This window comes from Streptomyces sp. HNM0645, from assembly GCF_030056615.1.
GTDB lineage: Bacteria > Actinomycetota > Actinomycetes > Streptomycetales > Streptomycetaceae > Streptomyces > Streptomyces marianii.
Genome location: NZ_JASHLT010000002.1, coordinates 114,212 through 169,698, shown reverse-complemented (window position 1 = coordinate 169,698; position 55,487 = coordinate 114,212). Strand labels below are relative to the sequence as shown.

50 protein-coding genes, 1 tRNA gene and 2 pseudogenes (1 of these 53 cut by a window edge) are annotated in these 55,487 nt (G+C 73.2%); 27 read left to right on the top strand and 26 right to left on the bottom strand.

Annotated features, from left to right (window positions below; all coding sequences use genetic code 11):
* Window positions 1–1,267: the 5' portion of a tetratricopeptide repeat protein gene (locus QMZ92_RS01955; RefSeq protein WP_283295451.1), read on the bottom strand. Its footprint begins 50 nt before the window's first position; 1,267 of the gene's 1,317 nt are visible here — the first part of the coding sequence; its start codon is at window positions 1,265–1,267; its stop codon lies off the left edge, out of view.
* Complete coding sequence (locus QMZ92_RS01950; RefSeq protein WP_283295450.1) at window positions 1,264–2,793, bottom strand: DUF4331 domain-containing protein; 1,530 nt, start codon at window positions 2,791–2,793, stop codon at window positions 1,264–1,266. The genes QMZ92_RS01955 and QMZ92_RS01950 overlap by 4 nt, the downstream gene beginning before the upstream one ends.
* A 279-nt stretch (window positions 2,794–3,072) precedes the next feature.
* On the opposite strand from QMZ92_RS01950, the gene QMZ92_RS01945 reads away from it, so the two are divergent.
* The gene (locus QMZ92_RS01945; protein WP_171053167.1) at window positions 3,073–3,339 is read left to right on the top strand and encodes a hypothetical protein; all 267 of its coding nucleotides are present in this window, start codon (window positions 3,073–3,075) and stop codon (window positions 3,337–3,339) included.
* Window positions 3,340–3,597: 258 nt separating this feature from the next.
* Here QMZ92_RS01945 and QMZ92_RS01940 read toward each other — a convergent pair whose 3' ends face one another.
* From QMZ92_RS01940 to hmgA, 4 genes are all read right to left on the bottom strand, one after another.
* Window positions 3,598–4,821 (bottom strand): CaiB/BaiF CoA transferase family protein, encoded by a 1,224-nt coding sequence (locus QMZ92_RS01940; RefSeq protein WP_283295449.1) that lies wholly within the window; start codon window positions 4,819–4,821, stop codon window positions 3,598–3,600.
* 228 nt (window positions 4,822–5,049) lie between these two features.
* On the bottom strand, window positions 5,050–6,249 hold the full coding sequence (locus QMZ92_RS01935) for a type ISP restriction/modification enzyme (protein ID WP_283295448.1): 1,200 nt from the start codon (window positions 6,247–6,249) through the stop codon (window positions 5,050–5,052).
* Window positions 6,246–6,995 (bottom strand): GntR family transcriptional regulator, encoded by a 750-nt coding sequence (locus QMZ92_RS01930; protein ID WP_283295447.1) that lies wholly within the window; start codon window positions 6,993–6,995, stop codon window positions 6,246–6,248. The genes QMZ92_RS01935 and QMZ92_RS01930 overlap by 4 nt, the downstream gene beginning before the upstream one ends.
* Before the next feature lie 24 nt (window positions 6,996–7,019).
* The gene (hmgA, locus tag QMZ92_RS01925; protein ID WP_283295446.1) at window positions 7,020–8,348 is read right to left on the bottom strand and encodes a homogentisate 1,2-dioxygenase; all 1,329 of its coding nucleotides are present in this window, start codon (window positions 8,346–8,348) and stop codon (window positions 7,020–7,022) included.
* A 249-nt stretch (window positions 8,349–8,597) separates the two neighbouring features.
* Here hmgA and QMZ92_RS01920 point away from each other — a divergent pair, with 249 nt between their 5' ends.
* The 5 genes from QMZ92_RS01920 (at window position 8,598) to QMZ92_RS01900 (ending at window position 14,384) form a co-directional block, all read left to right on the top strand.
* Window positions 8,598–10,838 (top strand): molybdopterin oxidoreductase family protein, encoded by a 2,241-nt coding sequence (locus QMZ92_RS01920; protein WP_283295445.1) that lies wholly within the window; start codon window positions 8,598–8,600, stop codon window positions 10,836–10,838.
* Between the two features lie 194 nt (window positions 10,839–11,032).
* Entirely contained in the window at window positions 11,033–11,212 is a 180-nt protein-coding gene (locus QMZ92_RS01915; RefSeq protein ID WP_283295444.1) for a hypothetical protein, read from the top strand.
* Complete coding sequence (locus tag QMZ92_RS01910) at window positions 11,205–11,555, top strand: hypothetical protein (RefSeq protein WP_283295443.1); 351 nt, start codon at window positions 11,205–11,207, stop codon at window positions 11,553–11,555. The genes QMZ92_RS01915 and QMZ92_RS01910 overlap by 8 nt, the downstream gene beginning before the upstream one ends.
* A 337-nt stretch (window positions 11,556–11,892) precedes the next feature.
* Complete coding sequence (locus tag QMZ92_RS01905; RefSeq protein WP_283295442.1) at window positions 11,893–13,284, top strand: aldehyde dehydrogenase family protein; 1,392 nt, start codon at window positions 11,893–11,895, stop codon at window positions 13,282–13,284.
* Between the two features lie 17 nt (window positions 13,285–13,301).
* Window positions 13,302–14,384 carry a Zn-dependent alcohol dehydrogenase gene (locus QMZ92_RS01900; RefSeq protein ID WP_283295441.1) on the top strand — a complete coding sequence of 361 codons (1,083 nt, stop codon included), beginning with the start codon at window positions 13,302–13,304 and terminating at the stop codon, window positions 14,382–14,384.
* A 22-nt stretch (window positions 14,385–14,406) separates the two neighbouring features.
* Here QMZ92_RS01900 and QMZ92_RS01895 read toward each other — a convergent pair whose 3' ends face one another.
* Entirely contained in the window at window positions 14,407–14,988 is a 582-nt protein-coding gene (locus QMZ92_RS01895) for a putative glycolipid-binding domain-containing protein (RefSeq protein WP_283295440.1), read from the bottom strand.
* Window positions 14,989–15,132: 144 nt separating this feature from the next.
* Between QMZ92_RS01895 and QMZ92_RS01890 the strand changes: the two genes are divergently transcribed.
* Entirely contained in the window at window positions 15,133–16,467 is a 1,335-nt protein-coding gene (locus QMZ92_RS01890) for an MFS transporter (RefSeq protein ID WP_283295439.1), read from the top strand.
* Between the two features lie 169 nt (window positions 16,468–16,636).
* Here QMZ92_RS01890 and QMZ92_RS01885 read toward each other — a convergent pair whose 3' ends face one another.
* Window positions 16,637–17,323 carry a TetR/AcrR family transcriptional regulator gene (locus QMZ92_RS01885; protein WP_283295438.1) on the bottom strand — a complete coding sequence of 229 codons (687 nt, stop codon included), beginning with the start codon at window positions 17,321–17,323 and terminating at the stop codon, window positions 16,637–16,639.
* Window positions 17,324–17,388: 65 nt separating this feature from the next.
* On the opposite strand from QMZ92_RS01885, the gene QMZ92_RS01880 reads away from it, so the two are divergent.
* On the top strand, window positions 17,389–18,540 hold the full coding sequence (locus tag QMZ92_RS01880; protein WP_283295530.1) for an acyl-CoA dehydrogenase family protein: 1,152 nt from the start codon (window positions 17,389–17,391) through the stop codon (window positions 18,538–18,540).
* Window positions 18,541–18,703: 163 nt separating this feature from the next.
* On the top strand, window positions 18,704–19,327 hold the full coding sequence (locus tag QMZ92_RS01875) for a TetR/AcrR family transcriptional regulator (RefSeq protein WP_138056146.1): 624 nt from the start codon (window positions 18,704–18,706) through the stop codon (window positions 19,325–19,327).
* 179 nt (window positions 19,328–19,506) lie between these two features.
* Here QMZ92_RS01875 and QMZ92_RS01870 read toward each other — a convergent pair whose 3' ends face one another.
* The 5 genes and pseudogenes from QMZ92_RS01870 to QMZ92_RS01850 form a co-directional block, all read right to left on the bottom strand.
* Window positions 19,507–19,968 carry a MaoC family dehydratase gene (locus QMZ92_RS01870; RefSeq protein ID WP_283295437.1) on the bottom strand — a complete coding sequence of 154 codons (462 nt, stop codon included), beginning with the start codon at window positions 19,966–19,968 and terminating at the stop codon, window positions 19,507–19,509.
* 214 nt (window positions 19,969–20,182) lie between these two features.
* A complete protein-coding gene (locus tag QMZ92_RS01865; protein ID WP_283295436.1) occupies window positions 20,183–20,896 on the bottom strand; it encodes a YoaK family protein in 714 nt (237 codons plus the stop codon).
* 191 nt (window positions 20,897–21,087) lie between these two features.
* A pseudogene (locus QMZ92_RS01860) lies at window positions 21,088–21,833 on the bottom strand (RNA ligase (ATP)); the annotation flags it as partial.
* Between the two features lie 145 nt (window positions 21,834–21,978).
* On the bottom strand, window positions 21,979–22,590 hold the full coding sequence (locus tag QMZ92_RS01855) for a hypothetical protein (protein ID WP_283295435.1): 612 nt from the start codon (window positions 22,588–22,590) through the stop codon (window positions 21,979–21,981).
* Between the two features lie 638 nt (window positions 22,591–23,228).
* Complete coding sequence (locus QMZ92_RS01850; protein ID WP_283295434.1) at window positions 23,229–24,479, bottom strand: exo-beta-N-acetylmuramidase NamZ family protein; 1,251 nt, start codon at window positions 24,477–24,479, stop codon at window positions 23,229–23,231.
* A 167-nt stretch (window positions 24,480–24,646) separates the two neighbouring features.
* Here QMZ92_RS01850 and QMZ92_RS01845 point away from each other — a divergent pair, with 167 nt between their 5' ends.
* The 3 genes from QMZ92_RS01845 (at window position 24,647) to QMZ92_RS01835 (ending at window position 27,726) form a co-directional block, all read left to right on the top strand.
* Window positions 24,647–25,411, top strand: coding sequence for an SDR family oxidoreductase (locus tag QMZ92_RS01845; RefSeq protein WP_283295433.1), 765 nt, complete (start codon window positions 24,647–24,649; stop codon window positions 25,409–25,411).
* Window positions 25,408–27,063: an AMP-binding protein gene (locus QMZ92_RS01840; protein ID WP_283295432.1), complete on the top strand. Its 1,656-nt coding sequence runs from the start codon at window positions 25,408–25,410 to the stop codon at window positions 27,061–27,063. Before QMZ92_RS01845 ends, QMZ92_RS01840 begins: the two co-directional genes overlap by 4 nt.
* Window positions 27,064–27,132: 69 nt before the next feature.
* Window positions 27,133–27,726 (top strand): TetR/AcrR family transcriptional regulator, encoded by a 594-nt coding sequence (locus QMZ92_RS01835; RefSeq protein WP_283295431.1) that lies wholly within the window; start codon window positions 27,133–27,135, stop codon window positions 27,724–27,726.
* Window positions 27,727–27,805: 79 nt separating this feature from the next.
* Here the strand turns inward: QMZ92_RS01835 and QMZ92_RS01830 are convergent, their stop codons facing one another.
* From QMZ92_RS01830 to QMZ92_RS01820, 3 genes are all read right to left on the bottom strand, one after another.
* A complete protein-coding gene (locus QMZ92_RS01830) occupies window positions 27,806–29,020 on the bottom strand; it encodes an acyl-CoA dehydrogenase family protein (protein ID WP_283295430.1) in 1,215 nt (404 codons plus the stop codon).
* A gap of 6 nt (window positions 29,021–29,026) precedes the next feature.
* Window positions 29,027–30,049, bottom strand: a complete 1,023-nt coding sequence (locus tag QMZ92_RS01825; protein ID WP_283295429.1) for a phosphotransferase family protein — start codon at window positions 30,047–30,049, stop codon at window positions 29,027–29,029.
* Between the two features lie 798 nt (window positions 30,050–30,847).
* Entirely contained in the window at window positions 30,848–31,144 is a 297-nt protein-coding gene (locus QMZ92_RS01820) for a hypothetical protein (RefSeq protein ID WP_283295428.1), read from the bottom strand.
* A gap of 190 nt (window positions 31,145–31,334) precedes the next feature.
* On the opposite strand from QMZ92_RS01820, the gene QMZ92_RS01815 reads away from it, so the two are divergent.
* Window positions 31,335–32,273: an NADP-dependent oxidoreductase gene (locus tag QMZ92_RS01815; RefSeq protein WP_283295427.1), complete on the top strand. Its 939-nt coding sequence runs from the start codon at window positions 31,335–31,337 to the stop codon at window positions 32,271–32,273.
* A gap of 47 nt (window positions 32,274–32,320) precedes the next feature.
* Here QMZ92_RS01815 and QMZ92_RS01810 read toward each other — a convergent pair whose 3' ends face one another.
* The 3 genes from QMZ92_RS01810 to QMZ92_RS01800 all read right to left on the bottom strand — a co-directional run bounded on the left by QMZ92_RS01810 (window position 32,321) and on the right by QMZ92_RS01800 (window position 33,659).
* Complete coding sequence (locus QMZ92_RS01810) at window positions 32,321–32,638, bottom strand: DUF202 domain-containing protein (RefSeq protein ID WP_283295426.1); 318 nt, start codon at window positions 32,636–32,638, stop codon at window positions 32,321–32,323.
* Window positions 32,635–33,024: a YidH family protein gene (locus tag QMZ92_RS01805; RefSeq protein WP_283295425.1), complete on the bottom strand. Its 390-nt coding sequence runs from the start codon at window positions 33,022–33,024 to the stop codon at window positions 32,635–32,637. The genes QMZ92_RS01810 and QMZ92_RS01805 overlap by 4 nt, the downstream gene beginning before the upstream one ends.
* A gap of 80 nt (window positions 33,025–33,104) precedes the next feature.
* On the bottom strand, window positions 33,105–33,659 hold the full coding sequence (locus tag QMZ92_RS01800) for an NUDIX hydrolase (protein ID WP_283295424.1): 555 nt from the start codon (window positions 33,657–33,659) through the stop codon (window positions 33,105–33,107).
* A 151-nt stretch (window positions 33,660–33,810) separates the two neighbouring features.
* Here QMZ92_RS01800 and QMZ92_RS01795 point away from each other — a divergent pair, with 151 nt between their 5' ends.
* The 5 genes from QMZ92_RS01795 to QMZ92_RS01775 all read left to right on the top strand — a co-directional run bounded on the left by QMZ92_RS01795 (window position 33,811) and on the right by QMZ92_RS01775 (window position 39,823).
* On the top strand, window positions 33,811–35,466 hold the full coding sequence (locus QMZ92_RS01795; protein WP_283295423.1) for an FAD-binding dehydrogenase: 1,656 nt from the start codon (window positions 33,811–33,813) through the stop codon (window positions 35,464–35,466).
* 258 nt (window positions 35,467–35,724) lie between these two features.
* On the top strand, window positions 35,725–36,681 hold the full coding sequence (locus QMZ92_RS01790; protein WP_283295422.1) for a hypothetical protein: 957 nt from the start codon (window positions 35,725–35,727) through the stop codon (window positions 36,679–36,681).
* 30 nt (window positions 36,682–36,711) lie between these two features.
* The gene (locus tag QMZ92_RS01785) at window positions 36,712–38,277 is read left to right on the top strand and encodes an APC family permease (protein WP_283295421.1); all 1,566 of its coding nucleotides are present in this window, start codon (window positions 36,712–36,714) and stop codon (window positions 38,275–38,277) included.
* A 63-nt stretch (window positions 38,278–38,340) separates the two neighbouring features.
* Complete coding sequence (locus tag QMZ92_RS01780; RefSeq protein WP_283295420.1) at window positions 38,341–39,216, top strand: molybdopterin-dependent oxidoreductase; 876 nt, start codon at window positions 38,341–38,343, stop codon at window positions 39,214–39,216.
* A complete protein-coding gene (locus QMZ92_RS01775) occupies window positions 39,158–39,823 on the top strand; it encodes a cytochrome b/b6 domain-containing protein (protein WP_283295419.1) in 666 nt (221 codons plus the stop codon). The genes QMZ92_RS01780 and QMZ92_RS01775 overlap by 59 nt, the downstream gene beginning before the upstream one ends.
* Before the next feature lie 27 nt (window positions 39,824–39,850).
* On the opposite strand, the pseudogene QMZ92_RS01770 reads toward QMZ92_RS01775, so the two are convergent.
* Window positions 39,851–40,466, bottom strand: a pseudogene (locus tag QMZ92_RS01770) (GntT/GntP/DsdX family permease); the annotation flags it as partial.
* A 9-nt stretch (window positions 40,467–40,475) separates the two neighbouring features.
* Window positions 40,476–40,985, bottom strand: coding sequence for a gluconokinase (locus tag QMZ92_RS01765; protein WP_283295418.1), 510 nt, complete (start codon window positions 40,983–40,985; stop codon window positions 40,476–40,478).
* Window positions 40,986–41,159: 174 nt separating this feature from the next.
* Here QMZ92_RS01765 and QMZ92_RS01760 point away from each other — a divergent pair, with 174 nt between their 5' ends.
* From QMZ92_RS01760 to QMZ92_RS01745, 4 genes are all read left to right on the top strand, one after another.
* Complete coding sequence (locus QMZ92_RS01760; protein ID WP_283295529.1) at window positions 41,160–41,846, top strand: FadR/GntR family transcriptional regulator; 687 nt, start codon at window positions 41,160–41,162, stop codon at window positions 41,844–41,846.
* A gap of 244 nt (window positions 41,847–42,090) precedes the next feature.
* Entirely contained in the window at window positions 42,091–43,554 is a 1,464-nt protein-coding gene (locus tag QMZ92_RS01755; RefSeq protein WP_283295417.1) for an amino acid permease, read from the top strand.
* Between the two features lie 254 nt (window positions 43,555–43,808).
* Entirely contained in the window at window positions 43,809–44,894 is a 1,086-nt protein-coding gene (locus QMZ92_RS01750; RefSeq protein ID WP_283295416.1) for an S-(hydroxymethyl)mycothiol dehydrogenase, read from the top strand.
* Window positions 44,891–45,520, top strand: a complete 630-nt coding sequence (locus tag QMZ92_RS01745; protein ID WP_283295415.1) for an MBL fold metallo-hydrolase — start codon at window positions 44,891–44,893, stop codon at window positions 45,518–45,520. The genes QMZ92_RS01750 and QMZ92_RS01745 overlap by 4 nt, the downstream gene beginning before the upstream one ends.
* Here the strand turns inward: QMZ92_RS01745 and QMZ92_RS01740 are convergent.
* Together QMZ92_RS01740 and QMZ92_RS01735 are read right to left on the bottom strand one after the other, a co-directional pair.
* On the bottom strand, window positions 45,493–46,440 hold the full coding sequence (locus QMZ92_RS01740) for an RluA family pseudouridine synthase (RefSeq protein WP_283295414.1): 948 nt from the start codon (window positions 46,438–46,440) through the stop codon (window positions 45,493–45,495). The genes QMZ92_RS01745 and QMZ92_RS01740 overlap by 28 nt on opposite strands.
* 81 nt (window positions 46,441–46,521) lie before the next feature.
* Window positions 46,522–46,609: transfer RNA gene (locus QMZ92_RS01735), tRNA-Leu, on the bottom strand.
* 209 nt (window positions 46,610–46,818) lie between these two features.
* On the opposite strand from QMZ92_RS01735, the gene QMZ92_RS01730 reads away from it, so the two are divergent.
* The 3 genes from QMZ92_RS01730 (at window position 46,819) to QMZ92_RS01720 (ending at window position 49,516) form a co-directional block, all read left to right on the top strand.
* On the top strand, window positions 46,819–48,144 hold the full coding sequence (locus tag QMZ92_RS01730) for a M20/M25/M40 family metallo-hydrolase (RefSeq protein ID WP_283295413.1): 1,326 nt from the start codon (window positions 46,819–46,821) through the stop codon (window positions 48,142–48,144).
* A 246-nt stretch (window positions 48,145–48,390) separates the two neighbouring features.
* Window positions 48,391–48,624, top strand: a complete 234-nt coding sequence (chpH, locus tag QMZ92_RS01725; RefSeq protein WP_093657249.1) for a chaplin ChpH — start codon at window positions 48,391–48,393, stop codon at window positions 48,622–48,624.
* 136 nt (window positions 48,625–48,760) lie between these two features.
* Window positions 48,761–49,516, top strand: a complete 756-nt coding sequence (locus QMZ92_RS01720) for a chaplin (RefSeq protein ID WP_283295412.1) — start codon at window positions 48,761–48,763, stop codon at window positions 49,514–49,516.
* A gap of 67 nt (window positions 49,517–49,583) precedes the next feature.
* Here the strand turns inward: QMZ92_RS01720 and QMZ92_RS01715 are convergent, their stop codons facing one another.
* Entirely contained in the window at window positions 49,584–49,772 is a 189-nt protein-coding gene (locus tag QMZ92_RS01715; RefSeq protein ID WP_137990344.1) for a DUF5703 family protein, read from the bottom strand.
* 47 nt (window positions 49,773–49,819) lie between these two features.
* Between QMZ92_RS01715 and QMZ92_RS01710 the strand changes: the two genes are divergently transcribed.
* The gene (locus QMZ92_RS01710) at window positions 49,820–50,473 is read left to right on the top strand and encodes a hypothetical protein (RefSeq protein ID WP_283295411.1); all 654 of its coding nucleotides are present in this window, start codon (window positions 49,820–49,822) and stop codon (window positions 50,471–50,473) included.
* 471 nt (window positions 50,474–50,944) lie between these two features.
* On the opposite strand, the gene QMZ92_RS01705 is transcribed toward QMZ92_RS01710, so the two are convergent.
* Together QMZ92_RS01705 and QMZ92_RS01700 are read right to left on the bottom strand one after the other, a co-directional pair.
* Complete coding sequence (locus QMZ92_RS01705; RefSeq protein WP_283295410.1) at window positions 50,945–53,215, bottom strand: helix-hairpin-helix domain-containing protein; 2,271 nt, start codon at window positions 53,213–53,215, stop codon at window positions 50,945–50,947.
* Window positions 53,212–54,195 carry an aldo/keto reductase gene (locus QMZ92_RS01700; RefSeq protein WP_283295409.1) on the bottom strand — a complete coding sequence of 328 codons (984 nt, stop codon included), beginning with the start codon at window positions 54,193–54,195 and terminating at the stop codon, window positions 53,212–53,214. Before QMZ92_RS01700 ends, QMZ92_RS01705 begins: the two co-directional genes overlap by 4 nt.
* Before the next feature lie 179 nt (window positions 54,196–54,374).
* On the opposite strand from QMZ92_RS01700, the gene QMZ92_RS01695 reads away from it, so the two are divergent.
* Window positions 54,375–55,424, top strand: coding sequence for an LLM class F420-dependent oxidoreductase (locus QMZ92_RS01695; RefSeq protein WP_283295408.1), 1,050 nt, complete (start codon window positions 54,375–54,377; stop codon window positions 55,422–55,424).
* The last annotated feature ends 63 nt before the right edge of the window (window positions 55,425–55,487 follow it).

The window sequence follows — 55,487 nt, the reverse complement described above, 5'->3', positions numbered from 1 at the left end:
TGGGGGAGAAGGCGGGATTGAGCGCCAGGGCACGGGTCAGCGAGGCACGTGCGGCGGCCCGCTCGCCCGCCGCGTGTTCGATCATGCCGCGGTGGTAGAGGAAGGCCGCGTCCCGGTAGCCCGTCGCGGTCGCCGCCCGCGCATGGGGGAGGGCCTCCTCGGAGCGCCCCGCGCGATGCAGCGCCCAGGCGAGGGCGTCCTCGGTGTGCACGGTGCGGCGGCGCTGCCATTCGGCGCGGGCCGCTCGCAGGGCCTCGGCCCGGTCCCCGTGGTCGGCGGCGGCGAGGGCCGTGTCCAGGTCCGGGTTCATGCCGCCCGCCCGGGCGAGCCCCGTCCAGGTGCCGAGCACCTCGTACTGGCGGCGGGCGGGCCCCGGCCGGCCGCTCGCCTCGTACAGCTCTCCGAGCGCAACCAACCGTCCCGGCAGTGGGGACCGGGCGACGATCGTCTCGAACTCCGCTATGGCCGCGGTGAGTTCGCCCTTGCCGGTGAGCGCCCGCGCCCGGCACTCGCGTGCCTCCAGGTTGTCAGGCTCGGCCTCCAGGGCCCGGCCGCACTGCCGCAGGGCCTCGTCGTAGCCGCCCTGGGACCAGGCGAGCCGGCCGAGCGCCGTCGCCGTGTAGGCGATGTCGGCCCGGGTGCTCGCCGAGTTCCGGGCCAGTTCCAGCACGCGCCGTGCCTCCTTGGTGTCCCCGCGCAGCTCCCGTACGTAGGCGAGCCGGGTGAACACCGGGATGCCCGGCCGGCGGGCGTCCGCCTGGCGTGCCGCGTCCAACGCCGCCGGATAGCGGCCGAGTTCGACGAGCGCGTCGATCCGCACGGCCAGACCGCGCTCGCTGTACGGGTTGACCGCGAGCGCCCGGTCGGCGTCCCGGAGCGCCGCCGGGAAGTCGTGCCTGGCCGCCGCGAGGGCCGCCCGGCCGGCCAGCGCTTCGGCGTTGCCGTCGGGCCGCAGCCGCAGGGAGCGGGCGAACGCCTCCCCGGCGCGGGGGTACCGCGAAGGATCGCCGTTCACCCTGGCCTCCTCGACGTACGCCGCACCGAGCGACGCCCATGCGCCCGCGTCCTTGGGCTGCGCCCTCAGATGGGCCTGGAGCGTGCGCACCCCCTGTCCGGGAGCCGCCCCGGGGGCCACCGCCCCCGCGGCGGCCGCGGCCGTGGGCACCTCGTCCGGGCCGCCCAGCACCGCTCCCGTGGCGGTCAGCACGCACGCCAGTCCCACGATCCCGGCCCCGAGGCGCCACGCGGACCGCGTGGCCCGCTTCATGACCACCTGCCGCGCCGGCGCGTCCGCCACCAGGCGAGGCCGGTTCCGACGAGCACGACGCCCGCGCCTGCGGCGCCCGCGGAGAGCGCCAGCACCGTGCGGTCGTCCGTGGCACTTCCCGACCTCAGCTCCGCGCCGCCGTCGAGCTGGCTGCGGTTGCCGGCGGCCTCCGCCAGGGGCCCGTTGGAGCCCGACGTCGGCAGCGCCACATACGGGAAGGACTTCTCGAACTCCACGTCGTTCTTGTCCACGGCGTCGCCCAGGTCGTTCTTCTTCCCGACGAGTTCGCCCTCGACGACCTGGAGCGCGATGTCCAGGACGTCGTCGGTCAGCCGCCGTCCGTTCGGGAAACCCGCGTTGTCGCCGTCCAGCACGCCGAGCCGCTTCGGCTCGCCGGTCGGCGGTACGGCCGTGTTCAGACGCAGGGCCTCGGCCGGCCGTACGCCCGGCGGCTGGTTGAGGTCCTTGACGCCGGTGAGGAACACCGACACGAGGTCGTCCCGCGGCTCCTCGGGCGCTTCGATCTTGTAGATGTCCTCGATGAGCTTGGGCAGCTCCGGGTTGGTGACGGACGTGAGGAAGTCGGCGTCGTTCCAGGGCGACGAGGCGTTGAACCGGTCCTTGTCCTTGAGCGGGATGACCACCTCGTTCACCAGCGGCATGCCCAGCCGGGAGACCTGGGTCCAGTCCCCGCTCGCGCTCTTGCGGTGCGTGGTCGACCAGATCCCGACCACGGGCTGCCCCGCGGACTGCCGGATGTGCTCGGAGGGCACCTGCAGGGCGATGCTGTTGACGTTGTAGCCCTTCAGGGTGTCCCGGCCGACCTCGGACAGGTCGCCCCCGTACAGCAGGTCGAACACCCGCAGGTCGAGGAAGAACGGGTCGTCGGCCTGGCCGGCGAACACGGTGGTGCCGTCCTTCAGCTCGCGCACGGCCTCCTTCCGGAGCTTCGCGTAGTCCGGCATGGACGCCTTGCCCACGTTCGACGGGGCGACCGGCACATCGTTCGCGATCTTCGTGGTGGAGATCACATGCTGGTTCCGGAGCCGCATCATCTCCAGGTCGTAGGTCTGCGTGATGTTGAGGTCCGGGTCGTCCAGGCTGGTCACCGGGCCCGTGTTGAACAGGAACGTGTCACCGTTCTTGATCTGGTTGTGGAATGTCCAGCGGTAGAGCAGGTCGCCCTGGGCGTCGCCGTCGGAGTCGATGTGGATGTCGTAGCGGGCGTCGTCCGCGAAGCGGTAGAAGTTCGGTCCGCCCGCCGGCTCCTCGAACGGCAGCCAGTTCGCGACGATCGTCGTGGTGTCCGGCCGGTCGGGGCTGACGAACGCGTACACGTCCGTCGTGTCGTACTGCGGCTGCCCGGAGATCAGCGGGGCCTCACGGTGGCTGGAGGCGTTGGCGGCGCCCGGCGCGAGCGCGGAGCTCACTCCGGCCGCCGCGAGCCCCCCTGCCGCCAGCGCACCACAGACGAGCGAGGCGAGGTTCCTGCGCCCCCGTGTGCTCCTGATGAGTTGAGAGAACATGTCGGTCCCGTCCTGTCGTGGACTCTCGTCGGCGCTTGTACCGTCGCGAACGAGACGGTCCTTGCTGCCTGGTGACAGGTGTTCGGGGCGGTGCGGCCGGAGGTTTGGTCCGGGATTCGCGGGCCGTCCAACTCGCCCTGGAATCAGGTGGATTCACTGCTTCGTCGTCAACCCCCGTACGTGTGTACTGAATCGCTCAGGCGGGATACACGAGTGTGAGGCAGGGGCGATAGGGTTAATCTGCCCGGGCCGGGTGCCCTCGTACGGGTGGGGAGTGACATGGAACAGATAACGATGCGCAGCAGGGCACGGGTCCCTGCGATCACCTGCGGGACGAGCGCGACCAGCTCGCGTCTCGACCGCCATCTCGCGGTACTCGGCGGACCCGCCGTGCCGCAGCGCGAGGCGGCCGAGGCGACGTCCCTCATGCGTGAGCTGACGACGCGTGACGTCGCGCACAGCCGCGGCAGCAAGAGTGCGCGCGTCTCGCTCTTCGCGCCGCTCCGACGACTGCGCCGCTCGCTGTTCGGCAGCCGGGGCCAGTGACCGGCGGGGTGGCCGGCCGGCGGCCCGGGCGCGCGTGACCGTTCACGCCCACCCGTCCCCCTCGCTCCCGTCCGGTCACCGTGGGCCCGACCACCCCGCCGAGCCTCACCAACCGCCGCGTGCGCGCGGCCCCCGGCCCAGTTCGGGGCCCGCGCGCCGGTGCCGGGGCTCCTGTCCGCCCGCCGGCCGGTCCGGGGCGCGACCGGTCGAGCGTGCGCGCCCCGTCCGAAAGCCGAGAACCCGCCGTGAACATCCGTGTCACCCGAGGCGTTCGCCGCCCGGGTGCTCCGTGAGAACGATCCCGCACCGGTGCAGCTCGGCGATGTCGTCGGCCGTCAGCCCCGCCTCGTGCAGCAGCGCGTCCGTGTGCTCGCCGAGTGCCGGGACGGCGCCCATGTCCGGCTCCGGACCGCCCGGGAGGGTGATCGGCGGCAGCATCGCCCGCAACGGGCCGACGGGCGTCGCGATGTCCCGCCAGCGGTCCCGGGCCTCCAGCTGCGGATGGGCGGCCAGATCGGCCACGGTGTTGAGACGGGCGCAGGCGATCCCCGCCTCCTCCAGCGCCGTCACGGCCTCTGCCGTGTCCAGCCGGGCCAGCGCCCGGGCGACCACCGCGTCCGTTCTCCCGCGGTTCGCCGTGCGCGCCTTGTTGGTCGCGAAGGCGGGATCGGCTGCCAGCTCCGGGCGGCCCAGCACCCGCTCGGCGAGTCGCTGCCACTCCCGGTCGTTCTGTACCGACAGCAGTACCTGACCCCCGTCGGCCGTGGGGTAGGCGTCGTAGGGCGCGATGACCGCGTGCGCCAGACCCGTGCGCTCCGGGGCGTCGCCCCCGTGCATCCCGTGGTGCAGGGGGTGCCCCATCCACTCCGCGAGCGACTCCAGCATCGAGACCTCCACCGGACCACCGCGTCCGGTCGTGCCTCGCCGCAGGAGGGCTGCCAGCACCCCCGAGAAGGCGTACATGGCCGCGGCGACATCCGCCGCCGGGATGCCCGCCTTCACCGGCTGTTCCGCGGTGCCGGTCACGGACACCAGTCCGGCCTCGCACTGGACGAGCATGTCGTAGGCCCGCTTGTGCGCGTAAGGGCCGGACTCCCCGTACCCCGAGATGTCCACCGCGACCAGCCGCGGGTGCGCGGCGCAGAGCGTGGCGGCGTCCAGCCCGAGCCGGGCGGCCGCGCCCTGGGCGAGGTTCTGCACGAAGACGTCGGCCTTGGTGATCAGCCGGCGGACCGCTGCCAGCCCCCGGGGGTCCTTGAGGTCCACGGCGAGGGACTCCTTGCCGCGGTTGCACCAGACGAAGTGCGAGGCGAGGCCGCCCGCAGCGGTGTCGTAGCCGCGGGCGAAGTCGCCGCCGTCGGGCCGCTCCACCTTGATCACACGAGCGCCGAGGTCGGCGAGCTGACGGGTCGCGAACGGGGCCGAGACGGCCTGCTCGACGGCGACGACGGTGATGCCTTCCAGGGGCAGCGGCTGGCTCATGGAAGCCGTTGATACCGTGCACGTACCACCTTTGTCACCCCGCGGTGCGGTCCGCCGCCGGCGGGGAAGCCCCACCGGAGCCAACCGACGTTCCCGGCACGGCGGAGGCTGCGGCGCCTCGTTGCGTTGCCGAATCGCCCGAATGCGCCCGGTGCGAGGACGTCTCTCCGCCGCGACGCACCGCATCCGGCGCCGCGCGCCGGTCTCCCGGGGATCGCGGGACAGCCCTCAGAGCAGCACGAACTGCCCGCCCGGCCCCTCCTCGTGGTGGTCGAGCACGGAAGCGGGCGCGCGGGCGGCCCGCGGTACCCTGGGCACGCGCAGGTCGTGCCAGCCGGTACGGGCGATCTCCTCGCCCAATTCCTCGCGCGCGCCGTCCAGTTGCCCGAGCAGCGTGAGCACCGTGACCAGCTCCAGCAGCTCCGAGCTCCACTCCTGCGGCCACCCGGACGGACGGAGCGCCCCGAGCGTCCCCGCCGCCGGCTCCGCGGTCCGCCGCGCGAACCAGTCCTCGAGCACCCGGACACCGCCCACCCGGAAGGCCCACGCCTCCGCCGGCACCGGTGCGATCCGTCCGCCGTCGAGCAGGAGGGCCTCCTCCTCGGCGTCGTACACCAGCGTCACCGGGCGGGCGGGGACCGCGGCCCGGACGTACGGGCGCCTGCCGCCCGGCAGGCGCGGGCGCTCCCCGCCCCGCATCCCCCTGAGCTGGATGCCGACGAGCCGCCGGCCGAGCTCCACGCCGCGCGCCCACACTCCGGCGTCCGCCGTGAACGGCACCTCGCAGCCCCGGGCCGTGGGCCGTCCGGCGGCCGCCACCCATGCGAGCACGTCCCCGGGCTCCGCCGCGTCCGGGAAGCGCTCCCGCAGTGCGGCCCGCAGCCCCGGCGCCAGGTTCGGCTCACGTCCGGCGGGCCGCCGGTACAGGGGACGTATCCGGCCGGGCCTCCCGGCGGAGCGGCCTTCCGGGAGGACGCCGGAGACCAGCACCGCGGGGCCGTCGTCGCCCGGGACGCGGCCCTGCTCCACCACGAAGAGCTGACGGTCGTCGGCGACCCGCCACAGCTCGGGCCGTGCCACGTCGATCAGCCGGTGGTCGGGGAGGATCCACTGCTCGTCGAACGGCGCGTGGACGATGCGCACCGGCTCCGGGCAGCGCCCGTTCTCCTCGGCGAACCGTCCAGTCCCCGTGGCCTGCCCGGGCAGTGCCGCCACGCGGCGGCCCGGACCGCGGGCCCGGGTCTCCTCGAACAGGGCGGCCCGCTCCTCGCCCCCGGCCGCGACCAGGGCGTCCCAGCGGGCCCGCAGGGTCCGGGCGTCGGGCGCGACCACCCAGTCGCGACCGAGACGCAGCGGCCCGGTCGACCACGGCATGATGTCGTCCAGTGGCACGCCAGCGCCGCCGGTGCCGTCCCCCTGGCCGCTCATTCCGCCTCGACGGTCACGGAGAACGAGAACCGGTCGCCCCGGTACCGGATCCGTGCCACGTCCACCACCCGCCCCTCCTCGTCGTAGGTCACGCCCGTGTAGTGGAGGATGGGCGACAGCAGCGGCACCCGGAGCAGTTCCGCCGTCTCCGGGTCGGCGAGCCGGGCCTCCACCGTGTCCGTGATGCGGCTGATCCGTACCCCTACGGCGTCCCGCAACACCTTGGTCATCGGCCAGCGCTCGAGGTCCGCCACGTCCAGCCGGGCGGCGACGTCCGGACGTACCGCGTTCTCCGCCCAGTTCACGGGCTCCCCGCTGTCGCCGTCGCAGCGCAGCCTGCGGTACGTGACGACCTCGTCCGTGTCCGGGAAGTACTCGGCGAGTCCGCCCGGCACCGGTTCCGCAGCGTGCCCGAGGACGGTCGTCAGCTCACCGGACTGCTGGGCCACGATCGCGTCGATCGAGCCCAGCAGCCGCCGGGGCGCGCTGCGCCGGGCCCCCGGTTCGATGAAGGTGCCGCGTCGCCGGTGCCGGCTGATGAGCCCTTCCGACTCCAGCTCCTTGAGCGCCTGCCGCATGGTCAGCACGCTCACCCCGTAGTGCTCGGCCAGCTGCTCCTCCGTCGGCAGGCGCAGCGGGTCGTGCGGCCTGCGGCCGAGTATGGAGGCACGCAGCGACTGCGAGACCTGGTACCACAGGGGCAGCTTGCGGTTCAGGACGAGCGAGTCGGGGGCGAAGGCGGTCACGGCAACTCCGTATCAGATCCGGCCTCAGGACCGGAAGTGGCGCTCCAGACCCTGCCACACGTCGTCGTACGCCCTCTGCAGGTGGTCCGCGTTCGCCGCCTGGGCGGTGGCGGTCACCGGCCAGCGGGTCTCGAACATGAACGCAAGGCCGTCGTCGACCCTCTGCGGCCTCAGCTCGGCGGCGCTCGCCCTGTCGAAGGTCTCCCGGTCGGGTCCGTGCGCCGACATCATGTTGTGCAGCGAGCCGCCGCCCGGGACGAAGCCGCCCTTTCCGGCGGTCTTCGCGTCGTAGGCACCCTCGATGAGGCCCATGTACTCGCTCATCACGTTGCGGTGGAAGTACGGGGGCCGGAAGGTGTCCTCGCCGACGAGCCAGCGCGGCGCGAACACCACGAAGTCGACGCCCGCGAGCCCCGGGGTGTCGCTCGGGGAGGTGAGCACCGTGAAGATCGACGGATCGGGGTGGTCGTACGAGATCGTTCCCATGACGTTGAACGTCCGCAGGTCGTAGACGTACGGCACATGACTGCCGTGCCAGGCGACGACGTCGAGGGGTGAGTGGTCGTAGGTGGCGGTCCACAGGTTGCCGCAGAACTTGTTGACCACCTCGACGTCGCCCTCGACGTCCTCGTACGCCGCGACCGGAACCCGGAAGTCGCGGGGGTTGGCCAGTCCGTTGGCGCCGATCGGGCCCAGCTCGGGCAGGGTGAAGGGCTGGCCGTAGTTCTCGCAGACGTAGCCCCGGACGGAGTCGTCGAGCAGATCCACCCGGAAGCGCACGCCCCGGGGGATCAGCGCGACCTCGCCGGGCTCCACGGACAGCAGGCCCAGCTCCGTGCGCAGCAGCAGGCCGCCCCGCTCGGGCACGATCAGCAGCTCGCCGTCGGCGTCGCTGAACACCCGCCGCTCCATGGCGGCGTCGGCGTGGTAGAGGTGCACGGCCATGCCCGTGCGCTGGGCGGCGTCGCCGTTCCCGCCGAGGGTCCACAGGCCGGCCAGCCAGTCCGTGCCGGGCGCGGGCTCCGGGAGCGGGTCCCAGCGGAGCCGGTTCGGGTCCGGCACGGTCTCGGTGAACGGCGCGGTGCGCAGGGCGCCGTTGTCGGCGCGGACGAACGGCGGGTGGGCGGCCGACGGCCGGATGCGGTACAGCCACGAGCGCCGGTTGTGCGCGCGGGGCTCGGTGAACGCGCTGCCGCTCAGCTGCTCGGCGTAGAGCCCGAGGGGGGCGCGCTGCGGCGAGTTCCGTCCGAGCGGCAGGGCCCCCGGGATGGCCTCCGAGTGGTGCTCGTTGCCGAATCCCGACAGGTACTCCAGCCCTTCGGCCGTCTTCCTCGCCTGCTCGATACCGCTCATCCGCACTCTCCGATGCGTCCGGTCCAAGGAATCCTATGGTTAACAGTAGGATTCCCGGGCGCCCCCGGTCAACGGCGGCGCCCGGCCCGCCGTGGCACACCCCGGCCGTCCGGCCGGGGTGCCGCCGGGGTGCGGGTGGACGACGGCCCGGGTGGGTGCGGACGAAACGGCCCTCCCCAACGTGCGTACCGGTCGGTATGCTCACCGTTGCCCGTGCGTCACCGCTGCCGCCGCCCCGGGGAGGGCCTCATGCCAGGAACCGACGCCACCCGCACCGCCCTGCGGATCTGCCCGCTGTGCGAGGCCACCTGCGGACTGACCCTGACCGTCGAACGGGACGGCGCGGAGGAGCGGGTCGGCGCGGTCCGCGGGGACCGGGCCGACGTCTTCAGCAAGGGGTTCATCTGTCCCAAGGGCGCCTCCTTCGGCGAGTTGGACTCCGACCCCGACCGGCTGCGGGCCCCGCTCGTGCGCGACGAGAACGGTGAACTGCGCGAGGCGGGCTGGGACGAGGCGTTCGACCTGATCGCCACCCGGATACGTCCGCTGATCGAGAAGCACGGCCCGGACGCGGTCGGCGTCGTCCTCGGCAACCCGAACGTGCACACCATGGCCGGCGGGCTCTATCCGCCCGTGCTGCTGTCGACGCTGCGCACCCGCAACCTCTTCACCGCCAGCACCCTCGACCAGATGCCCAAGCACGTCTCCAGCGGACTGCTCTTCGGCAGCGCGGTCGCGATCCCCGTACCCGACCTGGACCGCACCGACCATCTGCTGCTCCTCGGCGCCAACCCCCTGGACTCCAACGGCAGCCTGTGCACCGCACCCGACTTCCCGGGCAGGCTCAAGGCGCTGCGCCGCCGCGGCGGCCGGCTCACCGTGGTGGACCCCCGCCGTACCCGCACCGCCCGGCTCGCCGACCGGCACGTGGCCATCCGGCCCGGTACGGACGCGCTGCTGCTCGCCGCGCTCGTCCACGTGCTGTTCGAGGAAGGACTCGCCGACCCCGGCCCGCTCACCGGACAGGTCGAGGGCGTGGACGAGGTGCGCCAGGCCGTACGGGACTTCACGCCCGAGGCCGTGGCCGCGGCCTGCGACCTGGACGCGGCCGTCGTCCGGACCATCGCCCGCGAACTCGCCGCCGCGCCGACCGCCGCCGTGTACGGCCGCATCGGAAGCTGCACCGTCGAGCACGGCACCCTCGCCAGCTGGCTCGTCGACGTCCTCAACATCCTCACCGGCAACCTCGACCGGCCCGGCGGGGTCCTCTTCCCGCTGGCCGCGCACGACCGCGCACCCCGCTCCGCCACCGAACCCGTCCCGCCCGGCAAGGGCTTCGCCCTCGGCCGCTGGGCCAGCAGGGTCGCCGGCCACCCCGAGGCGAAGGGCGAACTGCCCATCGCCGCACTCGCCGAGGAGATCGAGACGCCCGGCGAGGGCCGGATCCGCGCCGTGCTCACCATCGCCGCCAACCCCGTGCTGTCCGCGCCCGACGGCGACCGGCTGGACCGGGCGCTCGGCGCGCTCGACCTCATGGTCAGCGTCGACCCCTACCTGAACGAGACCTCGCGCCACGCCGACGTCGTCCTGCCACCGCCGCCCCCGTCGCGCAGCGGGCACTACGACTTCTCGTTCAACGGACTCGCCGTGCGCAACCAGGCCCGCTACACCCCTCCCGCCGTCCCGCTCGACGAGGGAGCGCCGGACGAGTGCGAGATCCACGCCCGGCTGATCCTGGCGGTGGGCGGTATGCACGGCGCCGACCCGTCCACGGTCGACGACATGGTCATATCGGCCTCCCTCACCAAGGCCGTCGCCGACCCCCGATCGCCGGTGCACGGACAGGACGCCGAGGCGCTCGCCGGTCGGCTGAGCGGCCGCAACGGCCCGGAGCGGCGCCTCGACATGATGCTGCGCCTCGGACCGTACGACCTCACCCTCGACGATCTGCTCGCGCACCCGCACGGCATCGACCTCGGGCCCCTCAGGCCGCGGCTGGCCCAGGTGCTCAGGACCCGCAGCGGGCGGGTCGAACTGCTGCCCGGTCCGATCGCGGAAGACCTGCCGCGGCTGCGGCAGGCGCTCGGGGCCCGGGACGACCGGCTGGTGCTCGTCGGCCGGCGCCATCTGCGCTCCAACAACAGCTGGATGCACAACGTCCCGGCCCTCAACGGGGGTTCGAACCGCTGCACCCTCCAGGTCCATCCCGACGACGCCGCCCGGCTGGGGCTGGCGGACGGCGCCCTCGCCCGGATCAAGGCGGCCGGGGGAGAGCTGCAGGTCCCGGTCGAGGTCACCGGCGACGTGCGCACGGGGGTGGTGAGCCTCCCGCACGGCTGGGGGCACGACCGTCCGGGTACCCGGATGCGGGTGGCGGCGGCCCGTCCGGGCGTCAACGTCAACCAGCTGCTCGACGGCTCGCTGCTCGACCCGCTCTCCGGCACCGCCGTGCTCAACGGCTTCCCCGTGGAGGTGGCGCCGGCCCGCTGAGGTCCCGCGGGCCGGGGCGGCGGCGCGGTCCTCGCCGGAGTGCGGCCCGCTCCGCCGGTGGTTCCCCCACCCGTCCCGAGCTGCCGGGGTTCTCCGCCTGTCGCCGACACATCGGCACCTTTCCGGGACGCAACGACGGCACCCGGCGTCGTCCGGACCGCCGGCTCCGGTGGGAGTCCCAGGGCGAACGTGAGGTGCTGCCCCACGCCGACCACCCCGGCTTCGCGGTGATCGCGACCTTCCTGGTCCAGCGGCACGGCCGGGACCGCGGACCGGACGGAACAGCGCTGAACGCCCGGAGGACCCACTGCGTACTAGTGGGCACCCGGGGACTCGAGCGTCTGTGCCTCAACGACAGGAGCGGCAATGACTGATGGTGACGGGCCGATCATGAAGGGACTCCCGGACGGCGGGGCCGAGCTGTCCGTGGTGCTCAAGCTGCGGTGGGAGGACGTGGCCGCGCTCGGCCGCGAGGCGAGCCGGCTCGCGGAGCAGCGCGGGGCGCCGGTGACTCTCGACGAGGCAGCCAGTCACCGGCTGCGTACCTGGTCGGCGGTGGCCAAGTCCCCGGAGGAGAAAGGCCAGTCCGCGCCGGCGGCGATCAGCGGGGGGCAGCAGCAGGTCGACCGCGGCCGTGCCCAGGTCGCGTCCATCTCCCCGCCGTCCACCCGCCCGCCGCAGCCCTCCCCGACGGCGCTCGGTCAGACCCCGGCCTGAGCGCCCCCGCGGTGCGGGCCACCCCCCATCCCCCGCAACCGCGGGCCGGACGCCGGACCGCCGGCCGGGCCCGGGATCCCGGCGCGTCCGGCGTCCGGTGAGGCACCCCCGGCGTCCGGCCCGGCGAACCGCTCGCCGCCGGGCCGGCGGCCCCGGTCCGCCCTGCACGGGCGCCGCCGCGGGCCGGGGCGGAGCGACCGGCCGGACCGTCGCTCCCGGCTCGCGGGGTGGGTGGGGGAGAATCACATCACCCCGCGCCCCACCGCCCTGGCGCCGAAAAACTAACACCGCTAGTTTGGGCTGCGGTCAGCTCTTGCCGTGCCCGAAGGAGTAGCGGATGAAGGCCCACGACGGGATGTACATCGGCGGCGCGTGGCGCCCCGCCGCCGGTGCCGACACCATCGCGGTGGTCAATCCCGCGGACGAGCAGGTCATCGCCCATGTCCCGGCCGGCACGCCGGAGGATGTCGACGCGGCGGTGCGTGCCGCCCGCGACGCCTTCCCCGGCTGGGCCGCCACCGCGCCGGCGGCCCGTGCCGGGCGCATCGCCGCGCTCCGCGACGTGCTCGCCGCCCGGCAGGACGAGATCGCCGCGACCGTCACCGCCGAGCTCGGTGCCCCGGCCAGGCTCGCCGCGACCGTCCACGCCGGTCTGCCGGTCCTCGTCGCCGGTTCGTACGCCGAGCTGGCCGCCTCGTACTGCTTCGAGGAGGAGGTCGGCAACTCCACCGTGCTGCACGAGCCGGTCGGCGTCGTCGGCGCGATCACCCCGTGGAACTACCCGCTCCACCAGATCGTCGCCAAGGCCGCGCCCGCCCTCGCCGCCGGCTGCACCGTGGTGCTCAAGCCCGCCGAGGACACCCCGCTCACCGCCCAGCTCTTCGCCGAGGCGGTTCACGAGGCCGGTCTGCCGGCCGGCGTGTTCAACCTCGTCACCGGGCTCGGGCCGGTCGCCGGTCAGGCCCTCGCCGAGCACCCCGGCGTGGACCTGGTCTCCTTCACCGGTTCCACCGCCGTCGGCCGCCGCATCGGCGCGACCGCGGGCGGCGCGGTCAAGCGCGTCGCGCTGGAACTCGGTGGCAAGTCCGCCAACGTGATCCTCCCCGGGGCCGATCTCGGCCGCGCCGTGAACGCCGGGATCGCGAACGTCATGTCCAACTCCGGCCAGACGTGCAGCGCCTGGACCCGGATGCTGGTGCACAGGGACCGGTACGAGGAGGCCGTGGCCCTGGCCGCGGAGGCGGTCGCCAAGTACGTACCCGGCGACCGCCTCGGCCCGCTCGTCAGCGATCGGCAGCGGGAACGCGTCCGCGGCTTCATCGAGCGCGGCGTCGCCGAGGGCGCCCGGCTCGTCGCCGGAGGCCCCGAGGCGCCGTGCGAGACGGGCTACTACGTCTCGCCGACCGTCTTCGCCGACGTCACCCCGGAGATGACCATCGCACAGGAGGAGATCTTCGGCCCGGTCGTCTCGCTCATGGAGTACGAGGACGTGGACGACGCCCTGCGGATCGCCAACGGCACGGTCTACGGGCTCGCGGGCGCCGTATGGGGCGAGCAGGACGAGGCCGTCGCCTTCGCCCGCCGGATGGACACCGGCCAGGTCGACGTCAACGGCGGCCGCTTCAACCCGCTGGCACCCTTCGGCGGTTACAAGCAGTCGGGCGTGGGCCGTGAACTCGGCACGCACGGCCTCGCCGAGTACCTGCACACCAAGTCCCTCCAGTTCTGAACCGGGAGACAACCACCGTGGTCCGCGCCGCAGTCCTGCCCGCCGTCGGCTCCGCCCTGGAGATCACCGGCATCCGACTCCCCGAGCCCGGTCCCGGCCGGGTGAGGGTCCGCCTCGCCGCCGCCGGGGTCTGCCACTCCGATCTGTCCCTGTCCAACGGCACGATGCAGGTGCCGGTCCCCGCCGTCCTCGGGCACGAGGGCGCGGGCACGGTGGTGTCCGTGGGCGAGGGCGTCACCCATGTCGCCCCGGGCGACGCCGTGGTGCTCAACTGGGCGCCGTCCTGCGGGCGCTGCCACCACTGCTCCATCGGTGAGGTGTGGCTCTGCGCCGGTGCGCTCAAGGGCGCCGGTGCCGTCCACGCCGTCACCGAGGACGGCACCGAACTGCATCCCGGGCTCAACGTCGCCGCCTTCGCGGAGGAGACCGTCGTCGCGGCGAACTGCGTGCTGCCGCTCCCGGAGGGAGTGCCGCTCACCGATGCCGCGCTGCTCGGCTGCGCGGTCCTCACCGGCTACGGCGCGGTCCACCACTCGGCGCGGGTCCGGGAGGGGGAGTCCGTCGCCGTCCTCGGCGTCGGAGGGGTCGGGCTCGCCACCATCCAGGCGGCCCGGATCGCCGGCGCCTCGAAGATCGTCGCCGTTGACGTGTCGCCGGAGAAGGAGGGCCTCGCCCTCGCCGCCGGGGCCACCGACTTCATCGTCGCCTCGGAGAACACCGCCCGCGAGGTCCGCGGGCTGACCGGCGGGCAGGGCGCCGACGTGGCCGTGGAGTGCGTGGGCCGCGCGGTGACGATCCGCACCGCCTGGGACTCCACCCGGCGCGGCGGGCGGACCACGGTGGTCGGCATCGGCGGCAGGGACCAGCAGGTCACCTTCCACGCCCTGGAGCTGTTCCACTGGGGACGTACGCTCTCCGGCTGCGTCTACGGCAACTCCGACCCGGCCCGGGACATCCCCGTGCTCGCGGAGCACGTACGGGCCGGCCGGCTGGACCTGAGCACCCTCATCACCGAGCGGATCGGCCTCGACGGCATCCCGGCCGCCTTCGAGAACATGCTCGCGGGCAAGGGCGGCAGAGCGCTCGTCGTCTTCCCGTAGGCGAGTCGCCCGGGGATCGCCGTCAGCCCGCGCGGACGGCGATCCCCGGGCACTCCAGGGGGAGTCCGGACTCGTCGTAGACGATGCGGGACGAGAAGCCGGAGGCGGGCGCCCGGTAGTCGTAGCAGGTGTGGGTGCCCCGGTCGGTGGTGCGGGTGTAGGTCTGCTCCAGCCGCTCCACGGTGAGGTCGAGCGCGCGCACCCACGCGGCGGGTGCGGACGCCTCGGTGCCGAGGGGCAGCGCCATCCTGCGCACGGGCAGGGCGTTGGTCATCGCCGACGCCTCCAGGTCGACGTCGAAGCAGCCGTCGAGGTACGGCGCCCGTGCGCCGTCGACCGCCCAGTGGCCCGAGCCGTCCGACTCCAGCAGCACCGTTCGGCTGCCGGAGGGCGATCGGCCGCGGACGCGTGCCGTCCGTGTCCGCCACGTCGTGTCCAGTTCGATGTCGTACTCGACGGCGAAGGCATCGCCGTCCTCCGAGACGGCCGCGTAGCCGTCGATGCGCCGGCCGTCGTCCGTGACCCGGAAGAACGCCACTTCGAAGCCCTGCCTGGAGTCCTGGTGGAGCCAGGCCGCGGTGGCCGGCGGATGCGTGAATTCCACGGGTCCACCCTGGCACGCCCCACACGCTACTGACGGGTAATGATCGAGCAAAAAGTCCTGTTGCGCCACCCGTTGACCTCCATACCATCCGGTCGGTACGGTCCCCGCACCCTTCGTCCCCCGCACCCATCGGAGTGTGCACGCATGGACACGGCACCCCCTTCCCCGCTCGCCGGCAATCCACCGGAGACCGCTCCCACCGACCGCCACCGCCGACGCGTGGCCGGTGCCGCCGCCCTGGCCTCGGCCGTCGAGTGGTACGACTACTTCGTCTTCGGTATCGCCGCCGCACTGGTCCTCGGTGACCTCTACTTCCCGGCGGGCAGCGCCTCGGCCGGAGTCCTCGCCGCCTTCGCGACCTTCGCCGTGGGCTTCCTCGCGCGTCCCGTCGGCGGGATCATCGCCGGACAGTTCGGCGACAAGCGCGGCCGCAAGCCGATGCTCGTCCTCGCCCTCACCCTCATGGGCCTCGCCACCACCGGCATCGGCCTGCTCCCGACGTACGAGACCATCGGCGTCGCCGCACCGCTGCTCCTCGTGCTGCTCCGGGTGATGCAGGGCCTGGCCGTCGGCGCCCAGTGGGGCGGCGCGATGCTCATGGCCACCGAGTACGCGCCGGAGGGCAAGCGCGGGCTGTACGGCAGCCTCGTCCAGCTCGGTGTGCCCATCGGCGTGGTGACCGCCAACACCGTGTTCCTCGCCGCCGGCGCCCTCACCGACGACGCCGCGTTCGCGTCCTGGGGCTGGCGGGTGCCGTTCCTCGTCGGCTTCCTGGTGCTCGGTCTCGCCTGGTACATCCACGCCCGGGTCGAGGAGACCCCCGAGTTCCGCGAGGCCGAACAGGCCCTGGCCGAGAAGGAGAAGAACGAGCCCCGCTCACCGCTGCGGACCATCCTGCGCCGGCACCTCGGCACGGTCCTCCTGGCGGGTGGCTCCTTCGCCGTCAACACCGCGACGTTCTACATCATCATCACCGGCGTGCTGGACTACTCGACCCGCGAACTCGGGATGGAACGCGAGGCGGTGCTCACGGTGTCCCTGTGCGTGAGTCTCACCCAGCTCGCGCTGATACCGGCGTCCGCGGCCCTCTCCGACCGCGTGGGCCGGCTGCGCATCTACGCGGCGGGTGCGATCGGGCTGCTGGTGTGGGCGTTCCCGCTGTTCCTGCTCATCGACACCGCGTCGCTGCTGTGGCTGGCCGTCGGTACCTTCGTCACCAGCTGCTTCCTCAGCATCATGTACGGGCCCCAGGCCGCCCTGTTCGCGGAGCTGTTCACCCCCGAGATGCGCTACACCGGCGCGTCGCTCGGCTACCAGATCGCGGCCGTGTTCGGTGGCGGCCTGGCCCCGTTCGTCATGGTGCTGCTGTTGGAGGCGTCGGGCACGTCGATGGCCGTCTCCGCCTACATCACCGTGCTGGCCGTCGTCGCGCTCGGTTCGATCAGGGTTCTCGCGAAGAGGGCGGCTGCCCGGGAGTGACACCCTGCGCCTCGGCCTCCCCGTCGCCGGTCCGGCCCGCCGGGCCGGCGACGGGAGCGCGAGACCGACCCGCCCGCCGGACGGACCGCGCCGCCGTCCCCGCACCGCGGCGCTCCCGCCGCGGTGCGCAGCAGGCGGCCGGGGTGGACGGCGACCTGCTGCCGCAACCTCACACTCCGTGGGAGCGGTCCGAGGGGGCGGTCCCCGTCCGCTTCGCCCGCGGACCCGCCTCGTAACGCGCCGCCAGTCCGTCCAGCAGGGCGCGCAGTCCCGTCTCGAACGCGCCCTCGTCGACCTTCTCCTGGTGTTCGGCGAGGAGGTGCGCCTGGCCCAGGTGCGGGTAGTCGGAGGGGTCGTAGGCGGTCGCGTCGTCCACGAAGCCGCCCGCGAAGGAGCCGAGGGCCGAGCCGGTGATGAAGTAGCGCATCAGGGCGCCGATCTGGGTGGCCTGGGCGGCCGGCCAGCCCGCGCGGACCATCGCGCCGAAGACCGCGTCGGCGACCTTGAGGCCGGCGGGGCGTCGGCCGGGGCCGCGGGCCAGGACCGGGACGACGTTGGGGTGTTCGGTGAGGGCCGTCCGGTAGGAGAGGGCCCAGTCGTGCAGCGCGGTCCGCCAGTCGCGCGGGTCGGACTCGTCGAACATCGACAGATCGACCTTGGCGCTCACGGCGTCGGCCACGGCGTCCAGGATCTCGTCCTTGTTGCGGAAGTGGTTGTAGAGCGAGGGGCCGCTGACGCCGAGTTCCGCGGCGAGGCGCCGGGTGGAGACCGCGTCCAGGCCCTCCGCGTCCACCAGCGCGCTCGCCGCCGCGACGATGCGCTCTCGGCTGAGGAGGGGCTTGCGCGGTCGGGCCATGCGGCACATAGTAGGCCCTGCCGAGCGGAAACTAGCAGTGTTAGTTAAAAGTGGGGTGGCCCGTGGTGAACCTGGAGCTGAGCGAGGAGCAGCGGGCCGTGCGCCGGCTCGCGCGTGACTTCGTGGAGTGTGAGGTCGCCCCGTACGCCGCCGAGTGGGACCGGGCCGAGAACGTCGACAGGGCCATCGTGAGGAAGCTCGGCGCGGTCGGCTTCCTCGGGTTGACGATCGACGAGGAGTACGGCGGTTCGGGCGGCGACCACCTCGCGTACTGCCTCGTCACCGAGGAACTCGGCCGTGGGGACTCCTCGGTCCGGGGGATCGTCTCGGTCTCCCTCGGCCTCGTCGCCAAGACCGTCGCCGCCTGGGGGAGCGAGGAGCAGAAGCGCCGCTGGCTGCCGCGTCTCACCACGGGCGACGCCCTCGGCTGCTTCGGGCTCACCGAGCCCGGCACCGGCTCCGACGCGGGCAGCCTCACGACCCGCGCCGTGCGGGACGGCGACGCCTATGTGGTCAACGGCTCGAAGATGTTCATCACCAACGGCACATGGGCGGACGTCGTGCTGCTCTTCGCCCGCACCGGCGGCGCGCCGGGCCACCGCGGCATCTCGGCCTTCCTCGTCCCGGCCGACACCCCCGGGCTGACCAGGCGCACGATCCACGGGAAGCTCGGCCTGCGCGGCCAGGCCACCGCCGAGCTGGTGCTTCAGGACGTCCGGGTGCCCGCCGGCGCGATGCTCGGCCCGGAGGGCAAGGGCTTCTCGGTCGCCATGTCCGCTCTCGCCAAGGGCCGGATGTCGGTGGCCGCCGGCTGTGTCGGCATCGCCCAGGCCGCGCTCGACGCCGCCGTCGGCCACGCGGCCGCGCGCGAGCAGTTCGGCAGTCCGATCGCCTCGTACCAGCTGGTGCAGGAGCTCATCAGCGACATCGCCGTCGACGTGGACGCGGCCCGCCTGCTGACGTGGCGGGTCGCCGACCTAGTGGACCGGGGCCGGGACTTCGCCACCGCCGCCTCCCAGGCGAAGCTCTTCGCCTCCGAGGCGGCCGTCCGCGCCGCGAACAACGCCCTGCAGGTCTTCGGCGGGTACGGCTACATCGACGAGTACCCGGTCGGGAAGCTCCTCCGTGACGCACGGGTGATGACGCTGTACGAGGGCACCAGCCAGATCCAGAAGCTGATCATCGGGCGTGCCCTCACCGGGGTGTCGGCCTTCTGAGGGGCCGGCGCCGCACCGGCGCGCCCGTCCGCTCGGCGTGCGGCCTCCTTGCCCGCGCGCGGCTTGCTCCGGGAGCTCGCACCGATGTCCTAAGCGCTTGCTCAGGTTCGGGGTATGGTGTTCGTCCCGCACTCACAGGGACGGCGGGCGGAAGGGGTGAGCCATGACTGCGGCGCAGGACACGACGGCCGAGGACGTGCCGTGGGGCGAGGTCGCGCCGGAGGCCGCGCGCAAGCTCCTCGTCGCCGCCGTCGAGGCCTTCGCCGAGCGGGGCTACCACGCGACGACGACCCGGGACATCGCCGGGCGGGCGGGCATGAGCCCGGCCGCCTTGTACATCCACTACAAGACCAAGGAGGAGCTGCTCCACCGGATCAGCCGGATCGGGCACGACAAGGCGCTCGAGGTGCTGTCGGCCGCGTCCGGGAGCGGCGGCACACCGGGTGAGCGGCTCGCCGAGGCGGTGCGCTCCTTCGTCCGCTGGCACGCCGGCCGGCACGACACCGCGCGCGTGGTGCAGTACGAGATCGACGCCCTGTCCGAGGAGCACCGGGCGGAGATCGTGGAACTGCGCCGGCGCAGCGACGCCGTGGTGCGCGAGATCCTGCGCGACGGCGTGGAGTCGGGCGAGTTCGACGTCCCCGACGTGCCCGGTACCACGCTGGCGGTGCTGTCGCTCTGCATCGACGTGGCGCGCTGGTTCAACGTCCGGGGGCGCAGGACGCCGGAGGAGGTCGGCGAGTTGTACGCGGACCTCGTCCTGCGCATGGTGTCCGCTCGCCGGTAGCGGTCCCGGCCGGGGCGGGGTCTCCGCGGTCCCGGGGCGCGGCCCCGGGGGGCAGCAGCGCGGACGACGCCCGGCGGGCCGGAAGCGACGGCCCTCCGCGGGCGGTCCGCCCGCGGAGGGCCCGCCCGTGACGCGGGAGGAGCCCCGTTGCCCGGCAGGAGCCGAAGGAGTCCCGTTGCTCAGAAGAAGTAGCGGGACACCGACTCGGCGACGCACACCGGCTTGTCGCCGCCCTCGCGTTCCACGGTGACGACGGCGGTCACCTGCACGCCGCCGCCCGCCTCCTCGACGCTCTTGAGGGTCGCGCTCGCCCGCAGTCGTGAGCCCACCGGGACGGGGGCGGGGAAACGGACCTTGTTGGTCCCGTAGTTGATGCCCATCCTCATGCCCTCGACCCGCATGATCTGCGGGACGAGCGCCGGTAGCAGCGAGAGCGTCAGATAGCCGTGCGCGATGGTCGTCCCGAACGGCCCGGCGGCCGCGCGCCCGGGGTCCACGTGGATCCACTGGTGGTCGCCGGTGGCCTCGGCGAAGAGGTCGATCCGCTTCTGGTCGACCTCCAGCCAGTCGCTGTGCCCCAACTGCTCGCCGACCCCGGCGGTCAGTTCCTCGGCGGACGTGAAGATCCTCGGCTCGGCCATGTCCCTGCCTCTCTCACCTTGTCCCTGCGCGCATCTAAGCGACTGCTTAGCATGGTCGGGTCGGCGGCGTCTGTCAACGGACGGCTGCGGGGCCGCACCCCGACCGCCGGGGCCGGGCGCGCCTCTCCGGGGCCCGCCGCGCCGAACCCGGGAACGCACCGGGCAACCCGAACGTGCGCGACGCTCTCGCCCACTGCGCCCGCGGGACGTGCCGTCAGCCGGCCTCGGACGTCCTCTCCCGCGGCACCAGGGCGAAGCTCAACGCGGTCGCCATCACGACCACCGCCGTGAACAGCAGGACCACGGCCGCGCTGAGCCGGCCGTCGTGCAGCAGCCACGCACCGGCCAGACCGCCGGCGAACATGGCCGCCACCGAGGCGGCCCGCCGGACCCGGTTGCCCGCGCCGGTCGCGATGCGGGCGTCCACCGCGAGCAGGGAACCTCCGATCAGCGCCGTGAACGCCCGGGTCATGACCGTCGTCGGCATGCCCGGCATCCCCACGCGGAGCGCGGAGACGTTCCGGGTGCCCATGGCCAGCGCCACCAGCCCGGTCACCATGTAGTGCCGCCCGGTGAGCGGTTCGCCGTTCCGCTCGATCCCCCAGGCCAACGCGGCGGCGACCGCCAGCACCACGCCCTCGGCGAGGAGCGCCTCCCGGAACCACCGGTGGCCCCGTACCTGCGACCTCGACTCGAACCGCGCGGAGAGCGCGGCCCCCACGGTGAACCCCGCCAGCGAGGCCAGGCACGGTGCGGTGGACAGTTCGGCCACTCCCGCCAGCGCGAACGACAGCAGCAGCATGGTGCCGGTCTGGACGGCTGTGAACACCGGCCCCAGCACGAGGAAGCTGACCGCCTCGACCATCCCCGTCGTCAGCGTGAGCGCCACCATCGCTCCCGTCAGGAAGGGTCCCTGTTTCACCGGCACCCGCCGAGTCTCCGCCCGCCCCGCTTCGGCCGGGACCCATTGCGCCGACCGTGGGCCCGGACCGCGGCGTACGGTGCGGCGGTGCGGGCGGACGAACTCCCGGGCCGGGGCGCACGCCCCCGTACGCCCCCGGAGGGGCAGGGGCGCACGGCGGCACGCACCCCCGTGGCGGGCCACCGTGCGCCGGACGGTCACTCGTACTCGGTGCCGCCCTTGCGGGTGGGACAGGCCGCGCTGACGCACTTGGCGATCGCCCTGCCGCCCACCGCCGGGCTCCAGCGCTCGGTCACGGGCCGGACGACGACCCCCTCGCGCAGATGGAGCTCCTCGCCCGAGACCGTCTCCCGGCCGCTCGCCGGCTCGAGCACCGTGTCCGGTGCGAACGGTCCTTCGTACAGGCGTGGCACCAGGGGGAGTTCCCCTCCAGCAGCCGCGCTGCGTCCAGCCAGTGGACCCGTCCGTCGATCTCGGCCGACACGTCGAACACCGCGAAGCCGAGTCCGGCGGAGCGGACGTTCGCGCCGTACGACAGGTCCTGCACCCCTGCTCCGTAGACCTCGCCGAAGACGCCGACCCTCGTCGCCCCCAGCCGGGCGGCGAGCCTCGCCGCCGCCTCGGGTACCGCGTGGCCGCGCACCGCGCGCCAGTGGAGGTTGCGCGGGTCCTCCTCGAGCGCAAGGCCCTTCGCGGCGAACCCCTTGGACGACACCATCACCCTGCCCGAAGGCTCTCCGGGCGGGACGGAGGCCCCGCCGTCCCCGGCGACGTAGGTCACCAGGCACGCGGTCCCGTGGAGTCTCTCGGTGACGACGACGGGCTCGCCGGGCGCGAAGACGTCCGGGTGACGCTGCAGGTTCTCGATGTCGGTCCAGGGCAGCAGATCGGGTGCCGGCTCCACGTCGCCGCTCATCGTGTGCGGGATCGGCGGCGACCACTTCCCCTGGGGGCCGTCCGGGAACACCGCGGGCCCCGTCCGGGCGGTCGAGGAGGGCGCGCCCGCTTCGGGATCCGGGCCGGCGCACGGCGGGTGACGCGGGGGCGGGGCCGTCCCGTGGACCCGGCCCGCCCCTCGCGCCGTCGCCCTACGCCACCGACGCCAGCTGCCTGCCGGGTGCCTCCTTGGCGGCCCTCAGCGCCTCGTGCGTCAGCACGGGCCGGGGCACCACGATCCCGCAGCGCGAGCACACCGGGCCGAACCAGGGCTCCTGGTCCAGGTCGTGACGCCAGACGATCCGGCGTTCCGCGCACACCGGGCAGACCGCCGAGGGAGCCGCCTCCAGCGCGGTGATCAGACGGCGCAGCACATCGGCGAGCGGATCCGTCGGGTGCACCCGGGGGTCGTCGCACCGGGCGATGCCGTTGCCGCCCCAGGTACGCCGGTGCCAGTCGTCGAAGGCCCCCGGCCGCCGCAGACCGTCGTGCTTCTCGCGCCTGCGCCGTGCCGCGAAGTCCCTTTCGTACGCGAGCCACACGGCCCGCGCCTCCTCCAGTTCGTCGAGCGCGGCCACCAGCCGCGCCGGATCGGGATCCCTGTCGTCGGGCTCGATCCCGTGCCTGGAACACAGATGGTCCCAGGTCGCCCGGTGCCCGTAGGGGGCGAACCTCTCCAGGCACTTGCGCAGTGAGTAGCGCCTCAGCGCCAGATCGCACCGCGGGTCGCGCACCTGTCTCGCAAGACTCCGGAATCCGGCCATCGCACTGCCACCTCCGTCGCTCGAACAGCGTCGCTGGTACTTCCGCGTCAAGGAATGGACGTACGAGTACCCCGTCCGGCTCCCTCGAACATCCGTACAGCGAGATATGCGTGGCGATTCGGAAAGACCGGCCTACCGGCGCAGCGAACCGGCCGCGGTGGTCCGGGGGAGACGGATGGCCACGTCACAGCGGCGGGCGGGCCGTGCCAGGAGGCGCCGGATGCCTCCCGCGGCCGGGTGTTCGCGATGGACGGCGTCGGGCGGCGCGAGCCTCGACCGGCCCCGCCTCGCGGCGCCTCGGAGGGAGCGCGGGTCCGGGTGGTGGCCGTACGGGGGCCACCCGGGCCAGGGTGCGCCCGTGCGTGCGCGCCGGCCGGGCCGGGGCCCGAGGCGTGAACGCCAGCACCGGTTCGCCCGGTTCACGGGGCCCGTGGGCGCAGAACGAACCCCGTCCGACGGCCGTTCCTGCGATCACGCGGTCACCGCCCGGAGCGTCCCGCACGAAGGTGCCCTGAAGTCGTGGGTCTTGACGGCGTCCGGCCGATTCACGGCCCACAAGCGGAGACTCCCGGACGAGTCCGCGATCCCGGGGTGCCGGAGGGCCCGCGGGCCCTCCTCCGCAGCGGGGCCGACCCGCCTCACCGGTACAGCAGATACCCCCGTCGCACCGCGCGGAACGCGGCCAGGTCCTGCTGCCACGCCCCGACGACCTCGTCCGTCCCGGCGCCCGCGTCGACCATCGTGCGTACCCGCGCGGAACCGGTGAGCTTGTCGATCCAGTTGTCGGGCCGCCAGGCGAAGCCGCTCCAGCTGCGCTTCGCCGTCACCAGCAGCCCGATGCCGGTGCGGACCGGGTCGAACGCCTCGCGGTCGTGCACATGGAGCTGCACTCCGCCCACCGTCTTGCCCTGGAACTTGGAGAAGGTCGGTGCGAAGTAGGCCTCGCGGAAGCGCACCCCGGGCAGATCCAGCGCGTTGGCCGCCGCCGCCCACGCCCGGTCGATGCCCTCCGCGCCGAGCAGTTCGAACGGGCGGGTGGTCCCTCGCCCCTCCGACAGGTTGGTGCCCTCGAAGAGGCAGGTGCCGGAGTAGACGAGCGCGGTCTCCGGCGTCGGCATGTTGGGGCTCGGCGGCACCCAGGGCAGCTCCGTGGCGTCGAAGAAGTCCTCCCGCCGCCATCCCGACATCCGCACCACGTCCAACTCCGCCGGCGCGGTCAGGAACTCGCCGTTGAACAGCCGGGCCAGTTCGGCGACGGTCATCCCGTGCGCCTGGGCGATCGGCTCACGGCCGACGAAGGTGGCGAACGCCTTGTCCAGGACCGGTCCGAGGGCCGCGCGCCCCGTCACCGGATTGGGCCGGTCCAGCACGACGAACCGCTTCCCGGCCAGGGCCGCCGCCACCATGCAGTCGTACAGCGTCCAGATGTAGGTGTAGAAGCGGGCCCCGGCGTCCTGGATGTCGAACACGACCGTGTCCACGCCGGACGCGGTGAAGACGTCGGCGAGCGGCTGCCCGCTCTTCAGGTACGTGTCGTAGACCGGGAGTCCGGTCGCGGGGTCGTCGTAGCGGCCCTCGGAGCCGCCGGCCTGGGCGGTGCCGCGGAAGCCGTGCTCCGGCCCGAAGACGGCGACCAAATCCACCCGGTCGTCCGCGTGCATCACGTCGACGACATGACGGGTGTCGCGGGTGATGCCGGTGGGATTGGTGACGACGCCGACCCGCTCTCCGGACAACCGGCGGTAGCCGTCGGCGGCGAGCCGCTCGAAGCCGGTGCGCACCCGGCTCCGCCCGCCGTGCGCCGTCGCGGGCGCGGCGGCGGAGGCGGTCGCGGCCAGGGCGCCGGCGGCGCCTCCCGCGGCCAGCAGACCCCGTCTGGACAGGCTCATCCCACTACCTCCGTGATAGCTGCGACTGTCATGGTCATGCACGCTAGCGCGGGCTCGGGGTGCGGGGAACGCTCCCCGCGCGACGTTCGCCACGGCCCTCTTCCGCGTACACATACCGACTGGTTAGTCTGCCGTTCTGAGTGAGCCGCGACGGAGAGGCAGGTCCGATGAGTACGGTGCAGGGCGCGAACGTGGTGGTCACCGGCGCGGGCGGCGGCATCGGCGCCGCGCTCGCCCGCCGATTCGCGGCGGAGGGCGCACGCGTCGTCGTCAACGACATCGACCCCGGCAGAACCAAGGCCGTCGCGGACGAGATCGGCGCTCTCGCCGTCCCCGGTGACGCCTCCACCGTCGTCGAGGAGGCCGGGGAAGCGCTCGGCGGCACCGTCGACGTCTACTGCGCCAACGCCGGACTCGCCTCGCCCGGCGACGCCCTCGCCGACGAGGAGGTCTGGGCCTCCGCCTGGGACGTGAACGTGATGGCGCACGTCCGCGCCGTGCGCACGCTTCTTCCCGGCTGGCTGGAGCGCGGCAGCGGCCGGTTCGTCTCCACCGTGTCCGCCGCCGGACTCCTCACGATGATCGGCGCGGCCCCGTACAGCGTCACCAAGCACGGAGCGCTCGCCTTCGCCGAGTGGCTGTCACTGACGTACCGTCACCGCGGCCTGAAGGTGCACGCGATATGCCCGCAGGGCGTCCGCACGGACATGCTGACCGCGGCGGGTTCGGCGGGAGAACTGGTCCTCGCCCCCAGCGCCATCGAGCCCGAGGACGTCGCCGACGCCCTGTTCGAGGGCATCGAGACGGACCGTTTCCTCATCCTGCCGCACCCCGAGGTCGCCGGTTACCACCAGGCCCGCGCCGCCGACCCCGAGCGCTGGCTGGGCACCATGAACCACATCCAGCAGAAGTGGGAGGGCACCGCCCGGTGACCGCCTCCCCCTACGCGGCCCGGCCCTGGCTCTCGCAGCTGACCGACGCCCAGCGGGCCCCCGTGCACCCGCCCGCGAGCGTCGTGCACTCCTTCCGCGCCGCGGTCGGACGCGCCCCGGACCGCACGGCCCTCGCGTACTTCGACGGACGCCTCAGCTACCGCGAGACCGACGCGCTCTCCGACTCGGTCGCCGGCCGTCTCGCCGCCCGGGGAGTGGCCCCCGGCGACCGGGTCGCCCTGATGCTGCAGAACACCCCCCAGTTCGTCCTCGCCCTGCTCGGCGCGTGGAAGGCCGGGGCGACCGTCGTCCCGCTGAACCCCATGTACAAGTCGGCCGAGGTCGCCCATGCCCTGGAGGACTCGGGCGCGACGGTGCTGATCTGCTCCGACCGCGCCTGGGAGACGCATCTGCGCGACACCGCCGCGGCCACCCCCGTCCGGTTCGCCGTCACCGCCTGCGAGCTGGACCTCCAGACGCGCGACGACGACCGCGTCCTCGGCTTCGAGCGGCTGCCGGCGCCCCACGACACCGACGACCTCGTCACCGTCGCCCGCGCCGGGCTCGCCGCGCCCGAGGGCCGGGACCCGGCCGCCACCGACGTGGCCCTCATCAGCTACACCTCCGGCACCAGCGGCCGGCCGAAGGGCGCCATGAACCTGCACGGCGGCATCACCTTCAACGCCGAGCGCCAGCGCACCGGCCACCCCGTCCCCGAAGGCGCCTGCTACTTCGCCCTGGCACCGCTCTTCCACATCACGGGCATGGTGTGCGAACTGGCGGCCTGCGTGGCCAACGCGGGCACCCTCGCGCTCGCGTACCGCTTCGACGCGGGCGTCGTCCTCGACGCCTTCCTCGAACACCGGCCCGCCTACACCGTCGGCCCCTCCACCGCCTTCATGGCGCTGGCCGCCCATCCCGGCGCCGGCCCCGACCACTTCGCGTCCTTCGCCGTCGTCTCCTCCGGGGGCGCGCCCGTACCGCCCGCCCTGGTGGAGAAGTTCCGCGCGGGCTTCGGGCCCTACATCCGCAACGGCTACGGGCTCACCGAGTGCACGGCGCCCTGCGCCTCGGTGCCTCCCGAGAAGGAGGCCCCGGTCGACCCCGCCTCCGGCACCCTCTCCGTCGGCGTCCCCGGGCCGGACACCGTCGTACGGATCCTCGACGACAACGGCGACGAGGTCCCCCTCGGCGAGCACGGCGAGATCGCCGTCCGCGGACCGCAGGTCGTGCCCGGCTACTGGCGGCTGCCCGAGGCCACCGCGGCCGGCTTCCCCGACGGCGAGCTGCGCACCGGGGACATCGGCTTCATGGACGCCGACGGCTGGCTCTACGTGGTCGACCGCAAGAAGGACATGATCAACGCCTCGGGCTTCAAGGTCTGGCCGCGCGAGGTCGAGGACGTCCTCCACACCCACCCGGCCGTCCGGGAGGCGGCCGTCGTCGGCGTGCCGCACGCCTACCGTGGCGAGACCGTCAAGGCGTACGTCAGCCTCCTGCCCGGTACGTCCGTCGGCCCCGACGAACTCGCCGGATACTGCGCCGACCGCCTCGCCGCGTACAAGTACCCGCGACAGGTGGAGATCCTGGACGAGCTCCCGAAGACGACTAGTGGGAAGATCCTCAGGCGGGAACTGCGTTCCCGCACCTGAGACAGCGCCGCGCCCCGGCCACGAGAGGCGGTGGCGCACGGCGACCGAGCGGAAGGGCGGGTGGCGGCAATGGCCAGGACGACGGACGGGAACGGCACCCCCGTCCCCCAGAGGCTGCTGGCCGCCGCAACCCGGCTCTTCGCCGAGCAGGGCTACGACCGCACGTCCGTCCAGGAGATCGTCGAGGCGGCGGGCGTCACCAAGGGCGCCCTTTACCACTACTTCGGGTCCAAGGAGGACCTGCTCCAGGAGGTCTACTCCCGGGTCCTCAGACTCCAGCAGGAGCGCCTGGACGCCTTCGCGGAGGCGGACGCCCCCGTCGGCGAACGGCTGCGGTCGGCGGCCGCCGACGTCGTCGTCACCACCATCGAGAACCTCGACGACGCCTCGATCTTCTTCCGTTCGATGCACCATCTCAGCCCGGAGAAGAACAAGCAGGTCCGCGCCGAGCGCCGGCGCTACCACGAGCGGTTCCGCGCACTCATCGAGGAGGGGCAGGAGAGCGGGGTGTTCTCCGACGCGACCCCCGCCGACCTGGTGGTGGACTACCACTTCGGCTCCGTGCACCACCTGTCCACCTGGTACCGCCCCGACGGCCCGCTCAGCCCGCAGCAGGTCGCCGACCACCTCGCGGACCTGCTGCTCAGGGCACTGCGTCCCTGACGCCCCCCGCGGGTGCGGTCGGCGTGGGGCGCCGGAGGGCCGGAACCCTCCGGCGGCCACCGCCGGAGGTACGTCCCCGCTACCGGTACTTCTTCAGCTCGCGCCGCGCCAGCGACCGCTGGTGCACCTCGTCCGGGCCGTCCGCCAGCTGCAGCGTCCGCGCCGCCGCCCACAGCTCGGCCAGCGGGAAGTCCTGGCTCACCCCGCCCGCGCCGTGCACCTGGACAGCCCTGTCCAGGACGTCCACGACCGCACGCGGTGTGGCGATCTTGATCGCCTGGATCTCGGTGTGGGCACCGCGGTTGCCGACCGTGTCCATCAGCCAGGCGGTCTTCAGCACCAGGAGCCGCAGCTGCTCCACGGTGACCCGGGCGTCGGCGATCCAGTTCTGCACGACGCCCTGCTGGGCGATCGGCTTGCCGAAGGCCGTACGGGACACGGCCCGCCGGCACATCAGCTCGATCGCCCGCTCGGCCATGCCGATCAGCCGCATGCAGTGGTGGATGCGGCCCGGTCCGAGGCGCGCCTGGGCGATCGCGAAGCCGCCGCCCTCCTCGCCGACCAGATTCGACACCGGTACCCGTACGTCGTCGAACACGACCTCGGCGTGGCCCCCGTGGGAGTGGTCCTCGAAGCCGTACACCCGCATCGCCCTGCGCACCTCCACACCGGGGGTGTCGCGCGGGACGAGGAGCATCGACTGCTGGCGCCGGATGTCCGCGCCCTCCGGGTCGGTCTTGCCCATCACGATGAAGATCCGGCAGTCGGGGTTCATCGCCCCGGAGATGTACCACTTGCGGCCGTTGACGACGTACTCGTCGCCCCGGCGCTCGATCCGGGTCTCGATGTTCGTCGCGTCCGACGACGCCACCTCGGGCTCGGTCATGGCGAAGGCGGAGCGGATGTCGGCGGCCAGCAGTGGCTCTAGCCACTGCTTCTTCTGCTCCTCGGTGCCGAACTGGGCCAGCACCTCCATGTTGCCGGTGTCCGGCGCCGCGCAGTTCAGCGCGATCGGTGCCAGGTGGGGGCTGCGGCCGGTGATTTCGGCGAGCGGCGCGTACTGGAGGTTCGTCAGCCCGGCGCCGTGTTCGGAGTCGGGCAGGAAGAGGTTCCACAGTCCCTGCCGGCGTGCCTCCGCCTTGAGCTCCTCCATCACCGCCGGGGTGTCCCACGGCGAGGCGAGCTTCGCGCGCTGCTCCTGCTCGACCGGCTCCGCCGGGTACACGTACTCGTCCATGAAGGCGAGCAGCCTCGCCCGCAGCTCCTCGGTACGGGCGTCGAATGCGAAGTCCATGGGTGGTCAGCCTTCCTGAAGGGTGGTGAGGCCGTGCTCGATGAACAGGGGGACGAGTTCGCCGATCCGGTCGAAGCCGGCGCCGACGGTCTGGCCGAGGGTGTAGCGGTAGTGGATGCCCTCCAGGATCACGGCGAGCTTGAACCAGGCGAACGCCGTGTACCAGGAGACGGCGGAGGTGTCCCGGCCGGAGCGGGCCGCGTAGCGCTCGACCAGCTCCTCGGCGTCCGGATGGCCGGCCGCCCCGGCCGTGGTGCTGACGGGGGAGTCCGGCAGCTCCAGCTTCCGGCTGTACATCACCAGCAGCCCGAGGTCGGTGAGCGGGTCGCCGAGCGTGGACATCTCCCAGTCGAGGACGGCCTTGACCCGGTCGTCCTCGCCCACCAGCACGTTGTCGAGGCGGTAGTCGCCGTGGACGACGGTGGGCGCGGGGGAGTGCGGCAGGGCGCGGCCGAGGGCGGCGTGCAGTTCGTCGATGCCCGCGAGGTCGCGGCCCCGGGAGGCGGCGAGCTGCTTGCCCCAGCGGCGCAGCTGACGGTCGAGGAAGCCCTCCGGGCGGCCGAAGTCGCCCAGCCCCACGGCCTCCGGGTCCACGGCGTGCAGATCGACGAGGGTGTCGACGAGGCCGAGGACGGCCTCTCGGGTGCGCTCGGGGCCGAGCGGCGCGAGCTGCTCCGCCGTGCGGTACGGAGTGCCCTCGACGAACTCCATGACGTAGAAGGGCGCGCCGAGCACGTCCTCGTCCTCGCACAGCAGCAGCGGCTCCGGCACCGGGACGGCCGTCGGGTGCAGCGCGCTGATGACCCGGTGCTCGCGCTTCATGTCGTGGGCGGTGGCGAGCACATGGCCGAGGGGCGGGCGCCGGACGATCCACCGACCTACGCCGTCGGTGACGGCGTAGGTGAGGTTCGAACGGCCGCCCTGGATCAGCCGGGCCTCGAGCGGTCCGTTCACCAGGCCCGGCCGCGCGCGGTCGAGATGCACCCGCAGCTTGTCGGGGTCGAGGCCCGGGGGGTGGACTGAGCTCATCGGGGTACCTCCGGTGGGGCGGCAGATCGGGTGCGCTCATGATGACCGACCAGTCGGTATGTCGTCCAGGGCGAGGCGGCGCCAGTGCGTGAACCCGACTCCCGGGCCTGGTCGTACGAACGCGTCCGTGAACGCCGTTCATCCATGGGTGATACGCCGCTCATCGCCGAGGCCCGGCCGGCGCCGCCCCGGCCGGCCCGCCGGTCACCCGGTGCGTCCTCCCCTCCTCCACATCGAGGCCGGTCACCGACATGGACAGCCCCGGTGCGTGCGGTGCGTGTGGTCGTGTCGGGACGCCCCGCCCGGCCGCTCGCCGAGGGTCCCGTCGGGGCGTTCGGTCACGGATCTGAACGGCCGGTGCGTCCCGACGGGTCAGGTGTGCGGTGCCTCACGGGCCGTCGGTGAGCAGGTCGACGCGGGCGGACCGCAGGGGTGCGGAGACGGCGGGGAGAGCCCCGGTTCCCGATCGTCCGCGCCGTCGAGGCCGCGTGCCTCGACGCGCTCGGCGAGGCATGCGGACCGTGTACGTCGTGGGCCGCCGGATCGGCCGCCCTCGGCCGGGGCAGCCGCGTCGGCGCCGAGGGGCGGAACGGCCCGGGCGTGTGGGGCGAAGCGCTCGGCGAGGCCGTCGGGGCGAGCGGTCTTCCGCCCCCACGGGCCGGTCCCGGTGAACACCGCGCCGCGCTCCGGGAGGCGGGAGGGCATGTCACCCCGGTCCGCGGTACGGGAGACGCCGGGCGCCGGGGGCGGATCAGCCCCAGGTGGCGCCGGGCCGGGGCCAGGCGGGTCGGGGTCGCGTCAGTGGTCGTCCCAGTGCCCGTCGTGGGCCGCGTGCCGGTGCCCGTTGTGGACGTAGTCGACGTGGTCGCCGTGCCGGACCGACACGTGTCCGCAGCCCTGCCCGTGCTGATGGGGGTGGTCGGCGTGGGTGTGGTGCCCGCCCGGTTCGCACTCGTCCCAGTGGCCCTGGTGCGAGCGGTGCATGTGGCCGTCGTGCGCGTAGTCGATGTGATCGCCGTGCACGATCTCGGTGTGCCCGCAACCCGGGCCGTGGGCGTGCTCGTGGGTGGGGTGTTCCTGGTGGAGAACGGTCATGCTGCTCACCTTCGGGGTCGATCGGGCGGCGATGGTCCGGTGACCATCCGGCCGGCACCACGCTAGTCCGGAAAGTCTGTTTGTTCTGTTTTCTTCGATCGCACCGCGAGTTTCCCGCCCGCGAGCCCCGAGCCGCGAGCCACGGCGCTCCGGCTTGCGGAACGCATGCGCGCGCCGGAGTGTCGGACGTATGAAGGCGATCAGCTACCGCCGCTACGGCGGCCCCGAGGTCCTGGAGTGCGGTGAGCGCCCGATGCCCAAGGTCGGCCCGGACTCCGTCCTGGTCAAGGTGCGCGCGGCGGCCGTCAACCCGGTCGACTGGAAGTGCCGCGAGGGCCATCTGGATCCGGTCCTCGACGCGGTCTTCCCGGTCGTCCCGGGCTGGGACCTCTCCGGTGTCGTCGTCAGGCCGGGGGCGTCGGTCCCCGAATTCTCCGAGGGCGAGGAGGTCATCGGGTACGTCCGTGAGGACTTCCTGTCGCGAGGCACCTTCGCCGAGTACGTCGCGGCCCCGGTCCGCACCCTCGCCCGCAAGCCGCGCAATCTGAGCTTCGAGGAGGCGGCCGGGCTGCCGCTGGCCGGACTCACCGCCTACCAGGTGATCACCCAGGGGCTGGGCGGCGTCACGCACGGCGACACGGTCCTGATCCATGCGGCGGGCGGCGGGGTGGGATCGATCGCGGTCCAGTTGGCGCGGCACTTCGGCGCGCGGGTGATCGGCACCGGGAGCGAACCGTCCCACGAGTACCTGCGCGACCTGGGCGCCGAGCCGGTGGCGTACGGCGAGGGGCTGGCCGATCGGGTACGGGCCCTGGCGCCGGACGGGGTGAGCGCGGTCTTCGACTGCGTGGGGGGAGAGGCCCTGGCGCTGTCCGCCCCGCTGCTCGCCGAGGGCGGCAGGATCGCCTCCATCGCCGATCACGCCGTGACCGCGCTGGGCGGGCGCTACGTGTTCGTACGGCCCAACACCGCCGACCTCTACCGGCTCAGCGAACTCGCCGAGGAGGAGGTCGTCTCCGTCCATGTGGCGCGGGTCCTCCCGCTGGAGCGGACGGCCGAGGCGCACCGGCTCAGCCAGGAAGGCCACACCCGCGGCAAGATCGTCGTCACCGTCGCGGACGCCTCCTGACGGCAGGGACGCCCCGCCCCTCGCCGGCCGCTTCCCGCAGGCGCCCCTCACCAGACGATGGCGACGGCGAACACGGCGAGTGCGAGCGTGCAGGCGGTCGCCGCGACCGCCTGGCCGAAGGGCATCACACCCGGAGGCCGCCCCAGGGCCATGGCCCGGATGCGCCGGTGCGCCACCGCGAGGAATCCGAGCCACACCGCCGCGCTCAACGCGAACGAGACGCCATCGCCCGCCGTCACCGTGCCGTGGCGCACCACCTGACGGACCGCGAGCACCGCCGCGACCGTGAACGCCAGCGTCGTACGTCGCCAGGCCAGCCGGGTCCGCTCCGGCTGGAGCCCCGGATCGCGCGTGAGGGCGCTCATCCCCGCCCCGAGGCCACGACCAGCACCATGGTGACCGAGACGGCGCCCACGACCAGGGCCAGCAGGGAGGGGAAGCGGGACAGCGGCAGGTCCTCGCCGCGCCGCATCGCCAGCTCGCAGCGCACCCAGTGGTGTACCGCGCGGAACGCGCACAGCACCCCCGTCCCGATCAGTGCGAGCGACAGCCCCACGCGAATCCCCCACCGCAGGTCGGGCAGGAACTGGTCGACGGCGAAACCCCCCGCGATGAGTGCGAGCGCGGTCCGGATCCAGGCGAGGAACGTGCGCTCGTTGGCGAGCGAGAACCGGTAGTCCGGGGTCTCGCCCTCCTCCTGGATCCGCTGCGGCGCGAACCACAACCGCAGGCTCCGTACGAAGTCGCTCACGCGCCGCACCCTACCCGCGCGGCAGGGCGACACCCCGTCCGGCGGGGCCATGCCGCAGTGGCGCCGCCGGACGGGGGCGCTCAGCGCTCCCGCTCCTGTCGCAGCCGCTCGTACGCCGCGAGCCCGTCCGGGACCCACTCCCACTCGTCGAGCCGCGCCTCCAGCTCGGACTCGAGCAGGAACCGGTGCCAGGCGACCTCCTCCGCCTGCGGACGCACAGGGAGTTCGCAGCGCACCTCGTAGACGGCCGACCACCAGGTGTGCCAGACCGGCTCGGGTCCGCCGGCCGGCGCCGGCACGGACGCCTCGTAGAGGAACTTGAAGAGCGGGACCGGACGCGGCAGCCCACGGACGCCCAGCTCCTCCTCGGCCTCGCGCAGCGCCGCGTCGTCGTACGATTCGCCCGCGCCGACGACACCGCCGACGAACATGTCGTACAGGGACGGGAAGACGAGCTTCGTCGCTGTGCGGCGGTGCACGAAGACCCGTCCCTCCGCGTCCCGCGCGAGGACGAACACGGCGCGGTGCCGCAGGCCGCGCGCATAGGCCTCGCCGCGCGGCGCCCGGCCCACGACCTCGTCGTTCTCGTCGACGATGTCCAGGATCTCCTCGGAGGGATGCGCAGAGGTGCTCATGGCGCCATCCAACCAGCCGGGGGAGCGGACGCCAGGGCCACCGCCGCTTTCCCCGGTGGGAAGTGTTGACGAGTTACTGCCGCGTACAGAAGATCGGAGCCACCGCACTGGGTGGCGCCGCCGGGCGCCCGCTCCGAGAGGGACACCAACCATGGCGTACGACGCTGATGTCATCGTGATCGGGGCAGGACTGGCGGGTCTCGTGGCCACCGCCGAACTCGTCGACGCCGGGCGGAAGGTCATCCTGCTCGACCAGGAGCCGGAGCAGTCGTTCGGCGGGCAGGCACACTGGTCGTTCGGCGGCCTCTTCCTGGTCGACTCGCCGGAGCAGCGGCGGATGCGCATCAAGGACAGCCACGACCTGGCGTTGCAGGACTGGTTCGGCACGGCCGGGTTCGACCGCGACGAGGACCACTGGCCGCGTCGCTGGGCGGAGGCCTACGTCGACTTCGCCGCCGGTGAGAAGCGGCCCTGGCTGCATGCCCAGGGCGTCAGGTTCTTCCCGGTCGTCGGCTGGGCCGAGCGCGGTGGCTACGACGCGAACGGGCACGGCAACTCGGTACCCCGGTTCCACATCACCTGGGGGACCGGGCCCGGCATCATCGAGCCGTTCGAGCGCCGGGTGCGGGAAGGCGTCGCCCGCGGACTGGTCGAACTGCGCTTCCGCCACCGGGTGACGGGGCTCGCCCGTACCTCGGGCGCCCTCGACACCGTCACCGGCGAGATCCTGGAGCCGTCCGGCGTGGAGCGGGGCGAGGCGAGCAGCCGCGAGGTCACCGGCTCGTTCGAACTCCGCGCCCAGGCCGTCGTCGTCACCTCCGGCGGCATCGGCGGCAACCACGACCTCGTACGCGCCCAGTGGCCCGAGCGGCTCGGCACCCCGCCCGGGAAGATGCTCTCCGGCGTCCCGGCCCACGTCGACGGACTGATGCTCGGCATCGCCGAGTCGGCCGGCGCCCGCCACATCAACCGCGACCGCATGTGGCACTACACCGAGGGCATCGAGAACTGGAACCCCATCTGGGCCCGGCACGGCATCCGCATCCTGCCCGGCCCGTCCTCGCTCTGGCTGGACGCGCGCGGACGGCGACTCCCCGTCCCGCTGTTCCCGGGCTTCGACACGCTCGGGACGCTGGAGCACATCACCCGGTCCGGCCACGACCACACCTGGTTCGTGCTCGACCAGCGCATCATCGGCAAGGAGTTCGCCCTCTCCGGCAGCGAGCAGAACCCCGACCTCACCGGCCGCTCCGTCCGCGGGGTCGTCGGCCGGGCGCGGGCCGGAGTGCCGGGTCCCGTCAGGGCGTTCATGGACAACGGGGCCGACTTCGTGGTCGAGAAGGACCTGACGGCGCTGGTGCGCGGGATGAACGCGCTCACCGAGGAACCCCTCATCGACGAGGCGGCGCTGCGCCGCGAGATCATCGCCCGGGACCGGGAGATCGCCAACCCCTTCACCAAGGACCTCCAGGTCACGGCCATCCGCGGCGCCCGCAAGTACCTCGGCGACAGGCTTATCCGCACCGCGTCCCCACACCGCATCCTCGACCCCGGCGCCGGTCCCCTCATCGCCGTGCGGCTCAACATCCTCACCCGGAAGTCGCTCGGGGGCCTGGAGACGGACCTCTCGTCCCGGGTCCTCGCCGACGGCGGCGAGCCCCTGCCGGGTCTGTACGCGGCGGGCGAGGCGGCCGGGTTCGGCGGCGGCGGCGTGCACGGCTACCGCTCCCTCGAGGGCACCTTCCTCGGCGGCTGCATCTTCTCGGGGCGCGCGGCGGGCAGGGCGGCGGCGAAGGCGGTGTCGTGACCGGGGACGCGTGGGCGTGGCGCCGGTGGGACATGACGGGTGGCCGGGGCGGGGTTGTGCGGAGGCGGCCTGAGGGCATCTCCGCAGGACAGCGGCCCTGACCAACCCGCTTGTACGCGGGGCGGGTCGACCTGTCCCAGGTGGCGCGGATGGGCAGCGGCGGGGTTGCGGAAGGTCCGGCCTTGACGGGGAGCCTTCCCTGCCGCTTTGCTGAGCGCGATCATTCGCTCACAGTCTGATGTGAAAGTAGCAACGCGGATGCCCCCACCTCCGCCTCCGCTCGGCCGCCGCCGTCGCGCCGGGCGCTCCGGCCGGTCCTTCGACGCCGCGCTCGACGACACCGAACTCACATCGGCGCGCGCACAGTTGACCCAGGGCCGGTGGAGCGCGGTGCGGTCGCTGCTCACGGCGACCGGTGACGACTGGGACCGCCGGGGCCATCGGCTCGTCGTCCTCGGCGAGCCGCCGTCGAGCGCCGCCTGGGCGCGCGACTGGCTCCTGGCGGAGCCCGACAGCGCCGACGCCGCAGTGCTGCTCGCCTGCGCCGAGGTCCGGGCCGCTCTGCGCGGCAAGGAACGGCCGGAGTCCGCCAGGGCCGCCTGCCTCGTGGCGGCGGGGCTCGCGCCCCGGGACCCGACTCCGTGGCTCGCCCAGTTACTCCTCGCCCGCACCCTGGGCACCGAGGAGGAGGTCGTCCGTCTCTTCGACGAGGTACGGGTCCGTCACCCCGAGCACCACCACGCGCACCACCTGATGGCCGCCCGGCTCGCCGAACGCCGTGCCGGCGCCGGGCAGGACCCGCTCCACGAGGTGTACGACTTCGCGTCCTGGGCGGCCGAGCAGGCCCCGGCCGACTCCCCCCTCGCGGTCCTGCCCGTCGTCGCGCACGCCGAGCGGTACCGGGTGCTGGCGGCGGCCGGCCGCGAGCCGGCCGACCCCCTCGCCTCCGGCCACTGGACCGGCCGGCGGGCCCGCCTGGTGATGAAGGCGGCCTTCGACTGGTGGCTGGAGTGGGAGGGCGAGGACCACCCGCGCAACCGTCTCGACCTCAACTTCCTCGCCCACGCAAAGTACTGCGAGGGACGCTCCGCCGAGGCGGCCGCCCTGTTCCACCGCATCGGGCCGCACGCCACCCCAGACCCCTGGTCCTACCCGGACCGGGACCCGCACCACGCCTTCCAGACCGCGCGCGACGCCGCGCTCGGCTCCGTCTGAACCGCCCATCCCCGAAGGGACCGCCCCGCCATGCCGCCGGCCAGTTCGAGCACCAGCACGAGCGCCACCAGCACGAGCGAGATCAATACCTACAAGGGCCAGGAACGGGCGCTGCGCGCCGGCCGGCTCGGGACCGCGGGCCTGCTGCTCTCGGTCCTCGCGGCCAGCGCACCGTTGATGGTGGTGGCCGGGGTCATGCCCACCGTCTACGGCGTGATGGGCATCGTGGGCCAGCCCCTGCTGTACGTCGTCCTCGGCGTCGTCCTGATGCTGTTCAGCGTCGGCTACGCCGAGATGAGCCGCCACGTCCACAACGCGGGCGCCTTCTACGCCTACATAGCCCGCGGCCTCGGCCCCACCTCGGGCGCCGGGGCCGCGCTCGTCGCCCTCGTCGCGTACAGCGCGATGCAGGTCGGCATCTACGGCATCCTCGGCTTCGAGGTCTCGGGGCTGCTCGCCGCCCACCTCGACGTGACCGTCGCCTGGTGGGTGCCCGCGCTCGCCGCCGCCGCCGTCGTCGCCGTCCTGGGCTGGCTGAAGATCGACCTCAACGCCAGGGTGCTCGGCGTTCTCCTGGTGGTCGAGTGCGCCCTCGTCGTCGTCTTCGACGTCGCCGCCGTCGCCGACCCCGGCCCCGAGGGGCTCTCCCTGAGCGCCTTCGACCCCGGCACCCTCGCCGGCGCGGGTCTCGGCACCGCCCTCTGCTTCTGCATCGCGGCGTTCGTCGGCTTCGAGCAGTCCCCGGTGTACGCGGAGGAGACCAGCCGTCCCCAGGTCGTCGTCTCACGCGTGATGTTCCTCGCCGTCGGCTACGCCGCGCTGTTCCTCGCGCTCAGCGCGTGGGCGCTCACCGTCGCCACCGGACCCGGCGCCGTCACCCGCGAGGCGGCCGAACAGGGCCCCGGCCTGCTGTTCTCCCTCACCCGCAGCCGGCTCGGCGCCACCTTCACCGATGTGCTGCACGTCCTCTTCCTGACCGGCATGTTCGCGGCGCTGCTCAGCTTCCACAACGTCGTCGCTCGGTACGCGTTCGCCATGGGCAGGGAGGGCCTGCTGCCCGCCGGCTTCGGCCGGACGAGCCGCGCGAGCGGCGCCCCCGCCACCGGATCGGTGCTCCAGTCCGTCGTCTCCGTCGCGGTGATCGCCGCCTTCGCCGCCACCGACGCCATGCCCGCGGGCGACCCGACCACTCCGGTGCTGCGCCTGTTCACCTGGATGGGCAACATCGGGGCCCTCGGGGTGATCCTGCTGATGGCGGCTGCCTCCTTCGCCGTGATCGCCTTCTTCGTCCGCCGCGGCGCCGCCGGCCCGCTGGCCTGGCGGCTCGTCTGCTCCGGGCTCGCGGGACTCGCTCTCCTCGCGATCGCCGTCTACACGGTGAAGGACTTCGACGTCCTGATCGGCGCCGGCCCCGGTTCCGCGCTGAGCTGGGTCCTGCCCGGCATCATCGGCGGCTCCCTGGTCGGGGGGCTGGTCTACGGCGTGGTCCTGAAGTCCGTACGGCCCGAGGTGCACGCCCGGATCGGGCTCGGCAACGAGGCCTTCCGGCTGGAGCAGGCCGCCGGGACGGAGCCGGCGCCCGGCGCCCAGGTGTGACGGAATTCTGACGGATGCCCGCGGCCGCTGGATCCCGGCGGCCGCGGGTGCTCGAATCCAAGGGTGAACGAAACCACCCCGCCCCCGGGTCCGGCGCCCTCCGACCCGCCGTCGCCGGCCCCGGGCACCCCCGCGGAGCCGGGCACGCCCACCGCCCCGGGCGCGTCGGCTGCCCCGGAGCCGGAGCCGGAGCCGGAGCCGGAGCCGGAGCCGGAGCCGGACCGGGACCCGGACTCGGAGGGTGCGCCCGTCGGCCGGCGCACGGTCCTCACGGTGCTCGGCCTCGGCGCCGCCGGCGTCGCCGCCGCGCCCTGGCTCCAGCGCGGCCTTGACGCCGTCCTCGGGTCGGTCGCCGACAAGGACCCGACCAAGCTCACCGGCCTGCTGCCGGGCGGCGGCGGCTTCCGCTACTACTCGGTCGCCGCGTCCGTGCCCCGCAGGACGGCCGCCGACTACCGGCTCACCGTCGGCGGACTGGTCGAGCGCCCCGCCGGGTTCACCCTCGCCGCCCTGCGCAGGCTGCCGCAGACCCGCCTCGTGCGCGACGTCCAGTGCGTGACGGGCTGGCGCGTCCCCGACACCCCGTTCGAGGGCGTCCGGCTGTCGGAACTGCTGGACGCCGTCGGCGTGCGGCCGGAGGCCCGGGCGGTCCGGTTCACCTGCTTCGACGGCGCGTACAGCGAGAGCCTGACCCTCGACCAGGCCCGCCGCTCCGACGTCCTCGTCTGCCTGCGGATGCAGGACGAACCGCTCTCCCACGCGCACGGCGGCCCGGTACGGCTGTACGTCGCGCCCATGTACTTCTACAAGTCCGCGAAATGGCTCTCCGGGATCTCCCTGACCCGTGACGTGCGCCCCGGGTACTGGGAGGAGCGAGGCTATGACATCGACGCCTGGGTCGGCCGGTCGAACGGCCGCGACGACGCCCCCACCGCCTGAACCCTCCGCCCGCGTCAGGAGGTTCGGCACCGCCGAGCGCCTGGTGCACCGCGCCACGGCTGCGCTGATGCTGCTGTGCGTCACCACGGCCGCCTGTCTCTACGTGCCCGCGCTCGCCGAACTCGTCGGCCGGCGCGCACTCGTGGTGACCCTGCACGAGTGGTCGGGGCTGCTGCTCCCGGTGCCGTTCCTGCTGGGTCTGGGCTCCCGCGCGTTCCGGAAGGACCTGCGGCGGCTGAACCGCTTCGGGCCGCACGACCGCACCTGGCTGCGGGCCGCGCTCCGCCGCCGGCGGGGTCCCGGGGAGCGCCCTGCCGGGAAGTTCAACGCCGGGCAGAAGCTGTACGCGGCGTGGATCGCGGGCGCGGTGCTGGTGATGCTGGGCACGGGGCTGCTGATGTGGTTCACGCATCTCGCCCCGCTGGTCTGGCGCAACGGCGCGACGTTCGTCCACGACTGGCTGGCGCTCACCATCGGAGTCGTGCTGATCGGGCACGTCAGGATGGCGCTCGCCGACCCGGAGGCACGCCGTGGCATGCGTTCCGGGTCGGTCGAGCGCCGGTGGGCCCGCCGGGAGCACCCGCTGTGGGACCCCGACCGGGACTGACCGCGGCTACGGCACGAGGGACAGCAGCAGCACGAGGACGATGCCGACGACCGGGATGACGGTCTCCATCACCGACCAGGGGTTCACCGTCCGGCCGACGTTCATCCCGAAGTACTCCTCCACCAGCCTCACGGAGAGTCCGGCGAGGGCCGGGATGCCGATCCGCATCAGCGAGTTGTTGCCGCGCCTGGCGAGCATCAGCACCACGGGGATCAGCAGGACGATGCCGACCTCGAAGAACAGGGGCAGGCCGACGACCGAGCCGATCAGGACCATCGCCCACGGCATCGCCCTGCCGCCGGCCCTCGCGGGGATCGTGTCGACGATCCGGTCCGCGCCGCCGGAGTCGGCGAGCAGCTTGCCGAGGATCGCTCCCGGCGGGATCAGCACGCCGACACCGGCGACGGTGGTGCCCGGTCCGGTGGTGAACGACACGATGGTCTTGTCCGGCGGAGCGCCGGCGAAGGGCACAGCACTGGTGAGCCGGTGGTCAGCGCCAGGAAGGCGTGCAGTGCGAGCGGGTGATGAGCACGACGATGACGGCGATGCCGGCGAGTACCGCCATGCCGAGTTGTGCGTCGCCCGCCGCGGACATCGGTTCGGTGGCGTCCGCTGCCGGCATCTCGACGCTGGGACGGGTCACGGTGTTTCGTTAGTCCTCGAGCCGGCGCAGCGCGGTGACGGCCCGCTCGGTGATTTCCTGGGGGGAGCCGGAGACGTCGACGGCGACGCCGGCCTCGTCGCCCTGCAGTGGCTGCACGGTGGCGAACTGCGAGTCGAGCAGCGCGGTGGGCATGAAGTGGCCCTTGCGCTCGGCCATTCGGCGTTCGATCAGCGCGCGGTCGCCGGTCAGATGGAGGAACTCGACGTCCGGTGCGGCGGTCCGCAGCCGGTCCCGATAGGTCCGCTTGAGCGCGGAGCAACTGACGACACCGCCGAGCCCGGCCCTGCCGTGCGCCCAGCGGCCGATGGCGTCCAGCCAGGGCCCGCGGTCGGCGTCGTCCAGCGGGATGCCGGCGGACATCTTGGCGATGTTGCCCGCGGGATGGAAGTCGTCGCCCTCGGCGTAGGGAACGCCCAGTGCCTCGGCGAGCAGGGGACCGATGGTGGTCTTGCCGGTCCCTGCCACGCCCATCACCACGACGACGTGGGGGGTGCTCATAGCTGCCTCGCTGTCCTCGTCGACATCGGCCCGGACGTCGGTCGGACGCCGGGCCGTGCGCTACTGAAACCCATCAAGTGCGACGTGCGTATTCAAGACTCGGAGATGTGAACGTCATACTTTCTCGCCGGATGTGTCCCCGAACCCTCGGGTCATGACCGCAGAGGGCCACGGCTGCACGTGCACGTTCTGGACAGCCTCGGCCTGGCGATCACCGCGGGCGAGTACCCGCCCGCCGGCGTGTTGCGTACGGACGCGGTGGCCCAGCGCTTCGACGTCTCGCGCACCGTGGTCCGTGCAGTGGTCCGGGTCCTGGAGTCGATGCGCCTCGTCGAGTCCCGGCGGCGCGTCGGGGTGACCGTCCGGCCGGCCGACGAGTGGAACGTCTACGATCCGCGCGTCATCCGCTGGCGGCTCGCCGGCGCCGACCGGCCCCGCCGGTTGCGCTCGTTGACCGTGCTCCGCTCCGCGATCGAGCCGGTCGCCGCGGGGCTCGCCGCCCGCCATGCCACCGCCGAGCAGTGCGCCGCGCTCACCGAGTGCGCCCTCGGCATGGTCGCCGCCTCCCGCGGCCATCAGCCGGAGGGTCACCTCAAGCACGAATTCGCGTTCCACCGGATCGTGCCCAACGCCTCCGGCAACGAGATGTTCGCCCGCCTCGGCGACGTCGTGGCCGAGGCGCTCACCGGACGCACCCACCACCAGGTGATGTTCGAGGACCCGGACCCGGACCCGGCCGCCGTCACCCTCCATGTCCAGGTCGCCGAAGCCGTTCGCGAAGGCGACGCCGAGCATGCCGAACGGCTGACCCGGGAGATCGCCGCCGGGGCCCTCCAGGAGCTGGACGTGCTCGCTCCATGAGGCGGCCCGCCACGCCTCGATGAGGCGGCGCACCCGTGAATCACCTTGTCGAACCTCTGAAGTACCTCAGATTTATGCCTGAGTTGGGTTGGTGGCTGTCAATATCCCAGGATTACCATGATCATGTGGTGTCGGGCCGTCTGCGCCCGCCCTGCCTTGCCGCGGCGACCCACCTCCGCACCGCAGGAAGGCCGCCGGAGTAGTTCCGGTACCGCACACCCCCCTCACGAAGGCGAACACCTGCATGAGTGACCGCACCATGACTGCGGCCGATACGCCCGTCGCCGGCACCCCGGCCACCGGCGTCCCCCACGTGGACGCCGGAGACGCCGGGTACCGCAAGGACCTCAAGTCGCGGCACATCAACATGATCGCCATCGGCGGTGCCATCGGTACGGGCCTCTTCCTCGGCGCGGGTGGCCGGATGGCCGGCGCCGGCCCGTCGCTCTTCATCGCGTACGCACTCTGCGGCGTCTTCGCGTTCCTCGTCGTCCGCGCGCTCGGCGAGCTGGTCCTCTACCGGCCCTCCTCCGGCGCCTTCGTCTCCTACGCCCGTGAGTTCATGGGCGAGAAGGGCGCCTACACCGCGGGCTGGCTGTACTTCCTCAACTGGTCGACGACCGCCATCGCGGACATCACCGCGGCCGCGGTGTTCGCCCACTACTGGTCGGCGTTCAGCGGCGTCCCGCAGTGGGTGCTCGCGCTGATCGCCCTCGCCGTCGTCCTCACCGCCAACCTGATCTCGGTGAAGTACTTCGGCGAGATGGAGTTCTGGTTCGCGATCATCAAGGTCGGCGCACTGGTGCTCTTCATGCTCATCGGCATCTTCCTCGTCGTCACCCAGCACGACGTCGGCGGCCACACCCCTGGCCTGTCCACCATCACGGACAACGGCGGCATCTTCCCGAGCGGCGTCATGCCCATGCTGCTGCTCATCCAGGGCGTCGTCTTCGCCTACGCCTCCGTCGAGCTGTGCGGCGTCGCCGCCGGTGAGACCGAGAACCCCGAGAAGGTCATGCCGAAGGCGATCAACTCGATCATGTGGCGCGTCGCCCTGTTCTACGTCGGCTCCGTGGTGCTGCTCTCCCTGCTGCTGCCGTACACGGCCTTCACCGGCGACCAGAGCCCCTTCGTCACGGTCCTCAACAAGCTCGGCATCCCCGGCGCCGCGAGCATCATGAACCTCGTCGTGCTCACCGCCGCGCTGTCCAGCCTGAACTCCGGCCTCTACTCCACCGGCCGGATCCTCCGCTCGATGTCGATCTCGGGTTCCGCACCGAGGTTCACCGGCGTGATGAACAAGGGCGGCGTCCCCTACGGCGGCATCCTGCTCACCGCGGGCTTCGGCATCCTCGGCGTCTTCCTGAACTACGTGATGCCCGGCGACGCCTTCGAACTGGTGCTGAACTTCGCCTCGATCGGCATCATCGGTACCTGGGGCATGATCATGGTCTGCTCGCTGCTCTTCGTGAACCGCTCCAGGGAAGGCCGGCTCGCCCGCCCGGCATACCGGCTGCCATGGGCCCCCTGGACGCAGATCGTCACGCTGGTCTTCCTCGCCTCCGTCCTGGTCCTGATGTGGATGGACGGCGGGATCAGCCGCACCACCGTCAACTGCCTGCCGCTGATCGCGCTCGCCCTCGTCGGCGGCTGGTTCACGGTCCGCAACCGGGTCCGGCGCATCGCCGCAGAGCGCCGGTCCGTCTGACTTTTCCGGCCGCCGCGCGCCGCACCACCCGGACGAGGTCCCCGCCGGAACCGGCGGGGACCTCGCCGTTGCCCGGGAGCGCGCCGGCGGCGGTCCGGGTCCCCGGGTCTCCCGCCGATCCGGACCGCCCCGAGTGCCGGTCACCCGCGTTCCGCACGAGCAGGTGCCTTTCGGCACCCGGCGCGCACGGACCAACCCCTGCGCACGCCATAGTGGGTGGTGACGTCACTGCGCGAGGAAGGGCAGGTCCAGCAATGCCGCAGCAGGTGCAAGGTGTGGTCGCACCCGGGAAGAACGAACCGGTACGGGTCGAGACGATCGTCGTCCCCGACCCGGGACCCGGGGAAGCCGTGGTGAAGGTGCAGGCCTGCGGGGTCTGCCACACCGATCTGCACTACAAGCAGGGCGGGATCAACGACGACTTCCCGTTCCTCCTCGGCCACGAGGCGGCCGGCGTCGTCGAGTCGGTCGGCGACGGTGTGACCGAGGTCGAACCGGGCGACTACGTGATCCTCAACTGGCGGGCCGTGTGCGGCCACTGCCGCGCCTGCCGGCGAGGACGCCCCTGGTACTGCTTCGACACCCACAACGCCCGGCAGAGGATGACCCTCACGGACGGCACCGAACTGTCGCCCGCCCTGGGTATCGGCGCGTTCGCCGAGAAGACCCTCGTCGCCGCCGGCCAGTGCACCAAGGTGGACCCGGCGATCTCCCCGGCCGCCGCGGGCCTGCTCGGCTGCGGCGTGATGGCCGGCATCGGCGCCGCCGTCAACACCGGCCAGGTGGGCCGGGGGGACTCCGTGGCGGTCATCGGCTGCGGCGGTGTCGGCGACGGGGCGGTCGTGGGCGCACGACTGGCCGGGGCGACCCGGATCATCGCCGTCGACGTCGACGACCGGAAGCTGGAGACCGTCAGGACGATGGGCGCGACCCACACCGTCAACTCCCTTACCGGGGACCCTGTGGAAGCCATCCGCGAGCTGACGGACGGCTTCGGCGCGGACGTCGTGATCGACGCGGTCGGCCGGCCCGAGACGTACCGGCAGGCGTTCTACGCCCGCGACCTCGCCGGCACCGTCGTCCTCGTCGGCGTCCCCACTCCCGACATGAAGCTGGAACTGCCGCTCCTCGACGTCTTCGGCCGGGGTGGCGCGCTCAAGTCCTCCTGGTACGGGGACTGTCTGCCCTCCCGCGACTTCCCCACGCTCGTCGACCTGCACCTCCAGGGCCGGATCGACCTCGACGCCTTCGTCACGGAGACCATCGGACTCGGCGACGTGGAGAAGGCCTTCGCCCGGATGCACGCGGGCGACGTGCTGCGCTCGGTTGTGGTCCTGTGACCGCCCGCATCGACCACCTGGTCACCTCCGGCACCTTCTCCCTCGACGGCGGCACCTGGGAGGTCGACAACAACGTCTGGATCGTCGGCGACGACGAGGAGGCGATCGTCGTCGACGCGGCCCACGACGCCGACGCGATCCTCGCCGCCCTCGGCGGCCGGGCGCTGCGCGCCGTCGTCTGCACCCACGCGCACAACGACCACATCGATGCGGCCCCGGCGCTCGCCGAGGCCACCGGCGCGCCGGTCCTGCTGCACCCGGACGACCTCCCCCTGTGGAAGCAGACCCATCCCGGCCGGGCTCCCGACGGCGAACTCGCCGACGGGCAGACCCTGACCGTCGCCGGCACCGCACTGACCGTCCTGCACACCCCCGGCCACGCGCCCGGCGCGATCTGTCTCCACGCTCCCGAACTGGTCACCGTCCTCACCGGCGACACCCTGTTCCAGGGCGGCCCGGGAGCGACGGGCCGGTCGTTCTCCGACTTCCCGACGATCATCGACTCGGTCCGGGACCGGCTCCTGACGCTTCCACCGGAGACACTGGTCCGCCCCGGCCACGGAGGGACGACCACGATCGGCGTCGAGGCGCCGCACCTTCAGGAGTGGATCGACCGCGGCCACTGAGCGAGCCGCCGACGGCTGGTGAACCGGCGCGGCTCCCCGGTGACGGGGTCGGTGAACTCCAGTGTCCGTGCGAGCAGTTGGAGCGGACGCGAGAAGTCCTCCGGCCCCTCGGTCGGGAGCACCGTGGGGTACAGCGGGTCGTTCAGGATCGGCAGCCCCAGACCGCTCATGTGCACCCGCAGCTGATGGGTACGGCCGGTGGTCGGCAGCAGCCGGTACCGGCCCAGCCCTCCTCTCCGCTCCAGCAGCTCGATCCGGCTCTCGCTGTCGGGCTCGCCCGGAACCTCCCGCGCCGCGGGCACCCCGCGTTCCTTCTCGATGCGGCTGCGTACGGTCACGGGCAGGGCGACCTCCGGGTCGTACGGAGCCACCGCCTCGTACTCCTTGTGCACCCGGCGATCGCGGAACAGCGTCTGGTAGGCGCCGCGGTCGCCGGGCCGCACGACGAACAGCACGAGCCCTGCGGTGAGCCGGTCCAGCCGGTGCGCCGGCTGGAGCCCGGGCAGCCCCAGATCGCGCCGCAGCCGGGCCAGCGCGGTCTCCGTGACGTGGCTGCCGCGCGGTGTCGTCGCCAGGAAGTGCGGCTTGTCGGCGATCACCACCCGTTCGTCGCGGTGGACGATCCCGATCTCGAACGGTACCGGCGTCTCGGGCGCGAAGTCGCGGTGGAACCACACGTACCTCCCGGCGGTGTACGGCTCGTCCGCGGCGACCGGGCCGTCCGTGCCGACGAAGCGCCCGTCCCGCAGCATGGCGTCCACCCGCCCGGCGCCGACCGCCCCGGCGAACCGGTGCACGAGATGGTCCCGCACCGTGGGCCAGGCGCCGTCCGGGTCCTCGGGAAACCGCAGCCGCACCGGGTCGATCCCGTCCCGCTGCGGCAGCGGGGCCGCCGGCGCCGTCCGCCGTCCGCGTCCCACAGCTCCTCACCTCATCCCCGCACCGACCGGTACGCCGGCTCGACACAAACAAAAAACCCCAGCTCAGCTGGGGTTCTCTGATGGTGTCCGAGGGGGGACTTGAACCCCCACGCCCGATAAAGGGCACTAGCACCTCAAGCTAGCGCGTCTGCCATTCCGCCACCCGGACAAGGTGTCCGTCTCCCGGCCCTGGGCCGTTCCGACGTGGAAAACCATAGCAAACATTCGGGGGGTGCTCGATCACGCCCCCGTCCCCGGCAACCGGGGCCGGGCCGCCGCCTGCGACGGGCGTGTGTCGGCGGGCGGCCGCCCTTGGGGCGCGGCTCCGGGAGGGGGAGGATGTGGGGGACCAGCAGAGCGACAGCGGGAGGAATCAGCGTGAGCGAGACGGACACCGCCCGGAAGGTCTCCGGCGAGGACGAGGTCGTCGACCTCTGTCGCGATCTGATCCGGATCGACACCAGCAACTACGGCGACCACTCGGGCCCGGGCGAGCGGGCGGCCGCCGAGTACGTGGCGGAGAAGCTCGCCGAGGTCGGTCTGGAACCCAGGATCATCGAGTCGCACCCGGGCAGGGCCTCCGCGGTGGCCCGGATCGAGGGTGAGGACCCCTCCCGCCCGGCACTGCTCATCCACGGCCACACCGACGTCGTTCCGGCCAGCGCCGACGACTGGACCCACCACCCCTTCTCCGGGGAGATCGCCGACGGCTGCGTCTGGGGCCGGGGTGCGGTGGACATGAAGGACATGGACGCGATGACCCTCGCCGTCGTGCGCGACCGGCTGCGCAGCGGCCGCCGGCCCCCGCGCGACGTGGTGCTGGCGTTCCTCGCGGACGAGGAGGCGGGCGGCACGTACGGCGCCCGGCACCTCGTCGACCACCACCCCGATCTCTTCGAGGGGGTCACCGAGGCGATCGGCGAGGTCGGCGGCTTCTCCTTCACCGTCAACGAGAACCTGCGGCTCTACCTCGTCGAGACGGCCCAGAAGGGCATGCACTGGATGCGGCTCACGGTCGAGGGCACCGCCGGGCACGGCTCCATGACGAACCACGACAACGCCATCACCGAGCTCTGCGAGGCGGTCGGCCGGCTCGGCCGCCACACCTGGCCGGTGCGGGTGACCAAGACCGTGCGGTCCTTCCTGGACGAGCTGTCGGACGCGCTGGGCACCCCGCTCGACCCGGAGGACATGGAGGCGACCCTCGCCAAGCTCGGCGGCATCGCCAAGATGATCGGGGCCACGCTCCGCAACTCCGCCGCGCCCACCATGCTGGGCGCCGGCTACAAGGTGAACGTCATCCCGGGACAGGCGACCGCTCACGTGGACGGGCGCTTCCTGCCCGGCTACGAGGAGGAGTTCCTCGCCGACCTCGACCGGATCCTCGGCCCCCGGGTCCGCCGCGAGGACGTCCACGCCGACAAGGCGCTGGAGACGAGCTTCGACGGCGACCTCGTGGACGCCATGCAGTCGGCGCTGCGTGCCGAGGACCCGATCGCCCGGGCCGTGCCGTACATGCTCTCCGGCGGCACCGACGCCAAGTCCTTCGACGACCTCGGCATCCGCTGCTTCGGTTTCGCGCCGCTGAAACTGCCGCCGGAGCTGGACTTCGCCGGGATGTTCCACGGGGTGGACGAGCGCGTGCCGGTGGACGGCCTGAAGTTCGGCGTTCGGGTGCTGGACCGCTTCCTCGACGCGAGCTGAGCCGTCGAGGAGCAGGCCCGCCGAGGGCCGGGGTCAGGGCTCCGCCGCACTGCGGGGGGCCGTGCTGCGTCCCTCGGCGCGGGCGGGGTGGGCCCGTCGCGCGGAAGCGGTACGGCGGCATTCGTCCGCGCGTGCGCATATGACTGAAAAGGGTGAATGGGCTCATACGCTAGTAGCTCCATTAGCCCCTCCTCGTTACAGGTGTGCGGTCCGCAGTTGGGATCGCATTGCCAACTAGGAGGAATAATGATCAAGAAGGTCGTCGCTGCTGCGGCTGCCACCGGTGGTCTGGTTCTCGCGGGTGCGGGCATGGCCGTCGCCGACTCGGGTGCCCAGGGTGCCGCCGTGAACTCCCCTGGCGTGCTCTCGGGCAACGTCGTGCAGGTGCCCGTCCATGTGCCGGTGAACGTCTGTGGCAACACGATCTCCGTGATCGGTCTGCTGAACCCGGCCTTCGGCAACGTCTGCGTCAACGACTGACGTTGCGTCTCGCCCCTGTGAGGGATTGACCCGGCGGCCCCGGAGTGCGCGCCGTGCGCTCCGGGGCCGCCCGCATTCACCCCGCTCCCGGGCACGGTGCCCGGGCAGTCCGGACGTCAGAAGGCAGGAACCAGCTATGCGACAGGTCACGCGCAAAGGCCTGATCACCGTGGCGGCCGCGGGCGGCGTGCTCGTCCTCGGCAGCGGCTACGCACATGCGCACGGCGGCGCGGGGGCCCACGGCGGCGCCTCCGACTCCCCGGGCGTGCTCTCCGGGAACACGGTCCAGGTGCCGGTCCACGTCCCGGTGAACGTCTGCGGCAACACCGTCAACGTCATCGGCGCGCTGAACCCCGCGTTCGGCAACGGCTGCGCCGACACCTCGGAGGGCGCCGGCGAGGGCGGCGCCCACACCGAGGGTGCCACGTCGAACTCTCCCGGTGTCGGCTCCGGCAACACCGTTCAGGCGCCCGTCCATGTGCCCGTGAACGCCTGCGGCAACAGCGTGACGATCGGCGGGCTCGGCAACGGCGCGCTCGGCAACGAGTGCGGCAACGGCGACGGCGGCGGAAACCCCGGTGACCCCGGTGACCCCGGTGAGCCGAACGAGCCGAACGAGCCGAACGAGCCGAACGAGCCGAACGAGCCGAACGAGCCGAATGAGCCGGGTGAACCCGGAGAGCCCGGGACGCCCGTCCAGCCCGGTGAGCCGGGTACGCCGGTCGAGCCCACCACCCCGAACACGCCGGGTGCCAACACCGTCACACCGCCCAAGGCCACCGAGGAGCTCGCCCGGACCGGCGCCGGCTCGCTCGGCCTGGGGGCATCCTCGGCCGCCGGCCTGCTGCTCGGCGGAGCGCTCCTCTACCGCAAGGCCCGTGCCTCTGTGTGATGATGTGATGACACGACGGAGCGGACCCGCAAACGCGGGCCCGCTCCGTCCTTCGTGCAGCAGACAGTCACCAAGTGGCGCGCACCTGACGGATGATGCGACGGCGGAGCCGTACGCGGCGGCTGCCGTCACGGCGGAGAGTCAGCCTGTCCAACTCCCAGTGTCCGTATTCGGCATGGTCGGTCAGCAGACGGGTGGCCTCCTTGCGGGAGACCCCGCGAGGCACGTACACGTCGACAAATTCGTATTCCGGCATCGCATCTATTGTGCGGGCACGGGCCGACTACGGATAGCGTCTGCACTATGTCTGATGCATCCGCTCCTGCGCAGCCCACGGCTGCCGAGGTCCGCGCCGCCGCCGAGGCGGTCAAAGCCGCGCTGGACCGCCACCTCGAAGCGGTCGAACGCCGCACGGGAGAGGACGACCCGGCGGTGTACGCGGCCTTCAACGCCCTTGCCGCCGCGGCCGAGGCGTACGACGAGCGGCTGTACGACCGCTATGACGAGGTCACCCCCTTCGAGATCCCCGGCGCGGACGACTCGATGCCGCCGTACACGGGTCCGGACGAACCGAACGCGCTGAGTGTTCTCATCCGACGCGACTACGCCGTCGTGGAGCCTCAGCGTCTGCTCGCACAGGCCCAGCGGATCGCGGATCTCGACCGGGACGAGAACGCGGACGACACCTCCGCGGCGGTCGTGGGGGCGAGTGTGCACGCCGCGCTGGGGGTGCTGTTCGGCGAGTTCGAGCCGGACGAGATCGCGTCGCGGCACAAGGAGTTCGGCCTGGAGGAGGGCGACTCCACCCTGTGGGTCGCCGCCGCCGATGAACTCCCCGAGCCCGGCGAATGGCTCAGCACTCCCTTCGACCAGGCGGACCCGGAGCGTGTCGTCTGCCGCTTCGACGTCAGCTCCGTCTTCGACGAGGAGGACCTGGACGACCTCCACTCCGCGTGAGCGGAACCGCGCGGTGTGTCGCGCGGGACCCGCTGCGACCGTCCGTCTCCGCGCGGTGTCTCGCCGCTCCGTGCCGTGTGGGCGGAAGCCGGGTCGGCGGCCCGCCCGTCCGCGTCCGCAGCAACGGGCGGCCCCGCCCACCCGCGGACCTGGGCGCCGTGTCACCTTCAGGCGTCCCGGGCGAAGCCGTTCACGGCGGTGCAGGGCCGCCGGCTGAGGCTCACCCGGGCGCCGTCACACCGTGCCCTGCCGCGAGAGGAATGCGTGCACGGGCCGTGGTGGGTGCCGTTCGCGCTCGGTCGGGGCCTGGTGGCGCCGTGCGTGGCGGTGGCGCCCAGTGGTGGGGACGCTCACGCCCGGGGTGCGGGTGGGTGGGGCGGCGGTGCCCGGCGGGGCGGCCGCTCACACCCGGGTGAGCGCCTTCGCCGGGGTGTCGCCTCGTATCGCACCCCGCCCGCGCGCCGTATCCACTCAGGTGCCGGCGGCCTCTTCGCCCGGCGCGAGCAGGTTCTCCAGAAGCGGGCGCAGCCGGGTCGTCCGGTGCTCGGACGGGATATCGGCCACCGCGCGCGCCAGGGCCTGCTCCACTCCGTGGACCACGGACAGATGGCGCTCCCCGCGGCTGAACGCCGTGTAGACCCAGGGGCGGCTGAGGCCCTGTGCCGCGTCCCCCGGCAGCACCACGACGACCGCGGGCCAGCGCATCCCGGCCGCCTGGTGCGCCGTGAGCGCCCAGCCGTGCCGGAGCGTCGACTCCACCAGGTCCTTCGGGACGAGGACGGCCCTGCCCTCGCAGTCGACGCGCAGCCCCTCCGCGTCGGCCGAGACCACCGTGCCGGTCAGGGTTCGCCCGGGGGCTGGGGCGTAGGCGACACGGTCGGCCGGGTCGAAGCCGCCGAATCGGCCGGGACCGGGGTTGAACCGCTCCTTGAGGGCGGCGTTGAGCGCCCTCGTGCCCGCGGAGCCTCCATGGCCGACCGTGATGACCTGGGTATCGGCCGACGGCACCCCGATCGCCCTCGGGACCGAGTCGGCGACCAGCTGGACCGTACGGTGCACGGCCTCGCCCGCGTCCCGCACCGGAACGATCACGACCTCCTTGCCGGGGGCCTCGACCCGGTTGAGTTCGCCGACGCCGATCCCGGAGACCAGCTCGCCCAGTGGCCCGGGATCGGGCGTGCGGGAGGCGACGACCGGGCACACCCGGGCCGCCAGTACATCGGCGAACACCCGACCCGCGCCGGCCGACCACAGCACACCCGGGTCCCCGCTCAGCACCAGCCGGCACCCGTCCGGCAGTGACTCCACCAGCACGGCCGCGGTCTCGACGTCGAGCTGCGGCGCGTCGAGCACCGCGAGCAGATCCACGGCCAGCGTCCCGTCCTCGTCCCGGCCGGGGCCCTCGGAGCCGGAGAGCAGCCCCCCTACCGTGACCGCGCCCGCACCCAGCCCGCGCCGGCCGTTCTCGCCGTGCGCGGCGGCGACCGCCCGCAGACCGAGGGCGCGGGCGGCCTCCACCAGGGCGGCCGGCTCGGCGCGGGCCGCCGTGCCGCCCGTGTGCGCGACCAGGCCGTGCCCGGCGGCGGCACGGACGAGCTCCGCGGTCGACGGTGACCCCGCGGCCCCGGCGGCCTCCTCCCAGGACGCCGGCTGCGCGGTCTTGACCAGCCGGGCCAGACCGTCGGCGAGGCTCTCCTCCGCCAGGGCGTACCGGTCCAGGCCCAGCAGGACCGGGACCGTCGCCTGCGGCCCGGATTCCTCCCCGGCCTCCGGCGCCCCGTGCTCTTCAGGCCCTCCGGGGCCCTCGGCCTCCTCCGGTTCCACGGCGTCGACGCCGTCCTGGAAGACCAGCACGACCCCCTCGGCGATGGCGTGCTGCAACGCCTCGTCCGGGTCCGGCACCGAGTGTCCGGCGAGCGCCGTACGCACCGCCGCGGAGTCCAGAGCCGTGTGCCCCCGGAGCGCGGCACGCTCCAGCAGCCAGCCGACCAGTGCCGCGGCCCGCCGGCCGTCGTCCGGCCGGCACTCCGCGCCCAGCAGGGCCCGGGCGAAACCGTCCGCCTGCTCCGGCTGCACCCCGGGCACCGCCAGCAGCCGCCAGGGGTCCTCCCGGAGCGCGTCGGCCGCCTGCTCACCGAGCACTCCGGCTACCCGGGCGGCCAGGCCCTCCGGCGCACCGCCCGACACCAGGACCTCCAGAACGGCCGCCACCGTGCCCGGATCGACCCGCTGCCGTGCGGGCCCGGGCGCCGGCACCCTCGGCCGTCCCTGCCCGGCCACCGACGTCGGAGCCGGCTTCCTCGGCGCGGCGGAGGCGTCGAAGAACGCGCCCGACGGCTTGGCGCCGCTTTCCACGGCCCGCACCGCCGCCAGAAGATCGGCCGCGGTACCGCTCAGCTTCCCGCCGGCTGCGATCGGCCCGGCCTTCTCGGCCTTGCGCTTCTCGATCCGTGACCGCAACTCCCGTTGCGCGGCCAGCTCCGCCTGGGCCTCGGACGCTCCGGCGTCCCCGGCGGCCTCGCCGTCGACGGTGCTCCCGGCCCCGGAGGGATCCTCGGCGGAGGGATCCTCCGCGACTCCTCCGCCGTCCGCCGCGGCACCGGGTACCTGGTCCGGCTCCGTCCCGGCACTTCGCCGTTCCGCGGTGACGGGCGTGCCCGGACCGGAGTCCCCGGGTGCGGAGCCCTCGGACGCGGGGTCCTCGGCGGGGGTGCCGGGGCTCGCCCCGGGAAGCGCAGTCACAGCGTGCTCCAGTCCTGATCGGGATAGCGGTGCACGGGTGCCGACACGTCGTCCAGCGCCCGGCAGATCTCGTCAGGAAGACTAAGACCCTCCACTGACAACGCCTGCGTGAGCTGCTGCGCGTTGCGGGCGCCGACGATCGGCGCCACCACGCCCGGCCGGTCGCGGACCCAGGCGAGCGCCACTTCGAGCGGGGTCGTCGCCAGCCCGTCCGCGGCCGTGGCGACCGCGTCCACGACGCGCGTCGCCGACTCGTCCAGGTACGGCTCCACGAAGGCGGCCAGCTGCTCCGACGCCCCGCGCGAGTCCGCGGGCGTCGCATGCCGGTACTTGCCCGTGAGCACACCGCGGCCCAGCGGGGACGACGGCAGCAACCCCACGCCGAGGTCCCGCGCCGCGGGCAGCACCTCCCGCTCGACGCCGCGCTGCAGCAGCGAGTACTCCATCTGCGTGCCGGCGAGACGGGTCCGTGTGCCCGGCACGGCGAGCTGCCACGTGGCGGCCTTCGCGAGCTGCCAGCCGCAGAAGCCCGACACCCCCGCGTAGCGCGCGCGGCCGCTGCTCACCGCGATGTCGAGCGCCTGGAGCGTCTCCTCCAGCGGTGTGTGCGGGTCGAAGCCGTGGACCTGCCACAGGTCCACGTGGTCGGTGCCCAGCCGCTCCAGCGAGGCGTCCAGGGCCGTCAGCAGATGACCGCGCGAACCGTCGAACCGCCGCATGGGGTCGAGCACGCTGCCGGCCTTCGTGGCGATGACCAGATCGCGCCGCGGAACCAGCCGTTCCAGCAGCCGGCCGAGCAGGTACTCCGCCTCGCCGCCGCCGTACACGTCCGCCGTGTCGACCAGCGTGCCGCCCGCGTCCCAGAAGGCCTTCAGCTGGTCGGCAGCGTCGTGCTCGCCGGTGTCCCGCCCCCATGTGAGGGTGCCGAGCCCGATCCGGGACACGCGCAGGCCGGTACGGCCGAGTTGCCTCTGCTCCATGGGCGCGAGATTACTGGCCACGGCCCCACCCGGAGCGACCCCGTGGACAACTCGCCAGCGCAGCCGTCGCCGGGCCGCCCCTGACGTGACGCCGCTTCCCGCGCTAGAGTCCGCGACAAGGACGTTACTCATCGGTAAATCGGTACATCCGAAGCACACGGAGCGGTAAGGGGAGCGGTATGCGGCTGGGCATCAACCTCGGCTACTGGGGCGCGGGCATGGACGGCGACAACCTCGCCGTCGCCCAGGAGGCGGACCGTCTCGGCTACGACGTCTGCTGGGCCGCCGAAGCGTACGGCTCCGACGCGCCGACGGTCCTCTCCTGGGTCGCCGCCCAGACCGAGAGCATCGACGTGGGCTCCGCGATCCTCCAGATCCCCGCCCGCCAGCCGGCGATGACGGCGATGACCGCCGCCACCCTGGACTCGCTCTCCGGCGGCAGGTTCCGCCTCGGCCTGGGCGTCTCGGGACCGCAGGTGTCGGAGGGCTGGTACGGCGTCAAGTTCGACAAGCCCCTCGCCCGCACCCGCGAGTACGTGGAGATCGTCCGCAAGGCGATGACCCGCGAGCGCCTGACCTACGAGGGCGAGCACTGGACGCTCCCGCTCCCCGGCGGTCCGGGCAAGCCCATCAAGCTGACCGTCCACCCCGAGCGCGAGCGCATCCCGCTGTACATCGCCGCCATCGGCCCCAAGAACCTGGAGCAGACCGGCGAGATCGCCGACGGCGCACTGCTGATCTTCCCCTCCGCCGAGCACCTCGAGGACACCGCGATCCGGTACATCCGCGCGGGCCGCGAGAAGGTCGGCAGGACGATGGACGGCTTCGACGTCTGCCCCACGGTGCCGCTCGCGGTCGGTGACGACGTCCGGGCCCTCGCCGACATGTTCCGCCCGTACACCGCGCTGTACGTCGGCGGGATGGGCAGCCGGAAGCAGAACTTCTACAACCAACTGGCCCAGCGCATGGGCTACGAGAAGGAAGCCGCGGAGATCCAGGACAAGTACCTCGCCGGGGACAAGGCCGGCGCGGCGGCGGCCGTGCCGCACGAGCTGATCGACTCCACCGCCCTGCTGGGCACCGTCGACCGGATCGCGGACCGCATGCGGGCCTACGCCGCCGCCGGCGTGACCACCCTGACCCTCGCCCCGGCCGGCTTCACCCTGGAAGAGCGGCTGACCGCCCTGCGGGCCGGCACCGAGGCCCTGGAGCGCGCCGGACTGGCGTAACGGGCCTGCGTTCGGACCGGACCCGCCCGGCGGTGTACGGCCCGAACGCGGGGCGGGCTCTCC

What these genes read in the sequence shown, in the direction of transcription:
- QMZ92_RS01950 (WP_283295450.1), bottom strand. Translation starts at nt 2,793, where the DNA reads ATGTTCTCTCAACTCATCAGGAGCACACGGGGGCGCAGGAACCTCGCC.
- QMZ92_RS01945 (WP_171053167.1), top strand. Translation starts at nt 3,073, where the DNA reads ATGGAACAGATAACGATGCGCAGCAGGGCACGGGTCCCTGCGATCACC.
- QMZ92_RS01940 (WP_283295449.1), bottom strand. Translation starts at nt 4,821, where the DNA reads ATGAGCCAGCCGCTGCCCCTGGAAGGCATCACCGTCGTCGCCGTCGAG.
- QMZ92_RS01935 (WP_283295448.1), bottom strand. Translation starts at nt 6,249, where the DNA reads ATGAGCGGCCAGGGGGACGGCACCGGCGGCGCTGGCGTGCCACTGGAC.
- hmgA (WP_283295446.1), bottom strand. Translation starts at nt 8,348, where the DNA reads ATGAGCGGTATCGAGCAGGCGAGGAAGACGGCCGAAGGGCTGGAGTAC.
- QMZ92_RS01920 (WP_283295445.1), top strand. Translation starts at nt 8,598, where the DNA reads ATGCCAGGAACCGACGCCACCCGCACCGCCCTGCGGATCTGCCCGCTG.
- QMZ92_RS01910 (WP_283295443.1), top strand. Translation starts at nt 11,205, where the DNA reads ATGACTGATGGTGACGGGCCGATCATGAAGGGACTCCCGGACGGCGGG.
- QMZ92_RS01905 (WP_283295442.1), top strand. Translation starts at nt 11,893, where the DNA reads ATGAAGGCCCACGACGGGATGTACATCGGCGGCGCGTGGCGCCCCGCC.
- QMZ92_RS01890 (WP_283295439.1), top strand. Translation starts at nt 15,133, where the DNA reads ATGGACACGGCACCCCCTTCCCCGCTCGCCGGCAATCCACCGGAGACC.
- QMZ92_RS01885 (WP_283295438.1), bottom strand. Translation starts at nt 17,323, where the DNA reads ATGGCCCGACCGCGCAAGCCCCTCCTCAGCCGAGAGCGCATCGTCGCG.
- QMZ92_RS01875 (WP_138056146.1), top strand. Translation starts at nt 18,704, where the DNA reads ATGACTGCGGCGCAGGACACGACGGCCGAGGACGTGCCGTGGGGCGAG.
- QMZ92_RS01870 (WP_283295437.1), bottom strand. Translation starts at nt 19,968, where the DNA reads ATGGCCGAGCCGAGGATCTTCACGTCCGCCGAGGAACTGACCGCCGGG.
- QMZ92_RS01855 (WP_283295435.1), bottom strand. Translation starts at nt 22,590, where the DNA reads ATGGCCGGATTCCGGAGTCTTGCGAGACAGGTGCGCGACCCGCGGTGC.
- QMZ92_RS01850 (WP_283295434.1), bottom strand. Translation starts at nt 24,479, where the DNA reads ATGAGCCTGTCCAGACGGGGTCTGCTGGCCGCGGGAGGCGCCGCCGGC.
- QMZ92_RS01845 (WP_283295433.1), top strand. Translation starts at nt 24,647, where the DNA reads ATGAGTACGGTGCAGGGCGCGAACGTGGTGGTCACCGGCGCGGGCGGC.
- QMZ92_RS01835 (WP_283295431.1), top strand. Translation starts at nt 27,133, where the DNA reads ATGGCCAGGACGACGGACGGGAACGGCACCCCCGTCCCCCAGAGGCTG.
- QMZ92_RS01830 (WP_283295430.1), bottom strand. Translation starts at nt 29,020, where the DNA reads ATGGACTTCGCATTCGACGCCCGTACCGAGGAGCTGCGGGCGAGGCTG.
- QMZ92_RS01825 (WP_283295429.1), bottom strand. Translation starts at nt 30,049, where the DNA reads ATGAGCTCAGTCCACCCCCCGGGCCTCGACCCCGACAAGCTGCGGGTG.
- QMZ92_RS01820 (WP_283295428.1), bottom strand. Translation starts at nt 31,144, where the DNA reads ATGACCGTTCTCCACCAGGAACACCCCACCCACGAGCACGCCCACGGC.
- QMZ92_RS01815 (WP_283295427.1), top strand. Translation starts at nt 31,335, where the DNA reads ATGAAGGCGATCAGCTACCGCCGCTACGGCGGCCCCGAGGTCCTGGAG.
- QMZ92_RS01810 (WP_283295426.1), bottom strand. Translation starts at nt 32,638, where the DNA reads ATGAGCGCCCTCACGCGCGATCCGGGGCTCCAGCCGGAGCGGACCCGG.
- QMZ92_RS01800 (WP_283295424.1), bottom strand. Translation starts at nt 33,659, where the DNA reads ATGAGCACCTCTGCGCATCCCTCCGAGGAGATCCTGGACATCGTCGAC.
- QMZ92_RS01795 (WP_283295423.1), top strand. Translation starts at nt 33,811, where the DNA reads ATGGCGTACGACGCTGATGTCATCGTGATCGGGGCAGGACTGGCGGGT.
- QMZ92_RS01790 (WP_283295422.1), top strand. Translation starts at nt 35,725, where the DNA reads ATGCCCCCACCTCCGCCTCCGCTCGGCCGCCGCCGTCGCGCCGGGCGC.
- QMZ92_RS01785 (WP_283295421.1), top strand. Translation starts at nt 36,712, where the DNA reads ATGCCGCCGGCCAGTTCGAGCACCAGCACGAGCGCCACCAGCACGAGC.
- QMZ92_RS01775 (WP_283295419.1), top strand. Translation starts at nt 39,158, where the DNA reads ATGACATCGACGCCTGGGTCGGCCGGTCGAACGGCCGCGACGACGCCC.
- QMZ92_RS01765 (WP_283295418.1), bottom strand. Translation starts at nt 40,985, where the DNA reads ATGAGCACCCCCCACGTCGTCGTGGTGATGGGCGTGGCAGGGACCGGC.
- QMZ92_RS01755 (WP_283295417.1), top strand. Translation starts at nt 42,091, where the DNA reads ATGAGTGACCGCACCATGACTGCGGCCGATACGCCCGTCGCCGGCACC.
- QMZ92_RS01750 (WP_283295416.1), top strand. Translation starts at nt 43,809, where the DNA reads ATGCCGCAGCAGGTGCAAGGTGTGGTCGCACCCGGGAAGAACGAACCG.
- chpH (WP_093657249.1), top strand. Translation starts at nt 48,391, where the DNA reads ATGATCAAGAAGGTCGTCGCTGCTGCGGCTGCCACCGGTGGTCTGGTT.
- QMZ92_RS01720 (WP_283295412.1), top strand. Translation starts at nt 48,761, where the DNA reads ATGCGACAGGTCACGCGCAAAGGCCTGATCACCGTGGCGGCCGCGGGC.
- QMZ92_RS01715 (WP_137990344.1), bottom strand. Translation starts at nt 49,772, where the DNA reads ATGCCGGAATACGAATTTGTCGACGTGTACGTGCCTCGCGGGGTCTCC.
- QMZ92_RS01710 (WP_283295411.1), top strand. Translation starts at nt 49,820, where the DNA reads ATGTCTGATGCATCCGCTCCTGCGCAGCCCACGGCTGCCGAGGTCCGC.
- QMZ92_RS01700 (WP_283295409.1), bottom strand. Translation starts at nt 54,195, where the DNA reads ATGGAGCAGAGGCAACTCGGCCGTACCGGCCTGCGCGTGTCCCGGATC.
- QMZ92_RS01695 (WP_283295408.1), top strand. Translation starts at nt 54,375, where the DNA reads ATGCGGCTGGGCATCAACCTCGGCTACTGGGGCGCGGGCATGGACGGC.